Origin of the sequence: Mesorhizobium sp. M1163, assembly GCF_040318415.1 — a bacterium.
GTDB lineage: Bacteria > Pseudomonadota > Alphaproteobacteria > Rhizobiales > Rhizobiaceae > Mesorhizobium.
The window spans coordinates 1-56,324 of sequence record NZ_JAMYMF010000008.1; the positions used below are offsets into that span (position 1 = coordinate 1).

The 56,324-nt window shown below is 63.5% G+C and carries 55 protein-coding genes (1 of these 55 running past the window's edge); 17 read left to right on the forward strand and 38 right to left on the reverse strand.

Annotated features, from left to right (window positions below; genetic code table 11):
* Positions 1–620: sulfate/molybdate ABC transporter ATP-binding protein (locus NKH43_RS09730; RefSeq protein WP_352857839.1), on the forward strand; the 620-nt coding region annotated here is incomplete at its 5' end.
* 14 nt (positions 621–634) lie between these two features.
* Here the strand turns inward: NKH43_RS09730 and NKH43_RS09735 are convergent.
* Together NKH43_RS09735 and NKH43_RS09740 are read right to left on the reverse strand one after the other, a co-directional pair.
* Positions 635–1,033: a type II toxin-antitoxin system VapC family toxin gene (locus tag NKH43_RS09735; protein WP_023721147.1), complete on the reverse strand. Its 399-nt coding sequence runs from the start codon at positions 1,031–1,033 to the stop codon at positions 635–637.
* Positions 1,033–1,305 carry an AbrB/MazE/SpoVT family DNA-binding domain-containing protein gene (locus NKH43_RS09740; RefSeq protein ID WP_023721148.1) on the reverse strand — a complete coding sequence of 91 codons (273 nt, stop codon included), beginning with the start codon at positions 1,303–1,305 and terminating at the stop codon, positions 1,033–1,035. Before NKH43_RS09740 ends, NKH43_RS09735 begins: the two co-directional genes overlap by 1 nt.
* A 280-nt stretch (positions 1,306–1,585) precedes the next feature.
* On the opposite strand from NKH43_RS09740, the gene NKH43_RS09745 reads away from it, so the two are divergent.
* Both NKH43_RS09745 and NKH43_RS09750 read left to right on the forward strand, forming a co-directional pair.
* Positions 1,586–2,572: a sulfate ABC transporter substrate-binding protein gene (locus NKH43_RS09745; protein WP_023721149.1), complete on the forward strand. Its 987-nt coding sequence runs from the start codon at positions 1,586–1,588 to the stop codon at positions 2,570–2,572.
* Positions 2,573–2,822: 250 nt separating this feature from the next.
* Positions 2,823–3,272, forward strand: a complete 450-nt coding sequence (locus NKH43_RS09750) for an RrF2 family transcriptional regulator (protein ID WP_006202816.1) — start codon at positions 2,823–2,825, stop codon at positions 3,270–3,272.
* An 8-nt stretch (positions 3,273–3,280) separates the two neighbouring features.
* Here the strand turns inward: NKH43_RS09750 and NKH43_RS09755 are convergent, their stop codons facing one another.
* Positions 3,281–3,760, reverse strand: a complete 480-nt coding sequence (locus tag NKH43_RS09755; protein ID WP_352483074.1) for an Lrp/AsnC family transcriptional regulator — start codon at positions 3,758–3,760, stop codon at positions 3,281–3,283.
* A 90-nt stretch (positions 3,761–3,850) separates the two neighbouring features.
* On the opposite strand from NKH43_RS09755, the gene NKH43_RS09760 reads away from it, so the two are divergent.
* Positions 3,851–4,759 (forward strand): EamA family transporter, encoded by a 909-nt coding sequence (locus NKH43_RS09760; protein WP_352482917.1) that lies wholly within the window; start codon positions 3,851–3,853, stop codon positions 4,757–4,759.
* On the opposite strand, the gene NKH43_RS09765 is transcribed toward NKH43_RS09760, so the two are convergent.
* Both NKH43_RS09765 and NKH43_RS09770 read right to left on the reverse strand, forming a co-directional pair.
* Positions 4,760–5,653, reverse strand: a complete 894-nt coding sequence (locus tag NKH43_RS09765; RefSeq protein ID WP_352482916.1) for a dienelactone hydrolase family protein — start codon at positions 5,651–5,653, stop codon at positions 4,760–4,762.
* A 217-nt stretch (positions 5,654–5,870) separates the two neighbouring features.
* Positions 5,871–8,183 carry a glucose/quinate/shikimate family membrane-bound PQQ-dependent dehydrogenase gene (locus tag NKH43_RS09770; RefSeq protein ID WP_352495137.1) on the reverse strand — a complete coding sequence of 771 codons (2,313 nt, stop codon included), beginning with the start codon at positions 8,181–8,183 and terminating at the stop codon, positions 5,871–5,873.
* A gap of 252 nt (positions 8,184–8,435) precedes the next feature.
* Between NKH43_RS09770 and NKH43_RS09775 the strand changes: the two genes are divergently transcribed.
* Positions 8,436–11,243 (forward strand): ATP-dependent helicase, encoded by a 2,808-nt coding sequence (locus NKH43_RS09775; RefSeq protein ID WP_352857842.1) that lies wholly within the window; start codon positions 8,436–8,438, stop codon positions 11,241–11,243.
* A 9-nt stretch (positions 11,244–11,252) separates the two neighbouring features.
* Here the strand turns inward: NKH43_RS09775 and NKH43_RS09780 are convergent, their stop codons facing one another.
* The 5 genes from NKH43_RS09780 to NKH43_RS09800 all read right to left on the reverse strand — a co-directional run bounded on the left by NKH43_RS09780 (position 11,253) and on the right by NKH43_RS09800 (position 16,201).
* On the reverse strand, positions 11,253–12,296 hold the full coding sequence (locus NKH43_RS09780; protein WP_352482912.1) for an ABC transporter permease: 1,044 nt from the start codon (positions 12,294–12,296) through the stop codon (positions 11,253–11,255).
* Positions 12,293–13,084: an ATP-binding cassette domain-containing protein gene (locus tag NKH43_RS09785; protein WP_352857844.1), complete on the reverse strand. Its 792-nt coding sequence runs from the start codon at positions 13,082–13,084 to the stop codon at positions 12,293–12,295. The genes NKH43_RS09780 and NKH43_RS09785 overlap by 4 nt, the downstream gene beginning before the upstream one ends.
* Positions 13,085–13,149: 65 nt before the next feature.
* Positions 13,150–14,157 (reverse strand): substrate-binding domain-containing protein, encoded by a 1,008-nt coding sequence (locus tag NKH43_RS09790; protein ID WP_352482909.1) that lies wholly within the window; start codon positions 14,155–14,157, stop codon positions 13,150–13,152.
* Positions 14,158–14,261: 104 nt separating this feature from the next.
* Positions 14,262–15,167, reverse strand: coding sequence for a sugar phosphate isomerase/epimerase family protein (locus tag NKH43_RS09795; protein WP_352858084.1), 906 nt, complete (start codon positions 15,165–15,167; stop codon positions 14,262–14,264).
* Positions 15,167–16,201 carry a Gfo/Idh/MocA family protein gene (locus NKH43_RS09800; RefSeq protein WP_352857847.1) on the reverse strand — a complete coding sequence of 345 codons (1,035 nt, stop codon included), beginning with the start codon at positions 16,199–16,201 and terminating at the stop codon, positions 15,167–15,169. The genes NKH43_RS09795 and NKH43_RS09800 overlap by 1 nt, the downstream gene beginning before the upstream one ends.
* Positions 16,202–16,397: 196 nt before the next feature.
* On the opposite strand from NKH43_RS09800, the gene NKH43_RS09805 reads away from it, so the two are divergent.
* Positions 16,398–17,423 carry a LacI family DNA-binding transcriptional regulator gene (locus tag NKH43_RS09805; protein ID WP_352589918.1) on the forward strand — a complete coding sequence of 342 codons (1,026 nt, stop codon included), beginning with the start codon at positions 16,398–16,400 and terminating at the stop codon, positions 17,421–17,423.
* A gap of 31 nt (positions 17,424–17,454) precedes the next feature.
* Here the strand turns inward: NKH43_RS09805 and NKH43_RS09810 are convergent, their stop codons facing one another.
* Genes NKH43_RS09810 through NKH43_RS09835 form a run of 6 tightly spaced genes read right to left on the reverse strand, consistent with a single transcriptional unit; the run spans position 17,455 to position 23,920 of the window.
* Positions 17,455–18,351 (reverse strand): ribokinase, encoded by an 897-nt coding sequence (locus NKH43_RS09810; RefSeq protein ID WP_352857849.1) that lies wholly within the window; start codon positions 18,349–18,351, stop codon positions 17,455–17,457.
* 30 nt (positions 18,352–18,381) lie between these two features.
* A complete protein-coding gene (locus NKH43_RS09815; RefSeq protein ID WP_023721163.1) occupies positions 18,382–19,257 on the reverse strand; it encodes a MurR/RpiR family transcriptional regulator in 876 nt (291 codons plus the stop codon).
* Positions 19,254–20,231, reverse strand: coding sequence for an ABC transporter permease (locus tag NKH43_RS09820; protein ID WP_352589912.1), 978 nt, complete (start codon positions 20,229–20,231; stop codon positions 19,254–19,256). The genes NKH43_RS09815 and NKH43_RS09820 overlap by 4 nt, the downstream gene beginning before the upstream one ends.
* Positions 20,232–20,247: 16 nt before the next feature.
* A complete protein-coding gene (locus NKH43_RS09825) occupies positions 20,248–21,774 on the reverse strand; it encodes a sugar ABC transporter ATP-binding protein (protein WP_352857851.1) in 1,527 nt (508 codons plus the stop codon).
* 56 nt (positions 21,775–21,830) lie between these two features.
* Positions 21,831–22,889, reverse strand: a complete 1,059-nt coding sequence (locus NKH43_RS09830; RefSeq protein ID WP_352482899.1) for a sugar ABC transporter substrate-binding protein — start codon at positions 22,887–22,889, stop codon at positions 21,831–21,833.
* A gap of 41 nt (positions 22,890–22,930) precedes the next feature.
* Positions 22,931–23,920: a TIM barrel protein gene (locus tag NKH43_RS09835; RefSeq protein ID WP_352495131.1), complete on the reverse strand. Its 990-nt coding sequence runs from the start codon at positions 23,918–23,920 to the stop codon at positions 22,931–22,933.
* A 247-nt stretch (positions 23,921–24,167) separates the two neighbouring features.
* Here NKH43_RS09835 and NKH43_RS09840 point away from each other — a divergent pair, with 247 nt between their 5' ends.
* Positions 24,168–25,646 (forward strand): esterase-like activity of phytase family protein, encoded by a 1,479-nt coding sequence (locus tag NKH43_RS09840; protein WP_352857854.1) that lies wholly within the window; start codon positions 24,168–24,170, stop codon positions 25,644–25,646.
* 147 nt (positions 25,647–25,793) lie between these two features.
* Here the strand turns inward: NKH43_RS09840 and NKH43_RS09845 are convergent, their stop codons facing one another.
* Positions 25,794–26,582 (reverse strand): L,D-transpeptidase, encoded by a 789-nt coding sequence (locus NKH43_RS09845; protein WP_352481524.1) that lies wholly within the window; start codon positions 26,580–26,582, stop codon positions 25,794–25,796.
* A gap of 363 nt (positions 26,583–26,945) precedes the next feature.
* On the opposite strand from NKH43_RS09845, the gene NKH43_RS09850 reads away from it, so the two are divergent.
* Entirely contained in the window at positions 26,946–27,158 is a 213-nt protein-coding gene (locus NKH43_RS09850; RefSeq protein WP_352857856.1) for a hypothetical protein, read from the forward strand.
* A 3-nt stretch (positions 27,159–27,161) separates the two neighbouring features.
* Positions 27,162–27,767, forward strand: coding sequence for an MATE family efflux transporter (locus tag NKH43_RS09855; RefSeq protein WP_502906469.1), 606 nt, complete (start codon positions 27,162–27,164; stop codon positions 27,765–27,767).
* A gap of 9 nt (positions 27,768–27,776) precedes the next feature.
* On the opposite strand, the gene NKH43_RS09860 is transcribed toward NKH43_RS09855, so the two are convergent.
* A complete protein-coding gene (locus NKH43_RS09860) occupies positions 27,777–28,964 on the reverse strand; it encodes an MFS transporter (protein WP_352857860.1) in 1,188 nt (395 codons plus the stop codon).
* A 175-nt stretch (positions 28,965–29,139) separates the two neighbouring features.
* Between NKH43_RS09860 and NKH43_RS09865 the strand changes: the two genes are divergently transcribed.
* Entirely contained in the window at positions 29,140–29,715 is a 576-nt protein-coding gene (locus NKH43_RS09865; protein WP_023721173.1) for a TMEM175 family protein, read from the forward strand.
* Positions 29,716–29,837: 122 nt separating this feature from the next.
* Here NKH43_RS09865 and NKH43_RS09870 read toward each other — a convergent pair whose 3' ends face one another.
* Positions 29,838–30,119, reverse strand: coding sequence for a hypothetical protein (locus NKH43_RS09870; RefSeq protein WP_023721174.1), 282 nt, complete (start codon positions 30,117–30,119; stop codon positions 29,838–29,840).
* Positions 30,120–30,248: 129 nt separating this feature from the next.
* Between NKH43_RS09870 and NKH43_RS09875 the strand changes: the two genes are divergently transcribed.
* Positions 30,249–31,112 (forward strand): SDR family NAD(P)-dependent oxidoreductase, encoded by an 864-nt coding sequence (locus tag NKH43_RS09875; RefSeq protein ID WP_352481527.1) that lies wholly within the window; start codon positions 30,249–30,251, stop codon positions 31,110–31,112.
* Positions 31,113–31,152: 40 nt separating this feature from the next.
* Here the strand turns inward: NKH43_RS09875 and NKH43_RS09880 are convergent, their stop codons facing one another.
* The 3 genes from NKH43_RS09880 to NKH43_RS09890 form a co-directional block, all read right to left on the reverse strand.
* A complete protein-coding gene (locus NKH43_RS09880) occupies positions 31,153–31,584 on the reverse strand; it encodes a low affinity iron permease family protein (protein WP_031194582.1) in 432 nt (143 codons plus the stop codon).
* Positions 31,585–31,671: 87 nt separating this feature from the next.
* The gene (locus tag NKH43_RS09885; RefSeq protein WP_023721177.1) at positions 31,672–32,313 is read right to left on the reverse strand and encodes a DapH/DapD/GlmU-related protein; all 642 of its coding nucleotides are present in this window, start codon (positions 32,311–32,313) and stop codon (positions 31,672–31,674) included.
* Between the two features lie 96 nt (positions 32,314–32,409).
* Positions 32,410–32,898: a CreA family protein gene (locus NKH43_RS09890; protein ID WP_023721178.1), complete on the reverse strand. Its 489-nt coding sequence runs from the start codon at positions 32,896–32,898 to the stop codon at positions 32,410–32,412.
* A gap of 207 nt (positions 32,899–33,105) precedes the next feature.
* On the opposite strand from NKH43_RS09890, the gene NKH43_RS09895 reads away from it, so the two are divergent.
* Positions 33,106–33,684 carry an SCO family protein gene (locus NKH43_RS09895; protein ID WP_023721179.1) on the forward strand — a complete coding sequence of 193 codons (579 nt, stop codon included), beginning with the start codon at positions 33,106–33,108 and terminating at the stop codon, positions 33,682–33,684.
* Positions 33,685–33,695: 11 nt separating this feature from the next.
* A complete protein-coding gene (locus tag NKH43_RS09900; RefSeq protein ID WP_352857862.1) occupies positions 33,696–34,568 on the forward strand; it encodes a 50S ribosomal protein L11 methyltransferase in 873 nt (290 codons plus the stop codon).
* Positions 34,569–34,599: 31 nt separating this feature from the next.
* On the opposite strand, the gene NKH43_RS09905 is transcribed toward NKH43_RS09900, so the two are convergent.
* Positions 34,600–34,944, reverse strand: coding sequence for a hypothetical protein (locus NKH43_RS09905; protein WP_348633244.1), 345 nt, complete (start codon positions 34,942–34,944; stop codon positions 34,600–34,602).
* 36 nt (positions 34,945–34,980) lie between these two features.
* On the opposite strand from NKH43_RS09905, the gene NKH43_RS09910 reads away from it, so the two are divergent.
* Complete coding sequence (locus tag NKH43_RS09910; protein ID WP_023721182.1) at positions 34,981–36,825, forward strand: aminopeptidase P family protein; 1,845 nt, start codon at positions 34,981–34,983, stop codon at positions 36,823–36,825.
* Here NKH43_RS09910 and NKH43_RS09915 read toward each other — a convergent pair.
* A complete protein-coding gene (locus NKH43_RS09915) occupies positions 36,815–37,705 on the reverse strand; it encodes a LysR family transcriptional regulator (RefSeq protein ID WP_352857864.1) in 891 nt (296 codons plus the stop codon). The genes NKH43_RS09910 and NKH43_RS09915 overlap by 11 nt on opposite strands.
* Before the next feature lie 114 nt (positions 37,706–37,819).
* Between NKH43_RS09915 and NKH43_RS09920 the strand changes: the two genes are divergently transcribed.
* Positions 37,820–38,059, forward strand: a complete 240-nt coding sequence (locus NKH43_RS09920) for a hypothetical protein (protein WP_352481531.1) — start codon at positions 37,820–37,822, stop codon at positions 38,057–38,059.
* Between the two features lie 141 nt (positions 38,060–38,200).
* On the opposite strand, the gene NKH43_RS09925 is transcribed toward NKH43_RS09920, so the two are convergent.
* On the reverse strand, positions 38,201–39,718 hold the full coding sequence (locus NKH43_RS09925; protein WP_352857867.1) for a winged helix-turn-helix domain-containing tetratricopeptide repeat protein: 1,518 nt from the start codon (positions 39,716–39,718) through the stop codon (positions 38,201–38,203).
* A gap of 154 nt (positions 39,719–39,872) precedes the next feature.
* Between NKH43_RS09925 and NKH43_RS09930 the strand changes: the two genes are divergently transcribed.
* Positions 39,873–40,319, forward strand: coding sequence for a cupin domain-containing protein (locus tag NKH43_RS09930; protein WP_502906468.1), 447 nt, complete (start codon positions 39,873–39,875; stop codon positions 40,317–40,319).
* Between the two features lie 42 nt (positions 40,320–40,361).
* On the opposite strand, the gene NKH43_RS09935 is transcribed toward NKH43_RS09930, so the two are convergent.
* Together NKH43_RS09935 and NKH43_RS09940 are read right to left on the reverse strand one after the other, a co-directional pair.
* Positions 40,362–40,658: an AzlD family protein gene (locus tag NKH43_RS09935; RefSeq protein WP_023721187.1), complete on the reverse strand. Its 297-nt coding sequence runs from the start codon at positions 40,656–40,658 to the stop codon at positions 40,362–40,364.
* Positions 40,655–41,383 carry an AzlC family ABC transporter permease gene (locus tag NKH43_RS09940; protein ID WP_023721188.1) on the reverse strand — a complete coding sequence of 243 codons (729 nt, stop codon included), beginning with the start codon at positions 41,381–41,383 and terminating at the stop codon, positions 40,655–40,657. The genes NKH43_RS09935 and NKH43_RS09940 overlap by 4 nt, the downstream gene beginning before the upstream one ends.
* Before the next feature lie 241 nt (positions 41,384–41,624).
* On the opposite strand from NKH43_RS09940, the gene NKH43_RS09945 reads away from it, so the two are divergent.
* Positions 41,625–42,422: a class I SAM-dependent methyltransferase gene (locus tag NKH43_RS09945; RefSeq protein ID WP_352495125.1), complete on the forward strand. Its 798-nt coding sequence runs from the start codon at positions 41,625–41,627 to the stop codon at positions 42,420–42,422.
* 16 nt (positions 42,423–42,438) lie between these two features.
* Here NKH43_RS09945 and NKH43_RS09950 read toward each other — a convergent pair whose 3' ends face one another.
* The 11 genes from NKH43_RS09950 to murC form a co-directional block, all read right to left on the reverse strand.
* Positions 42,439–43,131 carry a DUF2461 domain-containing protein gene (locus NKH43_RS09950; protein WP_023721190.1) on the reverse strand — a complete coding sequence of 231 codons (693 nt, stop codon included), beginning with the start codon at positions 43,129–43,131 and terminating at the stop codon, positions 42,439–42,441.
* The gene (ligA, locus tag NKH43_RS09955) at positions 43,131–45,338 is read right to left on the reverse strand and encodes an NAD-dependent DNA ligase LigA (RefSeq protein WP_352857870.1); all 2,208 of its coding nucleotides are present in this window, start codon (positions 45,336–45,338) and stop codon (positions 43,131–43,133) included. Before ligA ends, NKH43_RS09950 begins: the two co-directional genes overlap by 1 nt.
* 230 nt (positions 45,339–45,568) lie before the next feature.
* Positions 45,569–47,242 carry a DNA repair protein RecN gene (recN, locus tag NKH43_RS09960; RefSeq protein ID WP_352857873.1) on the reverse strand — a complete coding sequence of 558 codons (1,674 nt, stop codon included), beginning with the start codon at positions 47,240–47,242 and terminating at the stop codon, positions 45,569–45,571.
* Between the two features lie 13 nt (positions 47,243–47,255).
* On the reverse strand, positions 47,256–48,125 hold the full coding sequence (locus tag NKH43_RS09965) for an outer membrane protein assembly factor BamD (protein WP_352456160.1): 870 nt from the start codon (positions 48,123–48,125) through the stop codon (positions 47,256–47,258).
* A 204-nt stretch (positions 48,126–48,329) separates the two neighbouring features.
* The gene (gene lpxC, locus NKH43_RS09970) at positions 48,330–49,277 is read right to left on the reverse strand and encodes a UDP-3-O-acyl-N-acetylglucosamine deacetylase (protein ID WP_352481535.1); all 948 of its coding nucleotides are present in this window, start codon (positions 49,275–49,277) and stop codon (positions 48,330–48,332) included.
* Between the two features lie 279 nt (positions 49,278–49,556).
* On the reverse strand, positions 49,557–51,227 hold the full coding sequence (gene ftsZ / locus NKH43_RS09975; protein ID WP_352857877.1) for a cell division protein FtsZ: 1,671 nt from the start codon (positions 51,225–51,227) through the stop codon (positions 49,557–49,559).
* A 67-nt stretch (positions 51,228–51,294) separates the two neighbouring features.
* Positions 51,295–52,602: a cell division protein FtsA gene (gene ftsA / locus NKH43_RS09980; RefSeq protein ID WP_023721196.1), complete on the reverse strand. Its 1,308-nt coding sequence runs from the start codon at positions 52,600–52,602 to the stop codon at positions 51,295–51,297.
* On the reverse strand, positions 52,599–53,540 hold the full coding sequence (locus tag NKH43_RS09985; RefSeq protein ID WP_023721197.1) for a cell division protein FtsQ/DivIB: 942 nt from the start codon (positions 53,538–53,540) through the stop codon (positions 52,599–52,601). The genes ftsA and NKH43_RS09985 overlap by 4 nt, the downstream gene beginning before the upstream one ends.
* The gene (locus NKH43_RS09990) at positions 53,528–54,454 is read right to left on the reverse strand and encodes a D-alanine--D-alanine ligase (protein ID WP_023721198.1); all 927 of its coding nucleotides are present in this window, start codon (positions 54,452–54,454) and stop codon (positions 53,528–53,530) included. Before NKH43_RS09990 ends, NKH43_RS09985 begins: the two co-directional genes overlap by 13 nt.
* A 314-nt stretch (positions 54,455–54,768) precedes the next feature.
* Complete coding sequence (murB, locus tag NKH43_RS09995; RefSeq protein WP_352857880.1) at positions 54,769–55,734, reverse strand: UDP-N-acetylmuramate dehydrogenase; 966 nt, start codon at positions 55,732–55,734, stop codon at positions 54,769–54,771.
* Positions 55,731–56,324, reverse strand: the end of a protein-coding gene (murC, locus tag NKH43_RS10000) for a UDP-N-acetylmuramate--L-alanine ligase (RefSeq protein ID WP_023721200.1). The gene runs 813 nt beyond the window's last position; only the last 594 of its 1,407 coding nucleotides appear in the window; its start codon lies beyond the right edge, outside the window; the stop codon is at positions 55,731–55,733. The genes murB and murC overlap by 4 nt, the downstream gene beginning before the upstream one ends.

A 56,324-nucleotide genomic window follows, 5' to 3' on the forward strand; every position in this document is an offset into this window, starting at 1 on the left:
AGCGCCAGCGCGTGGCGCTGGCCCGCGCCATGGCGATCGAACCGGCCGTGCTTTTGCTCGACGAGCCGTTCGGCGCGCTCGATGCCCAGGTGCGCCGCGAACTGCGCCGCTGGCTGCGCGACATCCACGACGCCACCGGCCACACCACGGTCTTCGTCACCCATGACCAGGAAGAGGCGCTGGAGCTTGCCGACCGCGTCGTGGTGATGAGCCAGGGCCGCATCGAGCAGGTTGGCACCGCCGACGAGATCTACGACACGCCGAACTCGCCCTTCGTCTATGGCTTCATCGGCGAATCGAGCTCGATCCCGGTCAAGGTCGAGGACGGCCAGGTCTGGATCGCCGACCGGCCGATCGGGCTTTCCGCGCCGCACGCACCGCAAGGTGAAGCGACGCTGTTCTTCCGCCCGCACGACGTCGATCTGGTGGAAGAATGCAACGGCTGCATCGCCGGCACGGTTGTCGCCAGCCGCCGCGTCGCCGGCACCAGGCGGGTCGAGCTCGAAATCGGCGGCGAACGCCAGCGGGTCGAGATCGAGTTGCCAGTCGACCATCCGGCGGCGCAGAAAAGCCGGGTGGCTTTCAGGCCGCGGCGCTGGAAGCTTTTTCCGGCTGCTTGATCCTCTTTTAGGCGCTACACCAGCCAGTTCTCGACCTTCAGGCCTTTGATCCGGTTGAACTCGCCGGTGTTGGCGGTCACCAGGGTAGTTCCCAGTGCATAGGCGTGGGCAGCAATAAAAAGGTCGTTTTGGCCGATGGTCTGGCCCCTGCCTTCCAGCTCTGCGCGAATCGCGCCGTACTCGGCATCTACCGGCACATCGAGCGGCAAGACAGGAATCTCAGCCAGCAATTCCTCGACCTTCTTGAGCAACTTGGCCGACTCTTTCCTGGCGCAGCCATATCGCAGTTCCGAGGCGACCACGATGCTGGTACACACGGCGGCGTCTCCCACGCGCAGGGCGGCGGCGGCGGCTTTCCCGGCCGGATTTCGGATCATGTCGCTGATAATGTTCGTGTCCAGCATGAACCGCATCAAAAAAATTCCTCGGATTTGACAGGCATATCCTCGACTTCGGGAAAGTCCTCCTCGGAACCGGGGGGCGGCTCTTTCGCCCATTGCGCGAGCAGCGCCGTGAGGCCGGGTTTGCGAACCGGCTCGATGATCAGGCGGTCGCCTTCACGACTGATCAAGACCTTTTCGCCGGGAAGTTCGAACTCGACAGGAATGCGCACCGCCTGACTGCGATTGTTACGAAACAGCTTCGCCTCTTTCGGCGGGGTTGTTGAATGGCGGCGTTGAGGCATGACGATAGCTCCTTGTATATACCATTTGTATATGCCAGACCGCGCGGCGATGCAATCGCCATCGCGTTGGCCGGCCGGGAACCATCCTGCACGCCGACGGCATCGGCACCGCTGCCAAGCTGCGCGGAAGACTCTGCCTGAAAGAAAAAACTAGAAATCCTCCACAGCGGGAATATTTCTTCTATCGACAACGTGGAGCGGCCGCTCTGCCTGCCTCGTCGCGCACAATGCCTTGCCGCTATAGTCCGGCAATAAGCGCACGCATTGGAGCCTTGTTTTCATGAAGCGATTTTTGCTTGGCGTCGCCACATTGGCCGGCCTGTTCCTCGCATCCTCCCAAGCCTGGTCGGCCGACAAATTGCTGAACGCTTCTTACGATGTCGGCCGCGAGCTGTTTGCGCAGGTCAACAAGGCGTTCGTCGCCGGCCACCCAGGCGTCACCATCGATCAGTCGCATGCCGGGACGTCTGCGCAGGCACGTGCCATCGCCGAGGGCCTCGGCGCCGATGTGGTCACCTTCAACCAGGTCCTCGACATCGACTTCCTGGTCAGGAAGGGTCTCATCTCCGCGGATTGGCAGAAAGATTTTCCCGACAACGCCTCGCCCTTCTATTCGCTGCCCTCCTTCCTGGTGCGCGCCGGCAATCCGAAGCACATCAAGGATTGGAACGATCTCGTGCGCGACGACGTCCAGGTGATCTTCCCCAATCCGAAAACCTCCGGCAATGCCCGGTACACCTACCTTGCGGCCACCGCCTACGCCAAGGAAGCCTTCAAGGGCGACGACGCCAAGGTGAAGGAATTCGTCACCAAGCTGTTCAACAACGTACCGATCTTCGACAGCGGCGGACGCGCCGCGACCACCACTTTCGTGCAGCGCGAGATCGGCGACGTGCTGATCACCTTTGAGTCGGAAACGCGCGGCGTCCGCAAGGAGTATGGCGAGGACAAATTCGAGCAGGTGACGCCCTCGGTCAGCCTTTTGGCCGAGTTTCCGGTGGCGATCGTCGACACGATCGCCGACGAGCATGGCACGCGCGACCTCGCCAAGACCTATCTCGACTTCCTTTATACGCTGGAGGGCCAGGACATCGCCGCCCGCAACGGCCTGCGGACCCGCGACGCGACGGTCGCCGCCAAGTACAAGGCTGAGTTTCCCGATGTCCGCCTATTGACGGTGGAGGATGTCTTCGGCGGCTGGGCCAAGGTCCAGGCCGAGCATTTCGCCGCTGGCGGCCTGCTCGACCAGACTTACGGCAGCCGCTGACGTCTGCAACCTCGTGAACTGATTGAAAGCGGGCGTTTGCCGGCTTTCTTCATTTGCTCGCCGAAAACGTGGCCTCCGCCCGTTCCGGACGCCCGCCCTCCAAAACGTTACGAAGAATCAACGCGTTTGCGCGCAATGTGTCTTCGGGCGGCCTGTCTGCGCGAACGGCATCGCACGGCCAAACCGTCATTATTTGCACACAAACAGCCGCCAGATGCGGGTGGTTGGGGCTTAATGGGTTGACTCGGGCATGCTTACCAAAAAAGGCAAATACGGCCTCAAGGCTCTCGTGCATCTGTCCGGCCTGCCGGTCGGCCAGCTCGCATTCGTCAACGACATTGCGGTCGCCAACAACATCCCCAAGAAATTCCTGGATGCCATCCTGGGCGAGTTGCGCAATGCCGGCTTCGTCCAGAGCCGCAAGGGCAAGGAAGGCGGTTACCGCCTCGCCCGTCCCGCTTCCGAAATCAAGATCGGCCATGTCGTGCGTGTCCTCGACGGGCCGCTGGCGCCGATCCCTTGCGCCAGCCGCACACAATACCAGCGCTGCGAGGATTGCGACGAGGCGACCTGCCAGGTCCGGCACATGATGCTGGAGGTGCGTCAGGCGATCGCAGAGGTGCTGGACAACCGCAGCCTCGCCGCCATGCGCGACGCCGACAATGACGATTTCCCGGTCGAGCTGACGTCGCAGATTTAAATCTAGCATCAGGCCGGGCGCTTCACCGCCCCTAGCGGCGAGCGTGCCACTACCGGCGTCGACTGGATGATCGCCGTATTGGTCATCGCATGGGGAATGATCCGGTCGATCACCCGCTCGAGCTCGGCGACCGAGCCGACATGCGCCAGCGCGATGAAACAGTCTTCGCCGGTGACCCGGTCGCATTGGGCGATTTCCGGCAGGTCGCGGATGATTTCGGCCACGACGGCGAGTTGCCCCGGCACCGGCCTGATGCGCAGCCATGCCGACAGCTTCATGCCGAGCGCGGCCGGATTAATCCGCACCGTATAGGCCTCGATCACGCCGCTTTCCTGCAGCCGCTTGATGCGCTCGGCGACGCTCGGCGCCGACAGGCCGACTGAGCGCGCCAGTTCGGCAATACTGGTGCGCGCATCCTCCTCCAGCAGGCGCAGGATTTTTAGATCCGCCGGATCCAGATCGGTATTTTCATTTCGAAGGCGTTTCAGCGGAATACTCCTTGCTTTCGAAAAGGGAATAGCCGCAATGCCCGGCCATCATCCATATCAACGGCAAAAATCGCCTGCGATACTGACCCCATGGAAGATCGGACGCAAGCCCCAGCAGCAAGTCCGGCACTCGCCGGCCCGGCTTTTACCTTGGCAAGCTCGGTGCCGCCCCATCTGTGGTTCGGCGTCAGCGCCGTGTTCCACTATCTCGGCCCCGCTTTCGCAGTCCTGCTTTTCTCGCATGTCGGCGTGCTCGGCATGGCGTGGCTGCGCATCGCCACCGCGGCACTGGTTTTTGCCCCGCTGACCCGACCATGGGCGGTCTTCGCCCGCGCCGATCGCTCGACGCGGTTGTTGCTTGTGGGTTTCGGCGTCTGCCTTGGGGTGATGAATTGCTCGTTTTACCTGGCGCTCGACCGGCTGCCGATCTCGCTGGTAGCGGCGATCGAATTCGTCGGCACCATCGGCGTCGCGCTTGTCGGCCTCAGAAGCCCGCGCAATCTCGCCGCCCTTGCAATCGCCGTCGCCGGCACCTTGCTGCTCATCGACGTCAAATGGTCGAGCGATCCTGTCGGCCTGTTCTGGGCCTTCCTCAATGGCGCGCTGTTCGTCTTCTATATCGTGCTCGGCCACCGCGTCGCGCGCGCCGACGCTGGCGATGGCATCGCCGGGCTGGGTGCCGCCATGGCGGTCGCCCTTCTCGTCGTTCTGCCGATCGGTCTTGCCGATGCGCTGCCGGCGTTCTCGACGCCGCCGCTGCTGCTTGCGGCGGTCGGTGTCGGCATCTGCTCGTCGGTCATTCCCTATATTTGCGACCAGCTTGCCATGTCGCGGCTGCCGCGCTCCAGTTTCGCGCTGATGCTGTCATTGCTTCCGGTTACCGCGACGTTTATCGGCGTCATCGTGCTGCGGCAGGTGCCGAGCCTCACTGACTGCCTCGGCATCGCGCTGGTGGTGGCCGGCGTCGCCCTTCACAAACCGGCGCTGGCGCCCGCCTGATCAGGCCAACTTCTCCTTGAGGAAAGCGATCGTCCGCCCCCAGGCGAGGTCAGCCGCCTTCTTGTCGTAACGGGCCGCCGATGTGTCGTTGTTGAAGGCATGGTTGGCGCCTTCATAGACATAGACCGAATATTCGATATGGGCCGCGTCGAGTTCCTTCTTGAAGGCGTCGATGCCGGCATTGGTGCGGGTGTCGAGCCCGGCATAATGCAGCATGAGCGGCGCCTTGATCTTCGGCACGTCCTCGGCCTTCGGCTGCATGCCGTAATAGGCAACGGCGGCTGCAAGATCCGGCGCGTTGACGGCCAGCATGTTCACCGTGCCGCCGCCCCAGCAGAAGCCGACGGCGCCGACCTTGCCGTTGCCGTCCTTGTGGCCTTTGAGGTAGGCGACCGTTGCGACGGCATTGGTGGCGACCTGTGCTGGATCGAGCTGGGAAAACAGGTCACGTGCCCTGTTTTCATCGGCCGGCGTGCCGCCGAGCGGTGTCATGAAGTCCGGGGCAAGCGCCACGAACCCCTCCAGCGCCACGCGCCGCGCCACGTCGCGAATATGCGGGTTGAGCCCCCGGTTTTCGTGCACGACGATGACCGTGCCCAGCTTGCCGGCCTGACCCGCCGGCTTGACCAGATAACCCTTCATCTCGCCGCCGCTGCCTGTATAGCTGATGTCCTCGCCTTTCACGCGCGGATCGTTTTCCGCGACGATTGCCGCCTGGGCCGAATTCGCCGCCAGCAGCGGCGAGATCGCGGCCGCTGCCGCACCCGACCCGGCAAGCCTGGTCAACTGCTCCATGAAGCGCCGCCGGTCGAGCGTCAGATGCGTGTATTCATCATAGGCATCGATCATCGCCTGGGTAATGACAGGCTTGGCGGGGCCGGCAGGTGTTGTCATGGCGCGCTCCTAGGTCTTCGGCCCCCGGCAGCAACATAGGGTCGAAGCCTGGCTGGTCCAGTCACGGCTGAGTGAGGGCTGCCATAAGTCTCTGCACGATGGCCTTGATGCCGCGTTGGTCCAGCAGGCCGAGACAGCCGCCGGCCCGCAGCTGACCAACGAGGTACTTGCATCGGTACCCGACCTGAAAGGGCATCTCGGGCTCTGAGGAACTTCTCTATTTCGGCAGCGTATAGGCCATCACATAATCGCCCGGCTTGGTGCCGACCGAGCCGTGGCCGCCGGCAACGATGACGACGAACTGGCGTCCGTCGGCTACCGTGTAGGTCATCGGTGTCGACTGCCCGCCGGCAGGCAGCCGCGCCTGCCAGAGCTGTTTGCCGGTCGTCAGGTCATAAGCGCGCACATAGTCGTCGACCGCCGCACCGAGAAAGGCGACGCCGCCGGCAGTGATCATCGGCCCGCCAATGCCCGGCACGCCGACCTTGAACGGCAGCGGCAGCGGCGTCATGTCGTAGACGGTGCCGTTGCGATGCTTGTAGACGATCTTGCCGGTCCGAAGGTCGGCGCCGGCCACATAGCCCCACGGAGGCGCCTGGCAGGGAATGCCGAGCGGCGACAGGAATGGCTTCAATATCACTGCGTAAGGCGCACCGTCATTGCGGTTCAGGCCTTGTTCGCTGCCCTTGGTATCGCCCGGCGGCGGCACGTCGGCGCGCGGCACCAATTTGGAGATGAACGCCAGGTATGTCGGCATGCCGAACATCACCTGCCGGACCGGATCGACTGCCACGCCGCCCCAGTTGAAGGTGCCGAAATTGCCAGGATAGATCAGCGAGCCTTGCAGCGACGGCGGCGTATAGCGGCCCTCATACCGCAGCTTCCGAAGCTCGATCCGGCAGGCCAGCTGGTCGAACATGGTGATGCCCCACATATCCGCGCCGGTCAGTGGCTTCGGACTGAAGCTGAGGTCCGAGACCGGCTGCGTCGGCGAGGTATGGTCGCCTTCGATCGCGCCGCCCGGCGCCGGCACTTCCTTGACCGGAACGATCGGCTCGCCGCTGCGCCGGTCGAGCACATAGAGGTCGCCCTGCTTGGTCGGCCCGACCAGCGCCGGCACCACACCACTGGCCGTGGTTATGTCGACCAGCGTCGGCTGCGCCGGCACGTCCATGTCCCAGAGATCGTGATGCACGGTCTGCCGCACCCAGCGCAATTGTCCGGTGTTGAGATCGAGCGCGGTGATCGAGGAAGAGAATTTCTCGTCATTGGCGCTGCGTCCGGCGCCGAGCTGGTCCGGCGTCTTGTTGCCGAGCGGCACATAGAGCAGGCCGAGCTTCTCGTCGGCGCTCGCCGTCGACCACATATTGGGCGAGTTGTTGGTGTAGGTCTGGCCCGGCGGCAGCGGCGTCGTCTGGTCCGGATTGCCGGAATCCCAATTCCATAACAGCGCGCCGGTGTCGGCATCGTAGGCACGGATGACCCCGGACGGCTCCTGCGTCGAATAATTGTCGTTGACCGCGCCGCCGACGATGATCTTGTTGGCGACGATCAGCGGCGCGGAAGTCGAATAGTAATAGCCCGGCTTCGGATATGGCATGTTGGCGAGCAGGTTCAGCGTGCCGCCCTCGGCAAATGTCGGACAGACCTGGCCATTCGCCGCGTCGAGCGCGATCAGCCGGGCGTCCGATGTCGGCAGATAGATGCGCGTGGCGCAGGGCTGGCCGGCGGCGATCTTGGCATCGGCATAGTAAGCCACGCCGCGGCAGGTCTGGTGCTGGCGGTCCTTGTTGAGCTTGACCTGCGGATCGAAACGCCATTTCTCCTTGCCGCTCGCGGCATCGATGGCGATGGCGAAATTATGCGGCGTGCAGATGTAGAGCGTGTCGGCGATTTTCAGCGGCGTCACCTGATAGGTCGTCTCGCCGATGTCGTCGGGCCCTTTCACGTCGCCGGTGCGATAGGTCCAGGCCGGCTGCAGATTGGCAACGTTTTCGGGGGTGATCTGGTCGAGCGGCGAATAGCGCTGGCCATATTGCGTGCGACCGTAATAGTGCCATTCGCCGGCCGGCACATTGCCGCCGAGTTCGGCCGTCGGCGTCACCTTGTCGGTGTTGAGTTGGCCGGCAATATCCTTTGGGTCCGTCGTCATCGAATAACCGGCGACGCCGAGCGATGCCAGCACCGCGAGGATCAGCGGCGCTCGTCCGTCGGGACCGGTAAGCCCGCGCCGCGCCCATGGCGTCAATAGCCACAGCGCGACAAGCACGATGATGCCGCCGCGCGGGCCGAGCTCCCACCAGTCGAAGCCGGTTTCCCAGACAGCCCAGGCGAGCGTGCCGAGCACGATCGCCGCGTAGAGCCACAGCGCCGTGGATCTGCGCCTGTAGAGCAGCCAGGCAGCGATCAGGAAAGCTATGCCGGCGATGACGTAATACCAGCTGCCGCCCAGCGTCACGAGCCAGATGCCGCCGCCGCCAAGCGCCAGGCCGATGAGGAAAAGGATCAGGGAGGTGATGACCACAGCCAAGACGGTGCTCCTTCGACTGGTGCGCTCCGCGACGCGTCCATGGGCAACCCCGCATTGCGTGCCTGCCCCCACGCAACTTTCTCCGGCCCGCTTCCCCTGTCAAGCAAGCTCGGCGTTTTACGGCGTCGACCCACGGCAAGCTCGGCGTTTTGGTTAGCGGACCCATTCAGATTGTGAGTCTACCGACTGGACAGAGAACAAAACGGAGACACTTCTGGCCTTTCGCTGCCGAATCACTACATTCGGGGAGAGATGTCCGGCTTTTCGGAAGACATGCCCTTTTTTGACGAACCGAACGCGCGGCCCGTGGCCCCGTCGGGCATCGCCGCGCGCGCCATGGCTGCCCGCAGCAATCAAAACAACGCGCCCGATTATCTCAACGGCCTCAACCCCGAGCAGCGGCTGGCGGTGGAAACCACCGAAGGCCCGGTGCTGGTGCTGGCCGGCGCCGGCACCGGCAAGACGCGCGTCTTGACCACCCGCATCGCCCACATCCTTGCCACCGGCAAGGCCTTCCCTTCGCAGATCCTCGCCGTCACCTTCACCAACAAGGCGGCGCGCGAGATGAAGCAGCGCATCGGCCTGTTGATCGGCGAAGGCGATGTCGAGGGCATGCCGTGGCTCGGCACCTTCCACTCGATTGGCGTGAAGCTGCTGCGCCGACATGCCGAGCTGGCCGGGCTCAAATCCGACTTCACCATTCTCGACACCGACGATGTCGTGCGGCTGATCAAACAGCTCATCCAGGCGGAAGGGCTGGACGACAAGCGCTGGCCGGCCAAGCAGTTCGCCCAGATGATCGACGGCTGGAAGAACAAGGGCCTCGGTCCCGCCGACATCCCCGAGGGCGATGCCCGTGCCTTCGCCAACGGCAAGGGCCGCGAACTCTACAAGGCCTATCAGGAGCGGCTGCAGACGCTGAATGCCTGTGACTTCGGCGATCTCCTATGTCACCCGATCCGCATCTTCCGCGCCAATCCGGACGTGCTGAAGGAATACCACAAGCGCTTCCGCTACATCCTTGTCGACGAGTACCAGGACACCAACACCGCACAGTACATCTGGCTGCGCCTGCTGGCCCAGCGGCCTCAAGGCAAGCCAATCTCCCCCCTCGCGGGGGAGATGTCCGGCAGGACAGAGGGGGGCGCGAAGGATCGCGACGCTTCCAATGGTCCTGGCGGAAACGCTGGCGGGACAGCGCCCCCCTCTGTCGGCTCCGCCGACATCTCCCCCACGAGGGGGGAGATTGGGCGCTCTTCGGCCGAAGGCCGCAAGCCCGACCGGGCGTCGGCCGGCCAGGCCGCCCCCGCGGAGGCCAGCGAGCGAAGCTCGCGCGCGGCCGTGAGCGAAAGCAAAGTTAACATCTGCTGCGTCGGCGACGACGACCAGTCGATCTATGGCTGGCGCGGCGCCGAAGTCGACAACATCCTGCGCTTCGACAAGGATTTCCCCGGCGCCACCATCATCCGGCTGGAGCGCAACTACCGCTCGACCGCGCACATCCTCGGCACCGCCTCGCATCTCATCGCCCACAATGAGGGCCGCTTCGGCAAGACGCTGTTTACCGAGAAGATCGCCGAGGACGACGAGAAGGTGCATGTCCACGCCGCCTGGGATTCCGAGGAGGAGGCCCGCGCCGTCGGCGAGACCATCGAGGCCTACCAGCGCCAGAAGCACAATTTGAACGATATGGCGATTCTCGTCCGCGCGTCTTTCCAGATGCGCGAATTCGAGGACCGCTTCGTCACGCTCGGGCTCAATTACCGCGTCATCGGCGGCCCGCGCTTCTATGAGCGGCTCGAGATTCGCGACGCATTGGCCTTCTTCCGCGTCGTCGCACAAGGCGCCGACGACCTCGCCTTCGAGCGCATCGTCAACGTGCCGAAACGCGGGTTGGGCGAGGCCACCATCCGCCAGGTCCACGACACCGCACGCGCGCTGCGCATCCCGATGCTGGAGGCGGCGGCAAAACTGGCCGAAAGCGACGAGCTGAAGCCGAAGCCGCGTGCCGCACTCCGCGAGGTATCAGCCAATTTCGAGCGCTGGCAAAAGGCTCTCGAAACCACCCCGCACACCGAACTCGCCGAGACCATTTTGGAGGAGAGCGGCTACACCGACATGTGGAAGAACGACCGCTCGGTCGAAGCGCCCGGCCGGCTGGAGAACCTAAAGGAGCTGATACGCTCCATGGAGGAGTATGAATCGCTGCGCTCCTTCCTCGAACATGTCGCGCTGGTGATGGACGCCGAGCAGAACGCTGAGCTCGACGCCGTCAACATCATGACGCTGCATTCGGCCAAGGGCCTCGAATTCGAAACCGTGTTCCTGCCCGGCTGGGAGGAAGGCCTGTTCCCGCACCAGCGTTCCCTCGACGAGGGTGGCCGGTCCGGGCTCGAGGAGGAGCGCCGCCTTGCCTATGTCGGCCTGACCCGCGCCAAGAAGAACCTGCATCTCTGGTTTGTCTCCAACCGCCGCATCCACGGCCTCTGGCAATCGACCATCCCGTCGCGCTTCCTCGACGAGCTGCCGGAAGCCCATGTCGAGGTCGCCGAGAGCGGCAACTCCTATGGCGGCTACGGCAATGCCTATGGTGGCGGCTCGTTCGCTCCCGGTCGTGGCGGCCAGGGGGCTGGAAGACAGAATCCTTATGGGGCGTCGCGCTTCGATAACATCGGTGGCAACAACGGCGCCGAGAAATCCGGCGCCTTCTCCAGCACCTATGCGACACCGGGCTGGCAACGTGCTCAGGCCAACCGCACCGAAGCGACCGACCGCAATTGGGGCACGCGCTCCGGCCACCAGGTCGAGCGCATCGGCTATGGCGAAACCGACTCGGGCTACGGTGCCGGCCGCACCTCGATCAAGGGCCGCACCATCGACGGCGAGCTGGTCGCCAAATCCGTCGCCGACACGCCCTCCCCCTTCAGCGTTGGCGACCGCGTCTTCCACCAGAAATTCGGCAACGGCAACATCTCGGCCATCGAAGGCAACAAGCTGACCATCGACTTCGACAAGGCCGGCCAGAAACGCGTGCTGGACGGGTTTGTCACGGGGGTTTGAGGCCGCCGGTCACCGATACCGCGCTTGGTTCCACTTATGGCCGAGCAGCGACAGGATGATGATCAGCCCGTTGAAGAACTGGACGTAGAAGCCGCTCAGTCCCGCCGCGACGACGCCGGTCTGGATGAAGGACACCGTAACCGCGCCGATCGCGCCGCCGACGACGGTGCCGATGCCGCCCCAGGTCGGCGTGCCTCCGACGAACACCGATGCCAGCACCGGCAGCAGGTATCCGTCGCCCGCCGTCGGCCACCAGGTGAAGTTGATCATTACCGAGAACGTGCCGGCGATCGCCGCGCCGATACCGACGAAGACGAACACTTTCACCCTGACGCGCTTGACATCGATGCCCATCTGCTGGGCGCTGTCGGGATTGTCGCCGACCACCTTGACCTGGGCACCGAAGCGATGGCGGTTGTAGAGCAGCGCCGACAGCACGACGAAGGCGATGGCCCAGAATATCTGCACCGGGATGCCGTAAAGCTGGCTGGAGAAGATCTTGTAGGCCCAGCTGTCGGCAAGGCCGGTCAGCGCGGTCGACCTGCCCTCGTTGATGATCTGGATCAGGCCGCGCAGCAGGAAATTCATGCCGAGCGTGGCGATCAGCGACGACAGCCCGCCATAGACGACCAGCGAGCCGACCAGGAAGCCGAGCAGCATGCCGGTGACGATTGCGGCGGCGATGCCGACGAACGGGTCGTAGCCGGCCTGCACGACCAGCGCGAAGACCCACGAGGCGAAGCCCATCGTCGCCGGAAACGACAGGTCGATCTCGCCACAGGTGACGACGAAGACGAGCGGCACCACCACGAACAGCGCCACAGGCAGCGTGGTAAGCACGGAACTATAGAGATACCAGCTGGTGAAGACCGTCGGATTGGCGATCATGAACACCGCCATCATCACGATGAACACGGCAAGCGTGCCGAGTGCGGCGCGGTTGTCGAGGACAAAGCCGCGCAGCCAGTTATCGGACGGGTGTTTCCATGCCTTTCGGGCGGCATCGCTGCTGCCTAGAGGGGTCTGCAGATCGGGATCCATGGTCTTGCTCATCGCGCTATCTGCTCCCCGGCGTCGCGAAGTCCCGGCAATCCGCCGGGATGTGCCACGTCTTCCATGAAATTGATGAGGTCTTCGGCCGACTTGACCTCGCTGCGGTCGGCGCTGAGCGCGACCTTGCCGCGGTCGAGCACCACGAAGCGGTCGGCGATATCGAAGACGTGGTGGATGTTGTGGCCGATGAACAGGATCGACCGGCCGCTCGCCCGCACCTGGCGCACGAAATGAAAAACCTTCGCGGTTTCGGTCAGCGACAGCGCCGTCGTCGGCTCGTCGAGGATGATCAGGTCGGCCTGCTTGTAGATGGCGCGGGCGATCGCCACGCCCTGGCGTTCGCCGCCCGACAGCTGGCCGACGATCGACTGCGGCGTGAACACCTTCGAGGTGAAGCCGATCTCGCGCATCAGCCGGCTCGCCTCCGCGATCTCCTTGTTGACCTTCAGCCATCCAAGCCAGCCGGTGAGCTCGCGGCCCATGAAGATGTTGCGCACGATCGTCTGCTGCACGGCGAGCGCCCGGTCCTGGAACACCGTTTCGATGCCGGCGTCGCGCGAGCGCGCAGCACTCCACCCGGTCACCGGTTTGCCGCGAATGAGGATTTCGCCGCTGGTCGGCTTGACCACGCCGGAAAGGATCTTGATCAGCGTCGATTTGCCGGCGCCGTTGTCGCCGATCAGGCCGACGACCTCGCCGCGGTCGACGCTGAGACTGACGCCGCCAAGCGCATAGACCTGGCCGTAGGACTTGCTGATTTCACGCAGTTCGATGAGGCGTTCGGCCATGGCGGTCCTCGCTTGTTTGTCGGTCGTCGCCGGCCGGGATTCAACCCGGCCGGCAGATCGGGCGATCAGCGCAACGCCTGCTTGGCGAGTTCGGAAACGATCTCATAATTCTGCGGCGTGACGAAGCCGGCACCGGTGTCGACATTCATCGGCGCCAGACCCAGCACCACCTGCTGGCAGAGGCTGAGGATTGGTAGGTAGCCTTGCATGAACGGCTGCTGGTCGGCCGTCAGCTGCACCCAGCCGCCCTTGAAGCCCTCGACGATCTGCGGGCTGGTGTCGAAGCCGAAGTTGAAGATGTCGCCCGGCTTTCTGCCCGCCGCCTGCATGTAAGTCGGCACATTGCCTAGCAGCTGCCCGCCGGGATAGCCGACCGCCTTGACGTCGGGATTGTTGAGCAGTGCTGCCGTGATCACCGGAATGGCCAGATTGGGATCGGCTGCCCACTCGGTTTGAGAATTGATTTGAACGACGTCGATGCCGGCCTCTTTCAGTGCGGCGACCGTGCCGCGTTCGCGCGCGCCGCGGCTCTCGTTCTCGAACGGGCCGATCATGATCGCCTTGTCGCCGGCCTTCAGCCCGGCCAGCTTGAACGCCTCGGCGCCGAGCGCCCGGCCCTGCTGCTCCTGCTGGGCGCCGACATAGCCGCCGCCGAACGCCGCCGTGACCGTCGGCACCGGCACGTTCTGGTACATCATCTTGATGCCGTCCTTGTGCGCCTGTTCGGCCAGCGGCATGATGGCGGCGTCGCCCGGGTGGCCCATCATGGCGATGCCTTGGGGCTTGACCGCAACAGCCTCGCGCAATTGCTGGACCATCTTCTCCACGTCCCACCCAGAGAAGATATAGTCGACCTTGGGCCCGAGATCGGCGGCCGCCTGCTTGGCGCCATTATAGACGATGGTGCCGAACGCATCGCCCTCCGCCCCGCCGGCGAAGAAACGGATATGGACATCCTTGCACCACTGGGCATCGAGCGCCTGCGCCGGCAAGGTCGAGAGTGCGGCGGCGAACGCCATCGCGGCCGCCGCGACGGTCGAGCGCAGAACTGTCCTTCTCATCGTAATGCTCATGCACGTTCCTCCCTTTGTTCCCTCGCTAGCCGAGGGGTTTTGACGATCGCTTCGGCAACGCGCCGCAATCTTTCGCTGGCCGGCACCTCCCGCCGGCCGACTTCTCACACCGGGTTCGGCAGATAGCTCGCGCCTCCCCGGCATTGTTTGAGATAATCCAGTGCCCGCACCTGGCCGGTGATCTCGAGATCGCCACGATAGACGGGGTCGTGCCAGCCCTCGATGTCGATGGCGCCCTTGTAGCCGGCCAGCCGCAGCTCGCTGATCACTCGCGTCCAGTCGCTGTCGCCGAACCCCGGTGTGCGCATCTGCACGAACGGCAGGCGGCCGAACACGCCATGTTCGCGGATCACGTCCCAGCGCACCGTCGCGTCCTTGCCGTGGACGTGGAAGATGCGCGGCGCCCATTTGCGGATCTGCGGGATCGGGTCGATCAGGTAGACCAGCTGGTGGCAGGGCTCCCACTCCAGGCCGAGATTGTCGTCCGGCAGTTCGTTGAACATCAGCTCCCAGGCGTCTGGATTGTGGGCGATGTTCCAGTCGCCGCTGGCCCAGTTGCCGTCCATGGCGCAGTTCTCGAAGGCGATGCGCACGCCCTTGTCGGCAGCCCGTTTTGCCAACTTCCCCCATACCTCGTGGAAACGCGGCAGGCTGTCTGGCAGCGGCTTGCCGCGAATGCGGCCGGTGAAGCCGCTGACCATGTTGGTGCCGAATAGATGCGCGTTGTCGATGATCGTTTCCCACGCCTGGAGCACGCCGCGATCAACTTCACCGCTCTCCAGCGGATTGCCGAACACCCCGATCGACGAGATGACGACATCGGCATCGCCGATCGCCTCGCGGATCTCGCCCGCCAGCCGTGGAATGTCCTTGCCGCCCAGCGTCTGCCAGAAGAACGGCTGGATGCTCTCGAAGCCGAGCGGCAGGATCTGCCTGACATAGGCGGCCGGGTCGTCGAGATTGGCGCGCACCATGGTGCCGATCCTGATGTCGAGCAGCGGGTTTGGCATCATGATCCTTCCTGTGCAGTGATAGCGACCCGATGCCCGGTCTCGGCGCTCTCGATCGCAGCGAAAACCATGGCCAGGCTCTTGATGTTGTCGGCACCGCGCGTCTCCGGCTCGGTGCCGGTTTCGACGGCGCGGACGAAATCCTGGATAATGCCGAGATGGCCGCCGACGCGATCGGCCGGGTCGAGCGGCGGCACGGCGATCGGTTCGGTGCGGTCGAACAGGCCTTCACGGACCGGCCGCACGACTTCCGCCTTCAGCCCATCCTCGCCGTCCCAGACAATGCTGCCGCGCTCGGCGACAATACGCCATCTACTGTCCCAACTGGTACGGAAGCCGGCCGCGCACCAGCTGCCGGCATAGGTGAACAGCTTGCCGCCGCCGAGGTCGAAGCTTGCGGTTGCCGACGACCCTTGCCGATACCAAGAATTGGCCGGCTCCCACTCCTGGCAATGGACTCCGGTCGGTTCGCCGGCCACCATGTAGCGGGCCGCGTCGAATGTGTGGATCGCCATGTCGAGCAGCAGCACATGGCGCATCTCTTCGCGAAAACCGCCGAAATGCGGCGCAACGAAGAAATCGGCGTGGATGCTGGTCGCAGCACCAATGACGCCGGAAGCGAGAAAGCGCCGGATGCGCCTGACATTGGCGACATAGCGGCGGTTCTGCACGACGGCATGGATGCGCCCGGCGCTGCGGGCGGCCTCGACAATGGCACGCGCATTGCCCGGGCTGTCGGCCAGCGGCTTTTCGGTCAAGAGGTGGCAATGATGGGCAAAGGCGGAAAACGCGACCTCGCGGCGGGCGGCGGGAACCACCACGTCGAATACCGCGTCGGGCCTGGTCTGGTCGAGCACGGCGTCGAGGTCGGTTCCGATGACAGCGCCGGAAAGCTCGTATTCGCGCGCCCTCGCCCGCGCCCTTTCGGCGTCGATATCAACCAGGCCCACAATGGCGAGCCCGTCGATCTGCCTGACCGCATCGAGCCAGGCCTTGCTCATCGCTCCGCAGCCGACCAGGACGACATTGATCATCCAGTGTTCCTCCCTCTCGGCCCCTCCAGACCGATCCTCACGGCATTCACGGCAGGGCCGTGAATGTTTTTCCGTAAACGTTTACGAGAACACACCCGATGGCGTAGAATGTCAATTGGCCGGTTGCGAAAAATCGTGGTGTCGGCTTGGCCCGGAGAGCAGCCGGTGCTAGCCAAGCAAGGGGGAGAACTGTCCTTTGGCGTCCAGCATTCACGACCTTGCGCGTCACCTGAACATTTCGATCGGCACGGTGTCGCGCGCGCTCAACGGTCGCGCCGACGTCAATGCCGACACACGCCAGCGCGTGCTCGATGCGGCCAAGAAACTGAACTATTCACCGAACCAGTCCGGCCGCAGCCTGCGGCGCGGCGCCACCCATTCGATCGCCTTCATGCTGCAGCCGCATCCGGGCGACCAGGAGTATGGCGAGCCGTTCTTCATTCCATTCCTGACCGGGCTGCAGGCCAAGCTCGCCGAAAGCGGGCTCGACCTGATCGTGGTGATGGGCGCGCCAGGCGACTATCAGCAGGAGCGCCTGCGCCGTGTCGTCGAGACCCGCCGGGCCGATGCCGTGGTGCTGGCCTGGACGCGGCGCGAAGACGAGCGCATCGACTATTTGACCCAGGCCGGTTTCCCGTTCGCGACGCTCGGCCGCAGCCGTTCCGGCGGCGATGCCTACCCCTCGCTCGACCTCGACTTCGAAAAAGCCGGAGCTGACGCCGTCGATCGTCTCGTCGCGCGCGGCCACCGGCGCATCGCCGCCATCCGCCCGTCGCTCGACCTCAATTTCGGCTATCTGTTCCTCGCCGGCTATCGCAAGGCGTTGCGGCGGCACGGCATCGAATTCGACCCCGAGTTGATCGCCGACGGCTTCATCAACGAGGCCGGCGGCTACGCGGTGACACCGAAGGTCATGCGCTCCAAGGACCCGCCGAGCGCCATCATCTTCAACAACGACGCGATGGCGCTTGGCGGCTGCAAGGCTCTGGCCGAGGCGGGAATCAAGCCCGGCCACGACATCGCGGTGATCGTCATCGTCGACACGCCGCTCTGCCGCTATTTTTCGCCGGCGCTGACCGGCTTCCGCCCGGCGCTGGAGCCGATGGGCGAGCGGCTGGCCGAAATGCTGCTGGCATCGATTCCGGCCTTCGCCGGCACCGAAGGCGCCCGCATCATCCGCGAAGTCTGGCCGCTGGAGCTTATCGCGCGCGACAGCGATTGAGCGCGGCGGTCACCGAGCAGGTTCAGATTGATCAAGGCCCGCCGCGCTCGCGCTCCGGCGTTGCAACCAGCAAGGCCGCTGCGGCATTGGCGGCGGCAAGTGCCGCCTCGACAGGCTGCCCACGCGCAAGCCCCGCCGCGAAGGCGCCAACGAATTCGTCGCCGGCACCGTGGGTGCTGATGACCTTCACCGGCATCGCAGGCAAGGCGAACGCCTGGCCGTCGCGGTCGCGATAGGCGACCCCCTCCCCGCCGGCGGTGACGATGGCAGCCGGGTAGGAGCCGACGAGCATACCGGCCGCATTCGCAGCACCCTCGAGCGTGTCGACGACCGGAACACCGGCCAGGAATTCCGCCTCGATGGCGTTGACGATGACGATGTCGGTGAGCGCGATCAGCTCGGCGGACAGTTTCCGGGCGGGTGCGGCGTTGAGGAGGACGCGGCCGCCTTGCGCCTTCACCGCCCGCGCCGCGGCGATATTGGCGGCTTCCGGCACCTCGTTTTGCAGCAGCAGCACCGCCGTTTGCGCGATCAGCTCGGCCGCCTCCGCAATGTCCTTTTCGCTGAGAGTGAGGTTGCTGCCCGAGACGATCACCGCGCCATAGTCGCCGCTGTCGTCGAAAATCGCTACGCTCATGCCCGAGCCGGCGCCGGAAGCCTCCCGCACGGAGCGCCGGTCAACGCCCCAGCGATCGAGATTGTCGAGAAGCGTGCGGCCGAAATCGTCATCGCCGACAGCTCCGATCATTGCCGCACGCACGCCGGCCCGCGCTGCCGATACCGCCTGGTTGCCGCCCTTGCCACCGCATTTTGGATGCCAGGCATGACCGGTCACCGTTTCGCCCTTGCGTGGGCGATCGGGGGCTTCGACCATGATGTCGTAATGCAGGCTGCCGAATACGGTGACCAGCGGCGGGGAAGCCGTCATGTGCCCTTGACTTTCACGAGCCGCTGCCTTTCATGAGTTCTTGTCTTTCCGTTTCGACGTCACCGCGGACATGGTGCGGCCGAGATTGCGCTCCGCCGCCTGGTAGTCGCGTTGCGCCACCGCGACGAACAGCGCGTCGAGGATGTTGAGCTGGGCAATGCGCGCCGCGGCGTTCTCACCCATCAACGGCGAGCCTTGCGCGGTCGAGCAGAGCACGATGTCGGCGACGGCTGCCAATGGCGAGTTATCGTAGTTGGTGATGGCCAGCGTGCGTGCGCCGCTTTTGCGCGCAAGCTGTATAGCGTCGATGACGGCGCTGGTGTTGCCGGAATGCGAAAAGCCGACGGCGATGTCGTCGGCGCCGAGCAACGAGGCCGACATTAGCATCATGTGCGAATCGTCGTAGACAGAGGTGCGGATGCCGATCCGAAGGAATTTGTGCGAGACGTCGCGTGCGATCTGCGCCGAACCGCCGACGCCGTAGAAATCGCGGTTCCTGGCGCGGTAAAGCAGATCGGCGGCGCGGTCGAAATCGTCCATGTCGAGGATGGCGAGCGTCTCCTCCAGCGCCTGGATGGAGGTGCGGAACACCTTCTGCACGATTTCGGCCGAGCTGTCGTCCACCGACAGCTCCTGATGCATCTCGGCGGTCGGCAGGCGGCTGTATTCATAGACCGCCGTGCGGAAATCGCGATAGCCGGAAAAACCCAGCTTCTTCGCGATTTTGACCACCATCGCCTCTGAGACGCCGGCCTCCTCTGCGATCTGCTTGAGCGGGATAGTCTCGTCGAAGCCGCGCCTGCCGAAGACGGTTTCCACCACCTTCGCCTCGAGCGGCGTCAGATGCGGCATCATCATGCGGATGCGCGGCCCTACCGCTTTCAGATCCAGCCCGGTCAATGTCATCCACGTCCCCTCGTCACGCGATCGACAAGCATCGCGGCGAGGATTATAAGGCCAGTTGCCAGGAGCTGATAGAAGGACTGCACGTTCATCAGCGTCAGGCCATTGCGCATGCTGCCAAGGATGACGGCACCCAGGATTGTGCCGACGACGCTGCCCTTGCCGCCCATCAGCGAGGCACCGCCGATCGCCGCCGCTGCTATGGCGTCGAGCTCCCAGAGATTGCCGAGAATGGGTTCGGCCGCACCCAACCGGCCGATCAGGATCTGTGCGGCAAGCGCCGCCAGCAGGCCCGAGATCATATACGCGGCGATCTTGGTGCGGGCGATCGGCACGCCGGCTATATAGGCCGCTTCCTCATTGCCGCCGACGGCGAGCAGATATTCGCCGAACGGCGTCTTCTTGAGGATGATCCAGGCAATCAGCGCGACCACGGCCACGATAATGACCGCCAACGGCAATCCGAACAGCGAGCCATTGAAGATGGCACGGAAGCCGGCAGGCAGGCCGAGCACCGGATTGCCGCCGGTATAGATCAGCGCCAGCGCCCGGTAGGTGCTGAGCGTTCCCAGCGTGACGATGAAGGGCTGCAGCCCGACATAGGCGACCAGCACGCCGTTGAGCAGGCCGCAGGCAAGGCCGATGGCGAAGCCGGCGGCGATGGCCAGCGGAAACGGCACGCCGCCAACCAGCATCGAGGCCGAGATGACTGCCGAAAGAGCTGCCGTCGGCCCGACGGACAGATCGATGCCGCCCGAGATGATGACCAGCGTCATGCCCAACGCCAGGCAGGCATTGATGCTCGACTGCTGCAGGATGTTGATCAAATTGCGCTCGGCAAAGAAGCCGGGGACCAGCGCCCCGAAGACAGCGAGGATCACCACCAGGCCGATCAGCGTGCCAGCGTCGCGCACCGAAAACCGGTGCAGGAAATCTGCGCTTGGGCGCGCTGCTGTGTGTTGGGTTATATCGGTCATCCGCTGGTCCTGTCCGTTATGCACCGGCCCGACGGCCTTGCGCCTTGCCGGCCTCAATCTCCGTTTGGGGTATGGCGTGCGCGGCGATCGCCTGTTCGCTGAGACTTGCGCGGCCCAGTTCGGCGGCGACCGTGCCGTCGCGCATGACCAGCACCCGGTCGGCGAGCCGGATCACCTCGGGCAACTCGGACGAAACGACGATTGCCGAATGGCCTTCGGCGGCGAGCTCCTCGATCAGGTGGTAGATCTCCGCCTTGGCGCCGACATCGATGCCGCGCGTCGGCTCGTCGAACAGAAGGATCCGCGTTCCCGCCGCCAGCCAGCGGCCGATGATCGCCTTCTGCTGGTTGCCGCCGCTGAATAGGCGGATCGGCCGGTCGAGCAGGAACGGTCTGAGATTGACGCGTTTCATCTTCTCGGCTGCCACGCGCTTCAGCCGGCGGTGGTCGATGACGCCGCGCGGCGCGAACACGCCCATCGACGCCAGCGCCATGTTGCTGGAGATCGACCGCAACGGCACGATGCCTTCGCGCTTGCGCTCCTCCGGCACAAGGCCGATGCCGGCGGCGATGCCGCCGCGCGGACTGGAAAGTTTTATCGCCTTGCCGTCGATCTCCATTGTGCCTGATGACGCCCGGTCGGCGCCGGCCAGCAATCGCAGCAGCTCGGTGCGGCCCGAGCCGACCAGGCCGGCAATGCCCAGCACCTCGCCGCGATGCAGGTCGAACGAAACGTCATGGACCTTGGTCGCCGAGGCCAGGCCACGCACGCTCAGCCTGATCTCGCTGGAAGCATGCGAGCGGTGCTGTTCCTGCGCAAGTTCGCGGCCGACCATCATCGAAACGACGGCCTTTTCCGACACCTGCGCGAGATCAACGGTTTCGACCACGACACCGTCGCGCATGATGGTGGCGCGCTGGCAGATGCCGAACACCTCATCCAGCTTGTGCGAGACATAGACGACCGTGACACCGTCGCGCGCCAGGCCCGCAATCACTTCGGCCAGCCGTTCGAACTCGCTCGGCGTGAGGCTCGATGTCGGCTCGTCCATCGCCACGATCCTGGCGCGGTCGAGCAGCGCCCGGGCAATCTCGACGATTTGCCGCTGCGCCACCTTCAGCGAGCCAAGCGGGGCTGCCGGATCGATGGTCGGGTCGATGGCGGCCAGGGCTTCCGCAGCGCGGCGCTCCTGCTCGCGCCGTGCGACGAAGACGCCGCCGCGCGTCAGCGGATGGCCCAGGAACATGTTCTGGGCAACGCTGAGACGTGGCACCTGCTGTAATTCCTGATGGATCATCGCGACGCCCGCGGCCCGCGCCTGGGCCGGGTTGTTCAGCGTCACCGGCCTGCCGTCGATGAAAACGCTTCCCGCTGTCGGCCGGTAGACGCCCGACAGGATGCGCAGCAGCGTCGACTTGCCGGCGCCGTTCTCGCCAAGCAGGCCATGGATTTCGCCGGCGCCGACCGAAAAGGACACGTCGCTCAGCGCCCGCACGGCCGGAAACAGCTTGGAAATGCCCTCGAATTGCAGCCGCGCTGACATTGCTTCGGTTCTCCAAGCAAGGGTGCCGACCCAAGGCCGGCACCCGCCGCCCTGCTCTATTGGCCTGCTGCCGCGTCCTCGAGCAGCGCTTTGCGCACGGCGTCGCCGCCGCCCGAGTAACGGTCGGCATTGTCCTTGGTGATCAGCGCCTGCGGGGTGGCAACAACACGCGGCAGCTTCTGCCCAGCCACCAGTCGCAGCGCCGATTCCAGCGCCACCTCGCCGGTCAGCACCGGGAAGCTGTCGACGGTACCGGTCAGCTCGCCGGCCCGGATCGAGGCATAAGCGTCGGAAATCCCGTCGGTGCCGAAGACGGCCACCTTGTCCTGCAGACCGGCCGCCTTGACCGCTTCGACGATGCCCAGCGCCATGCCGTCATTATTGGCATAGAAGCCGATCAGGTCGGGGTGCTGCTGCAGGATATTGGTGGCCGCGTCGTAGGAGGTCTGGCGATCCCAGTTGCCCGGCACGCTGGCGACGACCTCGAACTTGCCGCCTTCAGTGATCGTGCTCTTGAAGCCGTCGGTGCGCTGGACGGCGGCGTAGACGCCGGCCTGGCCTTCGACGATGGCAACCTTGCCGCCATCCGGCCGGTTCTTGATGAACCATTTGGCGACACGCACACCATTGTCGCGCTGGACATTGCCGACATAGTACTCGGCCTGCGGGATGACCGCGTCATTGACGTTGACCACCGGCACGTTGGCGGCCCTGGCCTGTTCCATGATCGGCTGCAAATTGGAGTCGGTCTGCGGTGAAACGAGCAGCACGTTGTAGCCTTGCGTGACCAGGCCTTCGGCGATGGTGAGCTGGCCGAGCTGGTCGCCCTCGCTCTGCGCCGCCTGGTAGACGACGGGCACGCCGATGCGGTCGCCGAACGACTTGTAGCCCTCACCCAGCGAGCGCCAGTATTCGTTGGTCAGCGTCTTGGAGACCGCACCCGCCTTGGTGCCCTCGGGCAGCTTGGGGAAAGCCCCGAACTTGGCCTCGAGCTGCGACCAGTCGATGCGATCCTTCTCGGTGTCGGAATTGAGCGGCGCGAGATCCGCGGAAAACACCGAGCCGATGGACAGCGTCATCAGGGCAGCGGTAGCGGTGACGAGCAGAAATTTCATGGTCTTTCCTCCCTTGTTGAAAAACGGTGATGGCGCCGGCCTCAGCTGTCCGGCCCGAGCATGGCTTCCTGGATGATGGCCTGCGACGCGACCGCGTCCTGACGATCGACGGCGGCTGACAGGCGGTTGTCCTTTTCCAGCCGCTCGACGACGCGCAGCATGCGCTTGACGGTGGCGATGTTGACTTCGCATTCGTGGACGGGATCGAGCCCGGTCATGTCGGGGAACGTGTCGAAGTAGATGGCCCCGGCATAGCCGTCGCGGCGGATCTGCCTGAGCAGCTCGATCGTCTGCAGCGTGTGCACGGCACCGACCATCAGGCCGTCGTCGCGCTTGGCGTAGCCGTCGTTGAGGTGCACGCCGAGCAGCTTGCTGTGCCGTGCTATGAGGGCGGCAGCGAAAGCCGGCTGCTCGTCGGCATAGAGCACGTGAGCGAAATCGAGCGTCACGCCGAGATTGGGCAGGCCGATCTCGCGGATCGCCAGCAATGTCGTCGCCGCATCGGGCATCAGGCTGTAGGAGCGCGGCTCGTTGGGTTTGTATTCAAGGCTAATCTGGCAGCCCGGATCATGCGCCGCTACTTCACGAATGCCATCGATTTCGTGTTGCCAGAGTGTTGCGTAGTCAGCCTGGAAGGCGTAGTCGAAGCCATCCTGCCCGAGCCACAATGTCATCAGGCTGGCGCCGGCCTCGCGCGCGGCGTCGATGCCGGCCTTGGTCAGGTCGATGGCCTCGCGGCGAACGGAAGGATCCGGATTGGTGAAGGCGCCGAGCTTGAAGGCCGGATTAGAGTAGTAGCGCATGGCGAAGCCATTGATGGAAAGCCCGAGATCGCCGAGTTTGCGTGCCATTTCCGCAGGTTTTTCATCGACATGGTCGGGGAAGTTGAGGTCGAGATCGGTCAATTCCGCAACCTTCGCCGCACGCGCCGCCATTTGCAGCATGGACGGTTTACCAACAAGATCAGGCCACTCGGCCTGTGGCCGCGAGGCAAAGGAATTGAGGCGGGTAGCGAAACGACAGACTGTCATCGGTGACCTTTCATTGTCATAACTTCACATAAGAATGATTATTTGTAAAGTTGTTAATTGCTCTCGGTGGCGACGGATTCGCCATGCCCGGGCTAGTTGCGACCACATGAGGCCCAGGCAAGCGCAGCACTGTCACGCAAGTATCATGTTCGCGTCCTAGATCGCTTCTCCGAAGGCTTTCGCGGCATTCTCGATGCGACGCGGCGCTTTTTCAGATCCCGGCTGTTTTGTCACAAAGAGGATTTCCATGAAAAACCTGCACCGAAACGCGTCCCTCGCAGTCGCGCTGGCGATGTTCACCGCCTTGACTCCGGCCTTGGCTGAAAACGCAGCGACCGTCGGCGGCGTCAGCTTCGTCAACAAGGGCCTGGTCGGTGTCGGTCGCATCCCGGCCAGCCAAAGGGACAAGTTCGGCGAGACGTTTGGCTCCGGCTCGGGCATGGCGATCGACGCTGCCGGCTGGACGCATGGCGCCGATGGCTATAAGGGCTCGCTGTGGCTGCTGCCGGATCGTGGCTACAATGTCGTCGGCACCACCGATTACCGTCCGCGCATCAACACGATTGCCATCGAATTCGCCCCGATCGCACCGGGTGCGGCACCAGCCGCCGGCCAGGAACAGTCGGGCCTCAAGGCAACCCTTGCCGACACCATGCTTTTGACCGACGACAAGGGCGCCGACGCAACCGGCCTCGATCCGCTCAACGGCGTGCGCGCCGCGACCGACGACATGCCGATCCTGCCCGAAGCCAACGGCAAGCTCGCGCTCGATAACGAGGCGATCGTGCGGCTGCCCGACGGCACCATGTTCATCTCGGACGAATATGGTCCGAACATCTACCACTTCTCCGCCGATGGGCGTCTGATGTCGGCAACGCAGTCGCCGGCGGCGCTTGTCCCGATGCGTCATGGAACGCCGAACTTCGCGTCCAACAATCCGGGACCGGGCGCGGCAGACCCAGATCCGACGGCTCCCGAAACCGGCCGTCAGAACAACCAGGGCCTCGAAGGCATGGCACTGACGCCGGACGGGAAGTTCCTGATCGCTGTGCTGCAATCGGCCCCCAGACAGGATGGCGGCGATTCCGCTTCGACGCGCCAGAACACGCGCGCGCTGGTCTACGATGCCTCGGATCCGGCCCAACTCAAGCTTGCGCATGAATATGTTGTGCCGCTGCCGGTGTTCACCGATGCCAAGGGCAAGACCAAGATTGCCGCGCAGAGCGAAATCGTGGCTCTGTCGGACAAGACCTTCCTGATGCTGGCGCGCGACAGCGGCAACGGCCAGGGGGTGAAGGGCGACACCTCGCTCTATCGCGAGATCAGCGTCGTCGATGTGTCGGCGGCAACCGACATCGCCGGCACCGAGTTCGACAAGGACAAGCCGGTTGCGCCCAAAGGTGAGCTCGATCCCTCGGTGACGCCGGCCAAGCTGACGCCGTTCATCGACATCAACGACAAGACCGAGCTCGGCCGCTTCGGGCTGCACAATGGCGCGCCCAATGACCGCAACAACCTTTCGGAGAAGTGGGAGGCGATGTCGGTGGTGAGCGTCCTCGATCCAACACGGCCCGACGACTATTTCCTGTTCGTCGCCAACGACAATGACTTTCTCACCCAGGACGGCTTCCAGGTCGGCGCGGCCTACAAGGCCGAAGATGGCGCCGATGTCGACACGATGTTCCTGGTCTATCAGGTCACGCTTCCAGGCCTCGCCGGGAAGTAGCGACACCCCCAGGCAGGCGGATGCGCCGAACGCGTCCGCCTGCCTGGCACGATCGAACGGTCGGGCCCTTCAGTTGCGGCTCGCCGGCACAAGGATTGTGTTCTAGTGGGTTTGCAAAACCTAAGACTGATGATCCGTCGAAGGCACTTACCTCAACATCTCCGCGTCCTTTGGCACGCCCGCATCGATCGGCTCGGCCGTCCTGTCCGACACGGCGGCGATCTTCCCGGCGGCCGACAGGTTCGGGCGCACGAAGACCGGCGCGACGCCGTCGACGCGGCTGTAGAGGTCGATAATGTCCTGATTCATGAAGCGCACACAGCCGGAGGAAGCGTTCTTCCCGATGGAATCCCACTCCGGCGTGCCGTGCAGCCGGTACATCGTGTCCTTGCCGTCGCGGAAGAGATATAGCGCGCGTGCGCCCAGCGGGCTGTGCGGGCCGGGCGGCATGCCGTCCTTGTATTTCGCCAGTTCCGGCCGGCGCTGGATCATCTCCGGCGGCGGCGTCCAGACCGGCCACTTCTTCCTCGCCTGAACCACGGCGCTGCCGGTCCATCCGAAACCGGCCTTGCCGAGGCTGACGCCATAGCGAATTGCCTTGCCGCCGTCGCGCACCAGATAGAGGAAGTGCTCGGAGGTATCGACGACGATCGTGCCGGGTTTTTCTCCGGTCGGATCGGACACGATTTGGCGCACGAATTTCGGATCGACCTTGGCTACCGGGATTGCCGGCAGTTGATAGCCCTCGTCGACGCGCGCCGCATACATACTTGCGGCATCGCCGAAAGCCGGATCGCTTGGCGCCGCGGTCACTGGCGGCGCCGCTACGTCCGTCGTGGTGCACGCCGAAAGAGCCACGGAGGCCGCGCCCAAAGCGGATGCACCAAGAAACGCACGCCGGTTCAGGCGCTCAAAAAACAGCGGAATATCGGACATGAACCCCCGGCTTGCCCATGAGATCCAGGAAAGATGCGGCCCCACGCGTGCAGGATCAATATACGATTCCGGAAGCTTTGAGAACATGATTGGATCAAGGCACGCCAGGCGGAATTCGCAACGCTGCGTCGACCTGTCTCGTTAAATCGGCAATCATTGCGGACCGGACTCAAGATAAGCCTTCGCCGAGTTGCCTGCCATGGACGACAAGATGCCCGCACGCCGGCGGACCAGCGACCTCACCAGTGGACCTATCCCGCGTACATTGCTGCTGTTCGCCCTGCCGGTGCTCGGCTCCAATGTTCTGCAGTCGCTCGCATCGCCGGCTCGGCCACCTCGACGCTGATCGGCCAGACGGTAAGCGTGCTTGCCATCCTGATCGTGCTTTATGCGCGCAAGCACCCGCTGCGGCTGGCCGGCGCCAATCTTGCTCTGCTGCGGCCGGACCCGGCGCTGCTGCGCATTGTCGTCTTCAAGGGCGTGCCGATGGGCCTGCAGATGATCGTCGTCTCGTCCGCGGCGCTGACTGTGATGGGCATGGTCAATGCCTACGGCTCGCAGGTCGCGGCTGCCTAGGGCATAGCCGCCCAGCTCTGGACCTATATCCAGATGCCGGCGCTCGCCATCGGCGCCGCGGTCTCGTCCATGGCGGCGCAAAATGTCGGCGCCGGGCGCTGGGACCGGATCGGCCGCATCGCCGCGTCCGGCGTCGGCTTCAACCTTGTGCTTACCGGCGTGCTTGTCGCGCTGCTGTTCGTATTCGATCGCGCGGTGCTCAGCCTCTTCCTCAGCAGCGACAGTGCAGCGATCGACATCGCCACTCACATCAACAAGGTCGCATCCTGGTCCTTCATCCTGTTCGGCATCACCATCGTGCTCTTCGCCACTGTGCGTTCCACGGGCGCGGTGATGCCGCCGCTGATCATCCTGGTGATCTCGGTACTTCTGGTGCGCACCAGCTTCGCCTATTTCTTTCGAAGTGCGATCGGTGAGGAAGCGTTGTGGTGGAGCTTTCCGGCCGGCTCGATAACCTCGCTCGTGCTGGCCACGGCCTATTATCGCTTCGGCGGTTGGCGCAGCGTGCACATGATCGAGAGCCGGCCGGCTGCCGGCGAACCGCCGGATACCGGCCTCGGCGTGCCGCGCCAGCGCGCGCATCTTTCGCCCGAGACGCCGAACGGCTGAAAGGCCGGCTCAGCGCGCGTATTTCGCGCCAAACCCGAGCGCCACCAGGGAAAAGACGACAATCATGCCGGCAAAGGCCAGGCTCGCCACGGTCGCGCTTGCCACGGTCGACAGGATGCCGATGCCGATGACCGGCAGCGCGTTGCCGCAAAAACAGCAGATGAAGAAGGCCGAGACCACTTCGGCGCGCCGGTCCGCCGGCGCGATCTCGTTCACCACTTGCAAGCCGCCGCGATAGCCGAGCGCTGCCGACACGCCACACAGAGCACTTGCGGCGACCATGATGGCCATCGAGGCGAAGAGCTGCGCCGCAACGATCAGTGCGACGCTGGGGATCATCAGCGCAAGTGCCGCAAACATCGCGGCCCGGCTCGAAAGACGCGTCGTCGCCACAATGGTGCCGGCCGCCACGATCGACAATTCAAAGAACAGAGCGCCGGCTACCGCATGGTTGGCTACCTGCAGTTGCTGCGCCAGGATGCTCGGCGCGAGTGCCGCATAAAAGCCGACGAGCGCCATCGCGCCAAAGCCGGTCACCGCCGGCGCAACGAAATTTGCGCGGATGTCATCAGGCACGGAAAGCCGCGGCCGCATCGAGACGTCAGCCAGTTTTCCCGGCCGCGAAACGGTTTCCTGCGTACGCCAGATCAGCAGGGTTACGATCGCTAGCATCGCCAGGTGGACGACGAATATCAGCCTGAGCGGCCAAGGTGCGTATTCTGCGAGCAACCCGGCCCCCAGCGCACCAATGCCGAGGCCGAGAAAATTGGTGCTGGTGGCAATCGTCGCCGCCTGTGACTTGTCGTTGGCCGAGAGCAATTCGGCGAGCCAGGCCGTCCCAGTCCCGGCGCCGACGCCAATTCCCAATCCGCTCAAAATCCGGGCGATGTCGAGCCACGCGACATTTTCTGCGAACAGGAAAAACACCGCGCTGACGACGGCCACCGCCATCCCGGCCAATGCCATCGGACGGCGCCCGATAACATCGGACACACGGCCCAACATCAGCAGCGCTGCCAGATTGCCGATGACATAGACGGCGTAGACCAGCGTCAAAGTGATCTGCGAGAAGCCGAAGACCTGCTTGTAGATGATGTAAAGCGGCGTCAGCGCCGTGCTGCCGGCGAAAAGAGCCGCGATCATGGCAGCCACGGCAGCCGCTGCGGCGCTGCCGCCGAGTTCGTGATCGCGCGTCATGACTTGAGCGTGAGCTGTCATTTTTCGACCTTTTGCTGTTCGGGATCTGACACCAAACGCCTTTTTCGCGTCAGCCGTTCCCCCTTCCCGACTTGCTCCTGACAAGTTTGGCAGCTTTGCCGATGGCGCTGAGCGAGATCCTCTTTTAACCTCAGCGGATTGTCAGGGGAGATTCATGGGCAAAGGACGGGTCGAGGCATTCACCGATGGCGTGGTCGCCATCATCATCACCATCATGGTGCTGGAATTGAAGGTGCCGCATGGCGAGGATTTTTCCGCGCTGGCACCACTCTGGCCGATATTCCTCAGCTATGTGCTGTCCTTTATCAATGTCGGCATCTACTGGAACAATTTGCACAACATGTTCCATACCGTGCAGCGGGTTGACGGCCGCGTGCTGTGGGCGAACCTCAACCTGCTGTTCTGGCTATCGCTGATGCCGGCGACGACAGCCTTCATGGGTGAGAACCATTTCGCGCCCGTGCCGGTCGCCGTCTATGGCGTCGACCTGGCGCTCTGCGCCATCGGCTTCAACATCCTCACCATGGCCCTGCATCGACTGCACAGCAGCGAAACCCTTTTCGCCAGGGCATTGGGCAATGACCTCAAGGGAAAGATCTCGCTGGCCCTCTATATCGCCGCCGTCGCACTGACCTTCGTCAATCACTGGATCGGTGTCTCGATCTATGTCCTGGTAGCGCTGATCTGGTTAGTGCCGGACAGGCGCTTCGAGCGGCTAATCGAGAAATAGACAGACCATGATCCCGAACCGAAGGACCGCGTCAGCGAAAAGTGGATGCCGGTTTTCGGAAAAGATCATGGTCCAACGAGAAGATAGAGCCCATCCCGAATTTTATCGGGATGGAACAGGCTCTAGCCTCGCATTTCCTTCAGCTTTTCCGCTACCGAGGCGGCAAGGTCGGCGTAGCGCTCCTCCAGCCGCTCGGCCGCCTTGATCACTGAAAAATCATGGCCGAACTTTTCCAGCGCCATACGCAGCTTTTCGACGAACTCCGCCTGTTTTTCGAGCGCCGAAAAAAGCGTTTTCACTTGCGCTTCGCTGATGTCGGGATTGGCAAGCATTTGCGGCACTTCGCGGCTCATCTGGTCGCCGGTTGCGGTCTGTTCTTTCAGGATCTCGATCCAGTCGGTCAATCGTCAGTCTCCTTTTTCGATATCAGCATGCGCAGCGCCCGCCGACGCGGTCAACCCGAAGATACCGGCATCGGCTTGCGCGAGCCTCGTTCCGCGCTAAGTTCGCCGCGGCCAGAACAGGAGAAAATCATGACCACCAACGCCGAGATCCAGACCGCCCTGCCCGCACTTGCCTCCGGTAATGTCGCCGTCATCACCGGCGCGGCCAGCGGCATCGGCCTTGCCGCGGCCAAACGACTAGCGGCGATGGGCATGAAGATCGTGCTGGCCGACATCGGCGGCGCACGCCTCGATGAGGCCCGACACGCCGTCGCCGCCATCGCCGGCGAGAGCGCCGTGCTTGCCGTTGCAACTGACGTCTCGAAAGCCGACGAGCTCGACCGACTGGCCGAACGGACATTCGGCGCCTTCGGCGACGTCTCGCTGCTGATGAACAATGCCGGCGTCGGCAACAACCCCGGCAAGCCCTGGGAGAACCGCGAGGCCTGGAAGCAGTTGCTGGACATCAATTTCTGGGGTGTCATCCATGGCGTCGAGGCCTTTGCGCAGCGCATGCTGGCGGCGGGAAAGCCGGGTCTGATCGTCAACACCGGCTCCAAGCAAGGCATCACCACGCCGCCCGGCAACCTCGCCTACAACGTCTCCAAGGCTGGCGTGAAGACCTATACCGAGGGCCTTGCACACGCGCTGCGCAACGAGCCCGGCGCCAATGTCGCGGCGCATTTGCTCATTCCCGGGTTTACCTTTACCGGCCTGACCGAAGGTGCGACCGAAAAGCCGGCCGGCGCCTGGACCGGCGAGCAGGTCATCGACTTCATGCTGGCCTCGGTGCTGCGTGGCGATTTCTACATCCTGTGTCCCGATAACGAGGCGACCCGGTCCATGGACGAAAAGCGCATGGCTTGGGCGATTGGCGACATCATCGAGAACCGCCCTGCCCTGTCGCGCTGGCACCCGGACTACAAGGAAGCCTTTGCAGCATTCATGAAATGATCCGGCGAACGTCGCGCAGGAACCCGGACAACAGGCTCCCTCACGCCGAAGCGTGCTTCTTCGCGTTGCGCTTCTTGGCCACGGCTTTGGGTGCGGCCATGTCGGCAACCTGTTCGTCGTGCCGCTTCGCCGCGCGTTCACATTTGGCCCGGATTTCCTCGACTTCGGATTCGGTCAGGTGCTCGATGCCGATAAAGGTATTCTTGGCTTTGCTGACGCGGATCAACTCGTCGAGCTTGGCCTGGATCGCTGCACTGTCGCGGTTCTGGGTGTTCTGGATGAGAAACACCATCAGGAAGGTGACGATCGTGGTGCCGGTATTGATGACGAGCTGCCACGTGTCGGAAAAGCCGAAGACCGGACCGCTTGCCGCCCAGACCACAATGATCAGGAAACAGACGGCAAACGTCGGCGGCAGACCGGCAAGATGGGCGATATGGTTGGCGATCCTGGTGAACAGCTTTTCGATCATGGCAGGGAGAAACAATCGGCAACTGCTTCGAGTTCCCTGCGAGGAGGAATTCACGGTCAAACAGCGCACGCGCCGCGCTCGCAACGATCAGGCGGCGTCGTTTTCCCAGCGGTCGAGGAAAGCCTCGATAGGCAAGGCCTGCATGTCGGGGACTGCCCTGGCCAGTTTCTCGACCGGCCAGTCCCACCAGGCAAGACGTTCGATCCGTGCCGCAGTTTCCGCGCTGAAGCGCTGGTACAATGGCTTGGCCGGGACGCCGGCGACGATTGCATAGGCCGGCACGTCGCGCGTCACCACCGCGTTGGCACCGACGATCGCGCCATTGCCGATCACTATGCCAGGCATGATCACCGCGCCATGGCCGATCCAGACATCATGGCCAATGCTGACGGCTTTCGCCCGCCGCCGGTCGCGGAACGCCTGATCGACACCCAGCCAGCGGAAGTACTCGTTGGGCCGGTAGCTGATCTTGTGTTGCGTCAGCCGCTCGACCGGATGCTCCAGCGCATTGATGCGGCTGTTGGCGGCGATCGAGCAGAACTTGCCGATCGTCGTGTAGATCGCCTCGGCGTGGCGCTCGAAGTAGGAGAAGTCGCCGACCACCACCTCGCGCAGGATGACCCGCTCGCCGATCGACGCATAGCGTCCAAGCTTGCAAGCCTTCAGCTCCGCCGTCGGATGGATGCGCGGCTCGGGATCTTTCAGGACAAGGTGTTCGGGACGGTCCATGCGCGCGCTTTACGCCGGCACGCATAGTCTCGCAAGCCGAGTGCAGCGCCGCGCATCCGTTTGGATGCGCCAAGGACCCTGTAGCACCTTCAGTCTCTATTTCGGCTTGCCGCTGGTCCACACCACGTTCTGGCCGTAGAGCGGCACGGTGGTGACCGACATTTTTGCCGAGCCATCCTGCACTTGGCGCGAATGCGAGAGGTAGATCAGCGTCTCGTTGGCCTTGTCGTAGATCCGGTTCACCACCTGCTTTTTCCAGATCAGGCTGATGCCTTGCTTGAACACCTCCTCGCCGGCCTCGCTCATGTCGATATCGCCAATGGTGATCGGCCCGGTCTGGCGGCAGGAGATCGAAGAATCGGACGGGTCCTCGAACCAGTTGCCTTTCTGCAGGCGGTCGATCATGCCACGGTCGAAATAGGAGACGTGGCAGGTCACGCCCTCGACCTTCGGATCCTTGATCGCCTCGACGATGATGTCGTTGCCGAGCCAATCGACGCCGACCTTGCCGACTTCCTCGGCGACGGCCGCGCCGGCACCAATGACCAGGCATGCGGCCAACGCGCCGCCAATCAATTTTCGCAAAGAGGCCTCCTGCGGTTCGAATTTTGCCGACCTCAGGTGGGACGAACGGCAGCGCTTTGCAAGCAGATCGCCTTCCCACTGGATTGCCGGTTGCGGCAACGCGACATCTTTGCGTCGGCGCGACCGAACCGCTAAGAGTGTTCGCCAAGCCAGGGCCTTCACGGCGCCAATATGGCGGCCGATGGAAATCACGACGGACTTTCACTGATGATGCGTTCAATTCTGGTCGGCATTCTGCTCTTGATGGCCGCAGGCATCGGCTGGCTCACCTTCGACTGGTACCGCGGACATTATGGCGGCGAGCCGTTCGGAGCGCCGTTTACGCTGGTCGACCAGAAGGGCGCGCCGGTCACCGAAGCCGCCTTTCGCGGCCACCCCAGCGTCGTCTTCTTCGGCTTCACGCATTGTCCGGAAGTCTGCCCGACCACGCTTTTCGAGTTGGCCGGCTGGCTGAAGACGATGGGCGACGACGGCAAGAACCTGCGCGCCTATTTCGTTACGGTCGACCCGGAGCGCGACACGCCCGAAATCATGAACACCTATGTCAGCAATTTCTCCGATCGCATCCTCGGCATCACCGGCGATCCCGACAAGGTCCACGCCATGGCCAAGTCCTTCGGTATCTACTGGAAGAAAGTCGACACGAACGACGGCGACTACACGATGGACCACACCGCTTCGGTGCTGCTGCTCAATGCCAAGGGCGATTTCGCCGGCACCATTGCCTATGGCGAAAGCCCGGACGCCGCCATCGCCAAGCTCAAACGGCTGGTGGCGGAAGGTTGACATATCCGGTAATGACGCAGACGCGTTTGTATTTCACCGCGGGCAAGATCGAGGCTAATCGCATCTTCGCGGCGCTCGGTGCGGCGTTCGACGATGAGGGCCTGCCGGTTGCGGTGCTCGAGGTCGACGAGGACCGCGACATCCACGAAGTATCGCTCTATGCGGACGACAACGTCGATGCGGTCGAGGCGCGGCTTAGGGACATCCTTGCCGGACTGTCGCTGTCGAAATCGATAGAGCGCGAAGCGCTGCCCGACATCGACTGGGTGGCGCGCTCGCTGGAGGGGTTGAAGCCGGTGCGGGCCGGGCGCTTCTTCGTCCATGGCGCGCATGACCGCAGGAAGCGCCACAGCGGTGAGCTCGCCATCGAGATCGAGGCCGGCCTTGCCTTCGGCACCGGCCATCACGGCACCACCGCCGGCTGCCTCGAAATGCTGGAGCAGGTCATAGAGCGCGAGCATCCGCGCAACGCGCTCGACCTTGGCACCGGCAGCGCGGTGCTCGCCATCGCGGTGGCCAAGCTCGCTCATATTCCAGTGCTGGCGACCGACATCGACCCGGTCGCCGTCAAGGTGGCCGCCGCCAATGCGCGGCTGAACCATGTCAAGGCGCTCATTGAAACGGTGGCTGCACCCGGTTTTCATCATCCGATCTTTGCCGCGCGTGCGCCCTTCGACCTGATAATTGCCAATATATTGGCGCGGCCGCTGATGCGGCTGGCGCCGCAAATGGCCGGGCATATCGCGCGCGGTGGCTCGATCGTTTTGTCAGGCATTCTCGAGCGCCAGCGCGACGCGGTGATCGCGGCCTATGTCGGCCAGAAATTCCGGCACGTCCGCACCTTGCACCGCGAAGGCTGGGTGACGATCCATCTCAAGCGCTGAGGCGCCGCGCCTTCAACGCATCCGCTCGGACCTAGCGAGAGTTCGCCGCTTTCTTCAGCTCTTCGCGATCGTAGCCGTGAGCTTTCAGCGTTTCGTCATCAAAGCCAAGCAAAACGCCGCTCACATACCGGCTCGCTTCGCGCTGGCGAGCTTCGATCAGCGCGTTCACAGCGCTTCTGAAAAATCCGCGTCTGGCTGAAATCGTGGACATGATGGTCTCCTTTGCAGGCAATAAGACACGTTCCTCCACGTTAAGAAGGTAAGCCTTGCTGACGCTTTTTGAAATCGCCGATTCTGCATGGCCTCCATGCGCAAAAAGAGGCTGTCGCGACCAGGCATGATCGTTCCGAAAATCGATTCCGATTTTCGAGGTCATGCGCTACGGTCGCGCCAGCATTCGAGGAGAGCCCACATGTTCCAGACCTTCGATTCCGCCGGCGATCCGGCCGTTGGCAAGCCGCGCGTGGCAATGCTACGCCAATGGTTGGCGGCGAATGGGCTGGACGGCTTCATCGTGCCCCGCGCCGATGAGCACCAGGGCGAATATGTCGCCGACCGCTCGGCACGGCTGAAATGGCTGACCGGCTTCAGCGGCTCGGCCGGCGTCGCCATTGTGCTTGGCAAGCGCGCCGCCATGTTTGTCGACGGGCGCTACACGCTGCAGGTGCGCCAGGAGGTTGATCTCGACATCTTTTCGATCGAGAGCCTTGTCGACAACCCGCCGGCCAACTGGATCAAGGACAATCTCGGCAAGGGCGTGCGGTTGGGCTTCGATCCATGGCTGCATACGATCAGCGACGTCAAGGCGCTGAGGGCCTCGGCCGTCAAGTCCGGCGCGATACTGGTGCCGCTCGAACAAAATCCGATCGACGCCATTTGGCAGGACCAGCCCGGGCCGCCACTGGCGCCGGTCGAGATCCACCCGATCGGCTTTGCCGGCGAACTGGCCAAGGACAAGTTGGTCCGGCTGGCGGCAGCCATCGAGAAGGAGGGCGCCACCCATGCCGTATTGACCGACCCCTCCTCCATCGCCTGGGCCTTCGACATCCGTGGTGGCGACGTGCCGCACACACCGCTGGCGCTCGGCTTTGCCGTGCTCGCCGCCGACGGATCGCATCTGCTTTTCATGGACCAGCGCAAGTTCTCACGCACCGTCGCAGCCTATCTGACGCAGCTCGCCGAATTGCACGAACCCGGTGAATTCGAAACAGCGATCGTCACCCTGGCCAAGGGCGGTGCAAAAATCGCGCTGGACCCCGCTCTGGCGGCGGAGAAGCTCAGCATGCTGGTCGAGGACAATGGCGGCACCGTCACTGCCGCACCGGATCCGGCCCGCATCCCACGCGCAACGAAGAACAAAGCCGAGATCGCCGGCGCCCGCGCCGCGCATCGCCGTGACGGAGCCGCCGTCGCCAAGCTGCTGTGCTGGCTCGACCGTCAGGAACCCGGCACGCTCGACGAGATCACCGTTGTCACCAGGCTCGAGGAGACGCGCCGGCAAACCGGCGACGAAACACAGATGCCGCTGCGCGACGTCTCGTTCGACACAATCTCCGGCGCTGGTCCCAACGGCGCCATCATGCACTATCGCGTCTCCCGCGCCACCAATCGCAAACTGGAGCATGGCGAGCTGTTCCTGCTCGATTCCGGCGGACAGTACCAGGACGGCACCACCGACATCACCCGCACAGTGCCGATTGGCGCGCCGACGGAAGAGATGCGCGAGCGCTTCACGCTGGTGCTGAAAGGCATGATCGGCATCTCCATGCTGCGCTTTCCACTGGGCACGCGCGGCTCCGAACTCGATGCCGTAGCGCGCCTGGCGCTATGGAGACACGGCTGCGATTTCGCCCATGGCACCGGGCACGGTGTCGGCTCCTATCTTGCCGTACATGAGGGCCCGCAGCGTATCGCCAAGACCGGCACCGAAAAGTTGCTGGCCGGCATGATCGTCTCCAATGAGCCCGGCTACTACAAGGAAGGTTCTTACGGCATCCGCATCGAAAATCTCGTCCTGGTCACTCCGGCTGAGATGGTCGAAGGCGGTGACATCGCCATGCATGGCTTCGAGACGCTGACGCTGGCGCCGATCGACAAGCGGCTGATCCGGTCGGATCTGTTGACGCGTGACGAGTTGCATTGGCTCGACGAATACCACGCGCGGGTTCTGGCCGAGATCGGACCGATGCTCGACGGCGAGACGCTGGCCTGGCTGGAAAAGGCAACCGCCCCGCTGCCGCACGACTTCAAGCAATAGCGGCGGCGGCAACGCCGGTTGACAGGCTTTGCTCCGCAAGCAGTTCTTGCAAAGCCGTGACGTTGGGAGAACCGGCTCCCTTGCGCCAGAACAACACCGTGACGGCGTTGTCTTCGTCAGAGGGCAGTTCGTGCAGCTTTAGCCAGCGGCTCTCCGGGAAACCCGAAAGCACACTTTTCGGCATCAGCGCTATGCCCATGCCAGCCACCACGCAACTAAGGATGGCATGGTATGAACCAAGCTCGATGGTTTTCTCGGCCATGAACCCTCTGCGCGCGTACCATTGTTCCAGCCGCTTGCGGTGCGGGCAGCCGTGCTCGAAGGCTATCATGGTTTTGGGCATGTCCAGGCGGTCGTCGATCGAAACGCGCGATGCCGCCGAGACAATGACCAGTTGCTCCTGGAATGCTGACTGCTTTTCGAACGGAGCGTCGGCGATCGGCTCGGCGGCGAAGGCTGCATCGAGTTCGCCGGCAAGCATGGCGGTCGCGAGAACCTGCGGGTTGCCGGTGCGCAACTGGATTTCCACTTCGGGATAACGTGCGTGATAGTCGGCGAGCAGACTTGGAAGCCGTGCCGCGGCGGTGCTCTCCATGGCACCTAGGCGAAGCGTGCCGCGCGGGCGTGGATCGAGCATCGCCGTTCGCGCCTCCTCCGCAAGCGCCAGCAGCCGATCCGCATAGCCGACCAATTTGTGACCGGCCGGCGATACGTGCAGGCGCTTGCCCTCCCGGATAAACAGCTGCACGCCGAGATCCTCCTCGAGCTGCCGGATGCGTGTGGTCACGTTCGATTGCACGCGAAACAGTTTTTCCGCTGCCCTGGTGATTCCGCCCTCGCGCACCACCGTGCGGAAGATGCGCAGATCGGCCAAATCCATACATCTCTCCTGGAGAACGTAACGATCTTAATTATTCATTTTAGCTGATTAGCCCTTTCCCGTAAATCGTCGGTGTAGCTGCCTATCAAAACGGCAAACCAGGGGGAGATGGAAATGTCGCCCGAGCCCTTCGGCATCCAGCCGATCGATCTAAGCGCATTGACGCCAAAGCAGCGTGAAGCGCTCTATAGCGGCGCCGTGCGGCGCGCCCACCAGGAGAGAGCGGAGGCGATCCGGCTGAGCCTGTCGCAGGTCGCGTCGATATTCAAGAAACCTGCTGGCTGGGCAGGAGCTATTACATGGTTTGCAGCGCAGATGAGCGCTGCGGCGAAGCCGCACGATCAGAAGTGGTGATTTTCGCAATGGCGGTGGGTCGGCTATCGACCGGACCCCAGCATCACCCTGAGTGCGAAGCCGACCTGGCTTGTGCTGCCCAACAACTGCGTGACCGACATCACACAGACGACGCCAATCTGCAGGGGATTGACCGCAGCCTTACTGCTGCCAACCGGCTTTCTTCAACAGATCCGCCATCTGGTCTGCCCAATGTGGATTGCGCAGCCTGAGCGGCGCCAAGGCATCGCCTGTAGGGTTCTCCATCTCCCGCATCAGTTCGACGCAAGATCTTGCCTCCGGCAGACGGCCAAGCGAGACGTAGCAGCAGGCGAGTGTTTCATAGGTGGGTCGCCACGTGGGACCGACCTTGCGAGCCTCAATCGCCGCGACGAGCCCCTCGTTTGCCTGCCCCGCAAATAGATAAGCGAGCGCCAGGACATTAAACCAGACGAAGTTCTGCGGATCGTACCGGTTCAACATAAGGCCGTGTTCGAGCGGCGCTATCGCTTCGGATGCGCTGCCGCGGAAAAGCTGCCCCATTCCCATAGCCAGATGACCAAGGGCGAAACTTGGGCTGATCTCGATCGCTCTTTCCGCAGCAAGAACGGCTTGTTCCTGCGCATTGGCATAGATGCTGCAGATGGCGTGCGCATAATGCGAATAGGGATTTTTCTCGTCGAGCCGAACCGCCTTCAGGGCTGCATCCAGGCCTTCTCGGATATCCTGTGCCGGCTTGTCGCTCCAGCCGTAAGCGACGATGCCGGCGCTCACCCGACCGAGCCAGAGATGGGCCTCTGCGAGTTCACGATCGAGCTTGCACGCCAGCCGAAATAACTCGCGGCCACGCAAGTGAGTTTGACGGCCGACGTGGTGAAAATGCCAGGTACCTTGCCGCACCAGGTCCCAGGCCGTCGCATTTCCGCTGTTGCGTCCAACGGCTGGGAGCGACTCCGTCTTGAGCAGTTCGGGTTCGATCGCACCAGCCACCCGCTCGGCTATGGCATCCTGGACGGCGAACGCCTCCGTCAGTTCCATCTCGTATCGTTCGGCCCAGATCTGATTGGCCGAGGCGGCATCGACCAGTTGCGTCGAGACCCGGATCTGCTGGCCGGACCGGCGCACACTTCCTTCCAAGACATAACGGGCGCCAAGCTCGCGGGCCACCTGTTTGGAGTCGACCGACTTGTCCTTATAGACGAAGCTGGAATTGCGCCCGATCACCCGGAACCATCGGAACCTTGTCAGCGCGGTGATGATGTCCTCGGTGATGCCGTCAGCCAGATAGGCCTGTTCCCTGTCGCCGCTGACATTGGCGAACGGCAACACCGCAATGGACGCCCTTTCGGAGAGACCCGCCAGTTGGCTCGGAAGCGCATCGTCTGCAGCGGGGTCAAGCACATGAACACTGCCGGCGAAGCGATATCCGGTGCGGGGGACGGTGGCGATCCATTCGCTGCCGTCCGGCTGCGGGCCGAGTAGCTTGCGCAGGGCGGCAATCTGCACCGAAAGATTGCTTTCCTCGACGACGGCATCGGACCAGGCGGCCTCCATGAGGGCCGTCCTGCTCAGCGCCTGCGTCGGTGCCTCCACCAGGGCCTGAAGCAACGACAAGCCTTTTTGCCCGACCGCAACTGGCTTGCCCTCGCGAACAAGCGTCCCGCGCAGCAGGTCGAGCACGAACGGCCCGAACGCGAAGCGTCGCGGTGCTGAAGCATCTCGCTTTCCGGCTTCGGAAGAATTCGGAACTTTTCGCCTCCTGTTAAGGACTTCGGACGGGGGACTGATCATTCTGGCCGTCCTTCGCACAGACTAACACAAACGGAGGTTCAAGATGATGATGTTGAAACAGCCGGCCGCAATGGACAGTGCTGCGCCCAGCGAGGGAAAGGCTTTGGTTGTTAGGGGCGGCGAGGCTTATCGGGCCGAACAGGGGTCGGACTATCTGCCGGGAATAAGTGCTGAGACCGTCGGAGCGAAGGCCCTTTGGCTGGGCGTCGCCTCAATCCCGCCGGGCAAGCGGACCAAAGCCCATGTTCATGCGCGCCACGAAACAGCATTCTATATGCTGAGCGGAGACGAGTTGGAGATGTGGAGCGGGGACGAACTGCAGTTTCGCGACCTCGTGCATCCCGGCGACTATCTCTACATTCCCGCCAACGTGCTTCACGTTGCCGTGAACCGGGCAAGCACGCCGGCCGCCTTTATTGGCGCCCGCAACGAACCGACCGCACAGGAGAGTGTCGTTCTGTTCCCGAAGATGGACGGCAAAATACCGTGAAGCGGCGATCTGGCAGGAAGACAGGCGTACTCCGTCGGTCCACTACCCGACGAGCTGCCGCGCGAGGATCAGCACGGCAGCACCCGCCAGGAACATCGCCATCAGGCCGCCGCGCAGTGAGACAAGGCCGGCAACGATCAAGGCTGCCCATTCCGCCGGTCCGGCGCTGAGCGCCGCCGGCGCCACCAGCGTGGTCAGCACCGCCGCCGGCACGGCGCTGAGCCCGGCCTCGACGCGCGGATGGATATGGTCGAAGCGTGAGATCACCAGATGACCGCCGATGCGGGTCAGATAGGTCGCGATCGAAGCGGCGACGATGATCCACAAGGTCGTGCTCATGGCCGTGTCTCCACGCCGCTGTGGCGGGGCGGCAGGATGACGGCGAGCAGCACGCCGGCCAGCGCACCTATGGAGACATGCCAGGGCGAGCCGACGGTTTTGTACGCAATGATGGAGGCGGCAGCGCTGGCGATGACCACCGGCAGCCACAGCGGCCGCTTGCGGAAGCTCATAACCAGGCCGAGAAAATAGATCGGCAGCAGGAAGTCGATGCCCAGCACATGGGTGTCGGGAATAAGCTTGCCGAACATCGCGCCGAGCGCGCTTTCGATGACCCAGAACACATAGACCGGCAGCCCAAGCCCCATATACCAGGTAAACCCGACGGTTTCGCCGGCCTCCGCCTTGCGCTCGGCCATCGCGAACTGCGGATCAGTGAGCACGAAATAGCCTATCGCCTGCTGGATCAGTGGCCAATGCGCGATGCGCCGGCCGATACCGGCCGAATAGAGCACGTGGCGAAAATTCACCGCGAAGATCGACAGCACGATCAGCCACGGCGCGACATGCTGGCCGAACAGCTCGATGCCGACCATCTGGCTGGCGCCGCCGAACACCGTTGCGCTCATCAGGAACGCTTCGAGCACGGAAAACCCGTTGTCGACTGCGAGCGCCCCGAACAGCAATGCAAACGGCGCCGATGCCACCACGACGGGCATGCTGAGCCGCACGCCGTCCCAGAAATCGCTTTTCGCACTGTTTTCGGAGATTGCTTCCGCCGACATCAATCGCCTCCTCGGGACGGTCGTATGTAGGGAGGGCCGCCCTGCTTGTCACACCAATTCGATTGAGGCAAATGATCAGCGGAAGTGATGGGTGAGGCGGGCGGCAAGGCGCTCCAGTGCCAGTGGATAAAAATCAGACGCTTGGCACCTGGGAGGGCATATCCGTTTGCGCCCATCGGTCCTTGCCAAAAGTGGCGGCCACAGACCCAAGGCCAGAGGTGCTTCCCCAGAGGTGGTTGCAATGAGCGAATTTTTCATCGATCCAAAATTCGGCCGCCTGGCCTTCGGCGCCGATCCCGGCAGCTATCACGCGACGCGGCCTGGCTATCCTGATTGGGTATTCGAAATTCTATGTGAACGGTGCCGTCTCGCCCCTGGCACGGCGACGTTCGAGATTGGCGCAGGTACAGGAACTGCTACGCGCCGCTTACTCGAACTGGGCGCGAGCCCGATGCTCGCCATCGAGCCGGATTCTCGCCTCGCGACTTTCCTTTGCGAGACTATTCAGGACAAGGCGCTCTCGGTGAGCGTCTCTGCGTTTGAGGATGCCGTCCTTGAGAAGGCCGGTTTTGATCTCGGCGTCAGCGCCACTGCCTTTCATTGGCTGGATGAGGACACCGCGCTGGTCAAGGTCGCCGAGCTGCTTCGGCCGGGCGGCTGGTGGGCAATGGTCTGGAATGTATTCGGCGACAACAGTCGCCCCGATCCCTTTCATGATGCGACGAAGGCACTGCTTGAAGGGCCTTCGAGCCCTTCGGCGGGCTCAAATGGTATTCCGTTCGCCCTTGATGCCGAGGCCCGCGTGGCGGCGCTGGAGCGAACCGGCGCGTTCGATTCCATCGAACATGGGACAAGTGTCTGGTCGCTCGTCCTCGATCCTGACCAGACGGTCGCCCTCTATGCCACTTTTTCCAACATCAACATCCGCAGCGACCGCGAAGCAATCCTGGCGGAGCTGGGTCGCATCGTCCGCGACGAGTTCCAAGGCTCCATAACCCGCAACATGACCACCAGCCTCTACACTGCGCGGCGCATTTGACTGTCTGATTTATCCGCTAGCGCGGCGAAGCCTTGCCTTCGATCGCCCTGCCCCAGTCGAGCAGCGGTTTTGCCCGCATGACGAAGTCGACGAGTTCGTCGACCAATCCAGCTCCATAAATATCCGCCGGCTCGACTGCGTGCCGGACGGCAAAATGCCGATTGCGGATCGCGGCAGCGAGATCGGGCTCGGCGATATGCTCGAAGCCGCGCGGCGTGCGCTTCATGCAGCCGTCCGGGTCGAGCTCGAGGCCGTTCTTCTTCAGCGCCGCGACGAGGGTGCGGAATTCAGCCGGCCGCTTCGCGATCGCGTTGCGCAGCGCCAGCAATAGCTCCGGTCCGGGCTGCCACCAGGCAACGGCGGCAAAGCAGCGATCGAGCCCGATATGGACGTAAAACACGCCCTGTTCCATCTTGGTGCCGTCAGGCGAAAGGATCGCCGACAAATGCCGGTTATAAGGCCGTTTGTCCTTGGCGAAACGCACATCGCGATTAATCCGGAACAGCGACTTCTTGCGGTCGCCGCGCAGGCCGAGCCCCGCGGCCGTGAAGCGCTCGGAGAGCGTTTCGACCAGATCGCCGAAGGGGTCGCGCAGATCCCGTTCGAAAAGGTCGCGGTTTTCCAAAAACCACTCCCGGCTCTGATGAAAATCCAGCGCCTTGAGGAAGGGAATGGCCTTTTGCCCAAAACCGTTGAACGCAGCCGCCATCACGCGCCCTTGCCGATCCGCTGCAACCAGGTGTCCTCGTCGATCACCTCGATGCCGAATTTGGTCGCGTCCTTCAGCTTGGAACCGGCGCCCGGCCCCGCTACCAGGAGATCGGTCTTCGCAGAAACCGAGCCGGCGACCTTCGCGCCGAGACGTTCGGCCATCGCCTTGGCCTCGGGGCGCGTCATCTTTTCCAGCGTGCCTGTAAACACGATTGTCTTGCCGGCGACCGCACTATCGGCTGAGACGTTCACGATGTATGGCTTCGGGTGGACCTGTGTGAGCAGCGCTTCAAGCACGGCGTCGTTGCGTTCATTGCCGAAGAAATCGCGAAGCGCACCTATCACCGTATCGCCGATGCCGTTGATCGAAGGAAAAATGGTGTGTGGATCGGCTGCCGCTGCTGTCTCCTTGCCAATGCGGATCAACTCCTCGATCGTCGAGAAGGTTCGGGCAAGCACAGCGGCCGTCGTTTCGCCGATATGGCGGATGCCCAGCGCAAAGATGAAGCGATCGAGTTCCGGTTCGCGGCGAGCGTCGATGGCAGCGAAGAGCTTGTCGAGGCCGTCGTAGTTGCGTTCCTCGACACTGCGTACATTCTTGCGCGTCTTGCCCGACGCGGCCTCACGCTGCCTGGCCTGCTCTTCCCGCCGCTCGGCCAGCGCCTTGGTAACGGCGGGACGACGATCCCTGAGCGTAAAGATATCGGCGGCTGTCTTGATCAACCCGGCGTTGAAGAACAGATCTATGTTTTCAGCGCCCAGGCCTTCGATATCCATGGCGCCGCGTGACACGAAATGGCGCAATCCTTCCACGGCCTGCGCAGGGCAGATCAGTTCGCCGGTGCAGCGGCGGCGGGAATCCTCCTTGCCGGTCTTCTCGTTGATCTCGCGCGTTGCGGGTGAGCCGCAGATCGGACATTTGTGCGGGAATTCGTAGGGCACGGCATCTGCCGGACGCCTATCGGCTACGACGCTGACGATCTGCGGAATGACGTCCCCTGCCCGCTGGATGACCACTGTGTCGCCGATACGCACGTCATAGCCGTCGCGGATCGGCTGGCCGTTGCTGTCCAGACCCTTGATGTAATCTTCGTTGTGAAGCGTGACGTTTTCGACCACTACGCCGCCGACCGTGACGGGTGCAAGCCGGGCAACGGGCGCCAGCGTACCGGTACGGCCCACCTGAATGTCGATCCTGAGCACGGTTGTCATCGCCTGTTCGGCCGGAAATTTGTGGGCGATGGCCCAGCGCGGTTCGCCAGTGACGAAACCCCATCTGCGCTGCAATTCCAGCTGATCGACCTTGTAGACGACGCCGTCGATGTCGTAGCCCAGTGATGAGCGCTGGGTCTCGATCAGGTGATAATGCGCGACCAGTTCCTCGACCGATCTTGCCCGGACCATCAGCGGGCTGACCTTGAATCCCCACTCCGCGAATGTTTGCACGGAATCGTATTGGGTCGGAGCCGGATCCTTTGTGGTAAAGCCCCAGGCGTAGGCAAAGAACTTGAGGTTGCGGCTGGCGGTAACGGACGGGTCTTTCTGACGGAGCGACCCGGCCGCGGTATTGCGCGGATTGACGTAGTCCTGGCCGCCGAGCGCCGCCGACCGCTGCTTCAACGCCTCGAATTCCGCGTAGGTCATATAGACCTCACCGCGTATTTCGATGACCTCGGGCCAGCCCGATCCATTCAAGGTCTTGGGAATGTCGGCGATGGTCCTCAGATTGGCGGTGATGTCCTCGCCAACGGCGCCGTCGCCGCGCGTTGCTCCCTGCACGAACACACCACCTTCATAGCGCAGCGAAGCCGACAGCCCGTCGATCTTCGGCTCAGCTGTGAAGGCGATGTCCAGATCCTTGTCGCGATCAAAGAACCGCCGGCCACGTACAATGAAATCGGTGACGTCCTGGTCGGTATAGGCCTTGGCGAGGCTGAGCATCGGCACCGCATGACGCACCTTGGCAAAGCCTTCCGCCGGCGGTGCGCCGACCCTGCGTGAGGGCGAATCCTCGCGCACCAAAGCGGGGAAGCGCTGTTCGATGGCGAGGTTGCGCCGCGTCAGCGCGTCATATTCCGCGTCCGTGATTATCGGCGCGTCCTCGCCATGGTAGCGCCGGTCGTGCTCGGCGATCTCCTGCGCCAACCGCTTCAACTCGCTTGCCGCCTCGCTTTCGCTGAGCGAATCGACTGGTTTTTCGTCCATACACTGCTCCCTCCACGGTGGCGCGACACAATAGAACAGGATTCTCTCATGAGGGAGAGACCAGACACGGGAAATCATTCCTGAACAGCAGGATGGAGCCAGACCCTGACTCAGGTCACGAGCGCCGGAAACGAACTCGTCTAGAGCAATTCCAGGAAAAGTGTGAAACGGTTTTCCGTCCGGAATTGCGCAAAACAAAGAGGTAGAGCGGTTCGGCGTGATGAACGGCTCTAGGCTGCCGCGATGTTCTCCCGCAGCAACCGCTCGGCCGCCGCGCGCGCCTCGTCGGTGATGGTGGCGCCGGCGAGCATGCGCGCGATCTCCTCCTGCCGCGCCGCCCGGTCCATCTCGGCGATGCCGGTCGACACCCGGTCGGCCCCGCCTGACTTGGAGATCAGGAAATGCGTCGCGGCGCGCGCCGCCACTTGCGGCGCGTGCGTGACCGAAAGCACCTGCACGCGCTTTGCCAGCCGCGCCAGCCGCTGGCCGATGGCGTCGGCAACCGCGCCGCCTACCCCGGTGTCGATTTCGTCGAAGACCAGGGTCGGCGCCGAGCCGCGATCGGCCAGCGCCACCTTGAGTGCCAGCAGAAAGCGCGAAAGCTCGCCGCCGGAAGCGACCTTCATCATTGGGCCGGGCCGGGTGCCGGGGTTGGTGTGCACCCAGAACTCGACCTGGTCGATGCCTTCTTCCATGCGGCTCCCGGCATCGCTTGCGATCTCGACGATGAACTCAGCACGTTCGAGCTTCAGCGCCGGCAGTTCGGCCATTACCGCCTTGGTCAGCCCTGCGGCCGCCGCATGGCGAAGCGACGACAGCTGGGCCGCCGTAATGTCATAGGCCTGACGCGCAGCTGCAGCCCGTCTCTCCAGCGCATGCAGGCGCTCTTCGCCAGCGTCGAGATCGGTAAGGTCGGCCGCCATGGTGTCGCGCAGTTGCGCCAGATCGTCGACAGCGACGCTGTGCTTGCGCGAGGCGGCACGCAGCGCAAACAGCCGCTCCTCGGCCTCCTCCAGCCGCTGCGGATCATATTCAGTGGCGCGAAGTGCTGCTTCCACGCCCGACTGCGCCGCGTCGAGCGACAGCATCGCCTCGTCGAGCGATTTGACGACCTCTTCAAGCAAGCCGGGCGCTTCCGTCACCTTGCGCTGCAGCCGCCTGAGCAGGCTGGCCAACTGCGGCAAGGGTGAGGACGGGCCCGAGAGCACATCCTGCGCATCGTGGATTTCCGAGGCGATCTTTTCGGCACGCATCATCGAGGCGCGCAGTTCGGCGAGCTCGGTCTCTTCACCCGGTTGCGGATCGAGCCTGGTCAATTCGGCGACCGCCGCACGCAGATAATCGGCCTCGCGGGAAGCCGCCTCGACTTTGGCCCGGTGCCGTGAAAATTCCTGCTCGCAGGCGCGCCAGTGCCGCCACGCCTCGCCTGTTGCACGCGCGGCGCCCAGATGACCGCCGAAGCTGTCCAGCAATTCCCGATGCGCACCGGGATCGACCAAAGCGCGCTCGTCGTGCTGGCCGTGGATCTCGACCAGCGCATGGCCGACGTCGCGCATCAGCGTCACGCTGGACGGCTGGTCGTTGACGAAAACGCGCGTGCGGCCGTCCGCCGTCTGGACGCGGCGCAGGATGATGTCGCCGTCGTCCTCGATGGCGTTCTCGGCGAGCAGCATACGGGCCGGGTGGTTGCGCGGCACGTCGAACACAGCGATGACCTGGCCTTGTGCCGCGCCATGCCGCACCAGCGAGGCGTCGCCGCGGGCGCCAAGCGCCAGCGACAAGGCGTCGAGCAGGATGGACTTTCCGGCGCCGGTTTCGCCGGTCAGCACCGAAAGGCCGGACGAGAAGTCGATGTCCAGCTTCTCGATCAGAACGATATCGCGGATCGACAGCCTGGAGAGCATGGTGACGCGCCGCTCAGGCGCCGGTGATCAGCTTCCCGGCCTTGGAGATCCACGATCCGGCATTCTCGCGCGGCTCGAGCCCACCACTCTGCAGGAGCTTATAGGAGTCCTTGTACCACTGGCTGTCGGGATAGTTGGTGCCGAGCACGGCCGCGGCGGTCTGCGCTTCCGACGTCAGCCCCATCGCGTAGTAGCTCTCGGTCAGACGCGCCAGCGCCTCCTCGACATGGCGTGTGTTGGAATAGTTCTCCACCACGTTGCGGAATCGTTTGACGGCTGCGATGTACTCGCGGCGCTCGAGATAATAGCGGCCGATCTGCATCTCTTTGCCGGCGAGCTGATCGTTGGCGAAGCGGATCTTCTCCTTGGCGTCGTCGGCATATTCGGACGTGGGCCAGCGCGTCACCAGGTCCTGCATCGTCTGCACGGTAAGACGCGCTTCCTTCTGGTCCTGGGTGACGTCCTTGATCTGGCGGTAGTAGCTCAGCCCGATAATATATTGGGCATAGGCTGCATCGTCGGTCGACGGGTAAAGGGTCAGGTAGCGCTTGGCCGAACCAATCGCCTCGTCGTAATTGCCCTGACGGTAGTCGGCAAAGGCGCCCATCACCATCGATTTGCGGGCGAATTCCGAATACGGATGCTGGCGGTCGACGGCATCGAATTTGCGGCTTGCCTCCTGCAGGCGCCCGGCATTCAGATTGGCGAGACCCTGATTATAGAGCACGTCGGCCGGCTCGGTCTGATCGACATAGGTCGATAGATCGACGTCCTTCTCGGACGACATGCAGGCCGACAGAAACAGCGATGGAACGACGACCGAAAGCGCCAGGAAAACAGCCCGCCGCGGCGCCTTCGATTGACCAACTCGCTTGAAAAACATGATTGGATTCCGCCCTTTCGGCGTCATTTCAGTCGACGGCAGCAGCCATAAACCATAACCGCCTTGCCCGGCAACGCTATCCCCGGCCAATCGCACATTTTTGTGGCGGTTTGGCGCCACCTGGAAAGCTGTGCGATTTGGCCGGCCAGTGATGCATCCTTGCAACACAGCTGATCGCAATAAGAGCCGCAAAAACGTTAAGAATCAGATCATCCAGGGCGCAAAGAGGGGGGCATTGACGGCGCTCATCTCGGCGGCACGGCCGCGCTCGCGGCGCGTCGTCTCGACGATCTCGAAAGCCGAACGGTCGGACAAGAGACGGCGCAGCGCCGCGGCGTTCAGCCTGTGGCCACCACGATAGGAGCGGAAGCAGCCGATAAACCGGGCACCGGCGAGCGCCAGGTCGCCCATTGCATCCATCGTCTTGTGCCGCGCGAACTCGTTGGGATAGCGCAGGCCTCCCATGTTGATCACGCGGTTGTCATCGCCGATCACCAGCGAGTTCTCCAGCGAGGAGCCGAGCGCGTAGCCAGCTGCCCATAGCCGCTCGACGTCCTTCATGAACCCGAAAGTGCGGGCCCGCGCGACGTCGCGGCGGAAAATGTCGGCATTCATATCGGATGCGAAAAGCTGGCGGCCGATCGCCGGGCTTTCGAAATCGATCTCGATCTCGAAGCGCGTGCCATCATAGGGCCTGAACTCCGCCCAGCAGGCGCCGTTCTCGATGCGAACCGGCTTGACCACCCTGATGTAGCGACGCTTGACCGGCAGCGTTTCGATGCCTGCCTGGTCCATGGCCTCGATGAACATGACCGCGCTGCCGTCGAGGATAGGCACCTCACGGCCGTCGATTTCAATGACGAGATTGTCGATCCCAAGCCCAAAGAGCGTCGCCATCAGATGCTCGACCGTGGCAATGTGCTCGCCTTGCGGATCGCCAAGCATGGTGCAGAGGTCGGTGGCACCGACCTCGGAAACGAGCGCGCGAAATTCGTGGCTTCCGCTTGCATTCGAAAGCTGGAAGACGATACCCGTATCGGCATCTGCCGGCAGGAAATGGACGGTGACCGGATTGCCGCTATGGACGCCGATACCAGTCAGCGTCGCACGCGATTTAAGTGTCGTCTGATAGTCGTGCAAAACAATCCCCATAGCCCGTACTGCCTAGGTCCGCTTCATCTGCCCTGAGGGCGCGGCTCTTGATTGATCGGCAGGCAGGGCCACTTCCCCGAGACTCCCAGCAAACCGACTTTGGTCGGTGGCGAAGATAATGGTCCCACAGGGAGACTCCAAATCACGGTTTCTTACTCTTTGTAACTGCGGTCCAGCGCGGGATTGCCCCATAAGTCCTTGTTTTAAAATCGCTTTTAATATTAACAGGCGAACAGTTTCCTGCTCGCCTGTTAACAACTGTTACGAACCGTCAACAGATCAATTGGCCTGCCGGCGCAGGAAGGCGGGAATCTCCAGCTGATCGTCTTCCTGGACAGCCCGGCTCTGCGGCGTCAGTCGGCCCTGCTCGTCCAGCTGGCCGCGGCGCGGCGCGTAAAGCTGCGGATCCTGGCTGGCTAGGCGGCGCACTTCCGCCGGCGCCTGGCGCAGTTTCGGTTCGCGCGGCTGCGCCGGCTGCAGCCGTGCAGGTTCCTCTTCGCGGCGGGTTAGGCCGTTGGTCAGGCGCTTGAGCAAGCCCATCGGGCCGCTGTTCTCGTGGTCGGCCGGGCGGGCCTTGGCTTCCACTTCAGCCTTCACCTGCGGCGGGAAATCCTCTACCCGCGGCATGCGCTGGGGTGCCGCGGCAATCGGCTGCGGCATTTCACGATGCGGAGCCGGCTGCATCGCTTGCTGAACCACTGGCTGCATCATCGGCTGCGGCTGAGCGGGAGGCGCCTGGAAGATCTTGCTCTGCGGACGGAAGTCTTCCGAATGCGCGACCGGTGCCGGGCGGGCCTGCGCCATCGCTGCCGCATTCGCCTCGGCGAGCTGAATGGCCTCGGCGACCGGATCGGCAGCACGTGGTTCATAGATCGGCTGCTGGACAGGCGCCGGGCGCATTTCCATGACCTGAGTCGCCGGGCGGCTGACCGGCTTCGGCGGAGCCGTGCGGATGGCGATCGGCGCTGCAGCGATTTCGGCCGCCGATTTGTCGATGCCGGTGGCGACCACCGACACGCGGATAACGCCTTCGAGTTCCTCATCGAAGGTGGCGCCCAGAATGATGTTGGCGTCCTGGTCGACCTCTTCGCGAATGCGGGTTGCGGCCTCGTCGACTTCGAACAGTGTCAGGTCGCGGCCGCCGGTGATCGAGATCAGCAGGCCCTTGGCGCCCTTCATCGAGGTCTCGTCGAGCAGCGGGTTGGCGATGGCGGCTTCCGCGGCGGCCATTGCGCGGCCCTCGCCCGAAGCCTCGCCGGTTCCCATCATCGCCTTGCCCATTTCGCGCATGACCGAGCGGACGTCGGCGAAGTCGAGATTGATCAGGCCTTCCTTGACCATCAGGTCGGTGATGCAGGCGACACCCGAATAGAGCACCTGGTCGGCCATGGCGAAGGCGTCGGCGAAGGTCGTCTTGTCATTGGCCAGCCGGAACAGGTTCTGGTTGGGAATGACGATCAGCGTATCGACACATTTCTGCAGTTCCTCGATACCCATGTCGGCCGTCTTCATGCGGCGCTGGCCTTCGAAGTGGAACGGCTTGGTGACGACGCCGACGGTAAGGATGCCCTTTTCGCGGGCAGCGCGCGCGACCACGGGCGCCGCCCCGGTGCCGGTGCCGCCGCCCATGCCGGCGGTGACGAAGCACATATGCGTGTTCGAGAGATGATCGATGATCTCGTCGATGCACTCTTCCGCCGCCGCGCGCCCGACTTCAGGCTGCGATCCGGCGCCGAGACCCTCGGTGACATGCGCACCGAGCTGGATCAGCCGCTCGGCCTTCGACATCGTCAGTGCCTGCGCGTCGGTGTTGGCCACCACGAACTCGACGCCGCGCAAGCCGGCGGTGATCATGTTGTTGACGGCATTGCCGCCGCCGCCGCCGACACCAAACACGGTGATGCGCGGCTTGAGCTCGGTGATGTCCGGCTTCTGCAGATTGATGGTCATTGTCTTCGTCCTTTGCCTTTCCCGCCGCTTCGCCGCCGCGGCCGCCTATGGGGCTGTCCCCGTCAAATTAAAAACTGTCTCTCAACCACTGGCTCATTCGATGCAGTTTTCCGCCTGTTCCGGTCATCCGAAGACCGGAAATTCCCTTCGCCGGGCGGCTCTCGAAGCTCGCCATCTGCGGGTAGATCAGAAGTCCGACCGGGGTCGAGAAAGCCGGCCCCTTGGCCGCCTCGGGCAGGCCTGCCACGCCGAGCGGGCGGCCAATACGTACATTGCGGCCGAGAATGCGGCGTGCTGCTTCGGGCAGGCCGGCAAGCTGGCTGGCGCCGCCGGTCAGCACCACACGCTTGCCGACGGCATTGCCGTAGCCGGACTTGTTCAGCCGGTCGCGCAGCAGTTCCAGCGTCTCGTCGATGCGGGCGCGGATGATGCGCGTCATCACCGAGCGCGGGATCTGCAACGGCACCTCGCCGTCCTCGCCGATCGGATGGATCGAGACCAGGTCGCGGTCGTCGGCGCTTCCTGGCAGCGCCGAGCCATGCATCACTTTCAGCCTTTCAGCGGCATCGAGCGAGGTCGATAGGCCCTTGGCCATATCCAGCGTGACGTGGTTGCCGCCAATCGCGATGGCGTCGCCGTGGACGAACTTGCCTTCCGAAAATACCGAGATCGTCGTCGTGCCGCCGCCCATATCGATGCAGGCCGCGCCCATTTCGAGCTCGTCGTCGACCAGCGCGGCAAGCCCGCTGGCATAGGGCGTCGCCACCATGCGCTCGACCGACAGATGCGAGCGGTTGATGCAGAGCTCCAGATTGCGCAGGGGCGCCGCGTCGCCTGTCAGCACGTGCATGTCGACGCCAAGCTGGTCGCCAACCATGCCGCGCGGATCGCGCACACCGCGCTCGGCATCCAGCGAAAAGGCCACGGGAAGCGAATGGATCACCTCGCGCTCAGCCCGCAGCGCCTGCTTGGCGCCGGCGGCAAGCACGCGCTTGATGTCGGCCTCGTCAGCCTCATGGCCGCCGAGATTGATGGTGGCCGAAAAAGCCTCGCTCTTCAGCCGGCCGGCGGTCATGTTGACGATCAGCGAATCGACCGTCAGTCCCGCCATGCGTTCGGCGGCGTCGACGGCAAGACGGATGGCGTGCTCGGCACGGTCGAGATCGATGACGACGCCCGATTTCACGCCTTGCGATTTCTGGTGGCCGATGCCGATCACCTGGATGCGATGCGAGCGTCCGCGCAGCAGCTTGCCATCGTCGCGCGGCTTGAGCTTGGCCACCACGCAGCAGACCTTGCTGGAACCGACATCCAGCACCGTCAGGATGCCGGACCGGCGCGACGAGGCATCGCTGTTGCCGCCAAGCCAGCTCATATCTTCGTCTCCGGCTTGCGCTTCAGCATCTTGGGCTTTTCGTTAAGCGCAGCCTCGCGCTGCGTCGCCGCTTCCGGCGTCAACTGGACGACCAGACGGTCGGAAAGGCGCATGTCGACGGCTGCGATGTCGCGCGTCAAAAGCCCGTTCTCGTGGTCCATCCTGACCAGGTCGGCAATCGCCTGGTCCTCACCGTCTTCGGGAAGCTTGACGGTGATGCCATTCTCAAGCTTGAGATCCCAGCGCCGTTCGCCGATGCGGATATAGCCTTTGATCCGCGCGGCAAGCTCCGGATAATTCTTGATCCTGGCCAGGAAATCCGGCGCCTTGGCCGGTGCGCCGGTGCCGATGATCAGCGGCAGCAATATCTGCTTGCCGCCGGAGAACGGCGCAATGACGGTGCCGGATTTCTCGATGACCGAAAGCGCGCTCCCTTGCTGCCACAGCGCGAACGGCTCGCGCTCCTCGACGCGCACTTCCAGCGTATGCGGGTAGACTTTGCGCACTGCCGCGGCTTCGACCCAGGGCAGCGTGGTGATGCGTTCGCGCGCAGCTTCCGCATCGAAGCCGATCAGCGAGGTCCAGCCGTCGAGTTCCAGCCTGTCGAGAATATCGATCTCGGAGGTTTCGCGGTTGCCGACGACCTTGACCTGGTCGACGGCAAAACCGGTGCGGGCGGTGACACTCTGGACGATGGCGTCGGCATGCCCGCCGAGATAGGCGCCATAGGCGCTGCTCGAAATAAGCAGTGCCGCCGACAGGATGGCAGCGCAATAGGGCGGCGCTTCGAAATCGCCCTCGCCGAGGCGCGCCAGCACACGCACCGGCCGGCGGAGCAGGCGTGGCAGCACGAAATGGTCGAACGACAACGGCATGCCGAACAGCACCGGCCCGGCCGCGCCCTTCCCCTTGCCCTGTCCCCACTTCAACGCAGACACGAAGCGTCCTCCACCATCCAACTCAACAAATCGCCGAACGAGTGTCCCGCTTGCGCGGCGATTTCCGGCACCAAAGACGTCGGCGTCATACCCGGCTGGGTGTTGACCTCGAGCCAGACAATTTCACCGTTTTCGGAGTGACGATCGTCATAACGGAAGTCCGACCGGGAAACGCCCCGACAGCCGATAGCTTGGTGAGCCTTGAGCGTCAGTGTCTGTATTTTTTGGTAAATATTCGGTGAAAGTTTTGCCGGGCATTCGTGTTTTGATCCGCCCGCGACGTATTTTGAATCATAGTCGTAGAAGGAATGGCCGGTCGGGATGATCTCGCAGACACCGAGCGCCACATCGCCCATCACCGCGCACGTCAATTCTCGCCCGTGCACATAACGCTCGACCATCACCGTATCGCCATATCTCCACTCGGACGAGCCGATGATCTGCGGTGGATGCGACTGGCCTTCATGCACGATGACGACGCCGAAGCTCGATCCTTCGTTGACCGGCTTGACCACATAGGGCGGCTTCATCGGGTGCTTGTTCTGGATGGCGAAGCGATTGGCCACCTTCGATTCCGCTACCGGAATGCCGGCCGCCTTGGCGACCTTCTTGGCCTGTTCCTTGTTCATCGCGAGCGCCGAGGCAAGCACGCCGGAATGGGTGTACGGAATGGCCAGATACTCGAGGATGCCCTGGATGGTGCCGTCCTCGCCGAAGGGGCCGTGCAGCGCGTTGAAGACGACGTCGGGCTTGAGCTCGACGAGCACCGAGCTGATGTCGCGCGAGACGTCGACCCGGGTGACCTGGTAGCCCTCCCCCTCGAGTGTATCGGCGCAGGCTTTGCCCGACGACAGGGACACGGGCCGCTCGGACGAGAATCCCCCCAGAAGGACGGCCACGTGCTTGCTTGTCATTCCCCGTCATTTCCTCTCACAGCAGGCCTGCACCATCGTGCATGGCCCGAAAAGCATCGCGCGCACTCAAATACGCCGAGCAGCTTTGCTCCCGTGTTTCCGCAACATTGAGTCCGAGTCTCCCGGCAGGTTGCCCCCCAGACGGAAACGCGAGTAACGCGTCGAAACGACTCAAATCAGGAAACGCTTCAGGGCAGAGAATCAGAGAGTTGATTCGCTGGCAAGTGCTTACGATTCCGATGGATTCACTTTCCGCAAAAACGGCAGCAAAATGTGAATTCATGAGGTCCGGAGGCAACGGTCTTCGGCTTGCGCTAAAGCAGCTGCCCGAGAAATTCCTGGACGGCATGGCCCGGCCGAAAATTGCCGATGCGCTTGATCTCCCACTGCAGCCGGATGCCCGATCTTTCGAGCACGCGCGCACGCACCGTCTCACCGAGATATTCAAGCTCGTAGCCTGTGGCGGTCCCGGTGTTGATCATGAAGTTGCAATGCATCGGCGACATCTGTGCCCCGCCGACCATCAGGCCGCGGCAGCCGGCCTTGTCGATTTCCTTCCAGGCCGAGGTGCCCTCGGGATTCTTGAAGGTCGAGCCACCGGTCTTTTCGCGGATCGGCTGCACGGTCTCGCGATGGTTCTGGACAGCATCCATCGCGGCCTTGATCGCCGCCTTGTCCTCCGGAACGCCTTCGAACAGCGCCGACGTGAAGATCAGCCCGGACGGCGCAGCTGAATGGCGATAGGCATAGCCCATGTCGGCGTTGCTCAGCACACGCACATTGCCCTTGCGGTCGAGCGCCCGCACCTCGACCACGCGCTCGCGCGTCTCGACACCGTTGGCGCCGGCGTTCATCCTCAGCGCTCCGCCGATGGCGCCGGGAATGCCGTGGTAGAAATGAAAGCCGCCGATGCCGGCCTCGTAGGCAACGGCCGCAACGCGCTTGTCGGGTGTCGCGGCCCCCGCCTTGATCGTGGTCGGCGCTATCACTTCGGTCTCGCCAAAGCCTTTGGCCGAAAGCCGGATGACGAAGCCCGCAATGCCGCCGTCACGGACAAGCAGGTTTGAGCCGACGCCGACGATGGTCAGCGGTATTTCCTCGGGCACCGCCTTCAGGAACGCGGCAAGATCGTCCTCGTCGGCCGGCTGGAACAATGCCTCCGCGAGCCCGCCGGCTCGAAACCAGGTGATCTTGTCCATCTCGGCATTGGGCGTGATGCGGCCGCGCAGTCCGGCAAGCCGGTCGCCAAGCTTGTCGATCAACGCCTGGCCGCGCATCATGAGATAGTCCCGCCGAGTTCTTTGGGCAGCGCATAGGCCCATTGGGTGATGTTGCCAGCGCCGAGGAAGACGACGAAATCGCCCGGCTTCGCCACCTCGCGCACGATCGGCGCAATCGCCGCCGGACCTTCGATGTAGCGTGCGTCGCGATGGCCGCCGGAGCGGATGCGCGACACCAGTGCGTCGGACGTAACGCCGTCGATCGGTTCCTCGCCGGCCGCATAGACGGGCGCCACCATTACCGTATCGGCGTCGTTGAAGCAGACGGAAAACTCGTCGAACAGATCGCGCAGCCGAGTGAAGCGATGCGGTTGGGTAACGGCGATGATGCGGCCCTTGGTGGCGCTGCGCGCCGCCTTCAGTACCGCCGTGATCTCGACCGGATGATGACCGTAATCGTCGAACACATCGACACCGTTCCACGAACCGGTATGGGTGAAGCGCCGCTTGACGCCGGCGAAGGACGACAGGCCCTTCTTGATCGCCTCGGCCGAAAGGCCGAGCTCATGCGCGACGGCAATCGCCGCCGTCGCATTGGAAACGTTGTGGCGTCCGGGCATCGGCAGCCGCAGACCGGCAATCGTTATCTG

Coding starts and splice junctions, on each gene's coding strand:
- NKH43_RS09905 (WP_348633244.1), bottom strand. CDS start 34,944: ATGACCTCGAAAATCGGAATCGATTTTCGGAACGATCATGCCTGGTCG.
- NKH43_RS09940 (WP_023721188.1), bottom strand. CDS start 41,383: ATGTCGGCGGAAGCAATCTCCGAAAACAGTGCGAAAAGCGATTTCTGG.
- NKH43_RS09750 (WP_006202816.1), top strand. CDS start 2,823: ATGCTTACCAAAAAAGGCAAATACGGCCTCAAGGCTCTCGTGCATCTG.
- NKH43_RS09795 (WP_352858084.1), bottom strand. CDS start 15,167: ATGCCAAACCCGCTGCTCGACATCAGGATCGGCACCATGGTGCGCGCC.
- ligA (WP_352857870.1), bottom strand. CDS start 45,338: ATGGACGAAAAACCAGTCGATTCGCTCAGCGAAAGCGAGGCGGCAAGC.
- NKH43_RS09735 (WP_023721147.1), bottom strand. CDS start 1,033: ATGCGGTTCATGCTGGACACGAACATTATCAGCGACATGATCCGAAAT.
- ftsA (WP_023721196.1), bottom strand. CDS start 52,602: ATGAGCTGGCTTGGCGGCAACAGCGATGCCTCGTCGCGCCGGTCCGGC.
- NKH43_RS09760 (WP_352482917.1), top strand. CDS start 3,851: ATGGAAGATCGGACGCAAGCCCCAGCAGCAAGTCCGGCACTCGCCGGC.
- NKH43_RS09930 (WP_502906468.1), top strand. CDS start 39,873: ATGATGATGTTGAAACAGCCGGCCGCAATGGACAGTGCTGCGCCCAGC.
- NKH43_RS09820 (WP_352589912.1), bottom strand. CDS start 20,231: ATGACCGATATAACCCAACACACAGCAGCGCGCCCAAGCGCAGATTTC.
- NKH43_RS09745 (WP_023721149.1), top strand. CDS start 1,586: ATGAAGCGATTTTTGCTTGGCGTCGCCACATTGGCCGGCCTGTTCCTC.
- NKH43_RS09830 (WP_352482899.1), bottom strand. CDS start 22,889: ATGAAATTTCTGCTCGTCACCGCTACCGCTGCCCTGATGACGCTGTCC.
- NKH43_RS09880 (WP_031194582.1), bottom strand. CDS start 31,584: ATGATCGAAAAGCTGTTCACCAGGATCGCCAACCATATCGCCCATCTT.
- NKH43_RS09885 (WP_023721177.1), bottom strand. CDS start 32,313: ATGGACCGTCCCGAACACCTTGTCCTGAAAGATCCCGAGCCGCGCATC.
- NKH43_RS09875 (WP_352481527.1), top strand. CDS start 30,249: ATGACCACCAACGCCGAGATCCAGACCGCCCTGCCCGCACTTGCCTCC.
- NKH43_RS09765 (WP_352482916.1), bottom strand. CDS start 5,653: ATGACAACACCTGCCGGCCCCGCCAAGCCTGTCATTACCCAGGCGATG.
- NKH43_RS09800 (WP_352857847.1), bottom strand. CDS start 16,201: ATGATCAATGTCGTCCTGGTCGGCTGCGGAGCGATGAGCAAGGCCTGG.
- NKH43_RS09815 (WP_023721163.1), bottom strand. CDS start 19,257: ATGACATTGACCGGGCTGGATCTGAAAGCGGTAGGGCCGCGCATCCGC.
- NKH43_RS09790 (WP_352482909.1), bottom strand. CDS start 14,157: ATGAGCATTACGATGAGAAGGACAGTTCTGCGCTCGACCGTCGCGGCG.
- NKH43_RS09840 (WP_352857854.1), top strand. CDS start 24,168: ATGAAAAACCTGCACCGAAACGCGTCCCTCGCAGTCGCGCTGGCGATG.
- NKH43_RS09825 (WP_352857851.1), bottom strand. CDS start 21,774: ATGTCAGCGCGGCTGCAATTCGAGGGCATTTCCAAGCTGTTTCCGGCC.
- NKH43_RS09965 (WP_352456160.1), bottom strand. CDS start 48,125: ATGTTTTTCAAGCGAGTTGGTCAATCGAAGGCGCCGCGGCGGGCTGTT.
- NKH43_RS09835 (WP_352495131.1), bottom strand. CDS start 23,920: ATGACAGTCTGTCGTTTCGCTACCCGCCTCAATTCCTTTGCCTCGCGG.
- recN (WP_352857873.1), bottom strand. CDS start 47,242: ATGCTCTCCAGGCTGTCGATCCGCGATATCGTTCTGATCGAGAAGCTG.
- NKH43_RS09950 (WP_023721190.1), bottom strand. CDS start 43,131: ATGGCGGCTGCGTTCAACGGTTTTGGGCAAAAGGCCATTCCCTTCCTC.
- NKH43_RS09990 (WP_023721198.1), bottom strand. CDS start 54,454: ATGACAAGCAAGCACGTGGCCGTCCTTCTGGGGGGATTCTCGTCCGAG.
- NKH43_RS09780 (WP_352482912.1), bottom strand. CDS start 12,296: ATGAGCAAGACCATGGATCCCGATCTGCAGACCCCTCTAGGCAGCAGC.
- NKH43_RS09900 (WP_352857862.1), top strand. CDS start 33,696: ATGACGCAGACGCGTTTGTATTTCACCGCGGGCAAGATCGAGGCTAAT.
- NKH43_RS09740 (WP_023721148.1), bottom strand. CDS start 1,305: ATGCCTCAACGCCGCCATTCAACAACCCCGCCGAAAGAGGCGAAGCTG.
- NKH43_RS09935 (WP_023721187.1), bottom strand. CDS start 40,658: ATGAGCACGACCTTGTGGATCATCGTCGCCGCTTCGATCGCGACCTAT.
- lpxC (WP_352481535.1), bottom strand. CDS start 49,277: ATGGGGATTGTTTTGCACGACTATCAGACGACACTTAAATCGCGTGCG.
- murB (WP_352857880.1), bottom strand. CDS start 55,734: ATGATGCGCGGCCAGGCGTTGATCGACAAGCTTGGCGACCGGCTTGCC.
- NKH43_RS09945 (WP_352495125.1), top strand. CDS start 41,625: ATGAGCGAATTTTTCATCGATCCAAAATTCGGCCGCCTGGCCTTCGGC.
- NKH43_RS09845 (WP_352481524.1), bottom strand. CDS start 26,582: ATGTCCGATATTCCGCTGTTTTTTGAGCGCCTGAACCGGCGTGCGTTT.
- NKH43_RS09865 (WP_023721173.1), top strand. CDS start 29,140: ATGGGCAAAGGACGGGTCGAGGCATTCACCGATGGCGTGGTCGCCATC.
- NKH43_RS09860 (WP_352857860.1), bottom strand. CDS start 28,964: ATGACGCGCGATCACGAACTCGGCGGCAGCGCCGCAGCGGCTGCCGTG.
- NKH43_RS09810 (WP_352857849.1), bottom strand. CDS start 18,351: ATGACGGCTTCCCCGCCGCTGGTCACCGTATTCGGCAGCCTGCATTAC.
- NKH43_RS09910 (WP_023721182.1), top strand. CDS start 34,981: ATGTTCCAGACCTTCGATTCCGCCGGCGATCCGGCCGTTGGCAAGCCG.
- ftsZ (WP_352857877.1), bottom strand. CDS start 51,227: ATGACCATCAATCTGCAGAAGCCGGACATCACCGAGCTCAAGCCGCGC.
- NKH43_RS09785 (WP_352857844.1), bottom strand. CDS start 13,084: ATGGCCGAACGCCTCATCGAACTGCGTGAAATCAGCAAGTCCTACGGC.
- NKH43_RS09915 (WP_352857864.1), bottom strand. CDS start 37,705: ATGGATTTGGCCGATCTGCGCATCTTCCGCACGGTGGTGCGCGAGGGC.
- NKH43_RS09775 (WP_352857842.1), top strand. CDS start 8,436: ATGTCCGGCTTTTCGGAAGACATGCCCTTTTTTGACGAACCGAACGCG.
- NKH43_RS09895 (WP_023721179.1), top strand. CDS start 33,106: ATGATGCGTTCAATTCTGGTCGGCATTCTGCTCTTGATGGCCGCAGGC.
- NKH43_RS09920 (WP_352481531.1), top strand. CDS start 37,820: ATGTCGCCCGAGCCCTTCGGCATCCAGCCGATCGATCTAAGCGCATTG.